51 protein-coding genes and 1 riboswitch (2 of these 52 running past the window's edge) are annotated in these 57,671 nt (G+C 72.1%); of the genes, 17 read left to right on the top strand and 34 right to left on the bottom strand.

All coding sequences use genetic code 11. The features are described 5' to 3' along the window. Positions 1-148, top strand: the 3' portion of a protein-coding gene (locus Q8R60_12835) for a hypothetical protein (protein MDP3713353.1). The gene continues 1,094 nt to the left of window position 1, outside the view; only the last 148 of its 1,242 coding nucleotides appear in the window; its start codon lies off the left edge, out of view; it ends in the stop codon at positions 146-148. Between the two features lie 27 nt (positions 149-175). Here Q8R60_12835 and Q8R60_12840 read toward each other — a convergent pair whose 3' ends face one another. Both Q8R60_12840 and Q8R60_12845 read right to left on the bottom strand, forming a co-directional pair. Further along, positions 176-1,744 carry an AMP-binding protein gene (locus tag Q8R60_12840; protein ID MDP3713354.1) on the bottom strand — a complete coding sequence of 523 codons (1,569 nt, stop codon included), beginning with the start codon at positions 1,742-1,744 and terminating at the stop codon, positions 176-178. 34 nt (positions 1,745-1,778) lie between these two features. Further along, complete coding sequence (locus Q8R60_12845) at positions 1,779-2,519, bottom strand: sterol carrier family protein (GenBank protein ID MDP3713355.1); 741 nt, start codon at positions 2,517-2,519, stop codon at positions 1,779-1,781. Between the two features lie 53 nt (positions 2,520-2,572). On the opposite strand from Q8R60_12845, the gene Q8R60_12850 reads away from it, so the two are divergent. After that, on the top strand, positions 2,573-3,133 hold the full coding sequence (locus Q8R60_12850; protein ID MDP3713356.1) for an RNA polymerase sigma factor: 561 nt from the start codon (positions 2,573-2,575) through the stop codon (positions 3,131-3,133). Between the two features lie 7 nt (positions 3,134-3,140). Further along, entirely contained in the window at positions 3,141-3,833 is a 693-nt protein-coding gene (locus tag Q8R60_12855; protein MDP3713357.1) for a hypothetical protein, read from the top strand. Between the two features lie 59 nt (positions 3,834-3,892). Here Q8R60_12855 and purL read toward each other — a convergent pair whose 3' ends face one another. From purL to Q8R60_12870, 3 genes are read right to left on the bottom strand one after another with little or no spacing between them, the layout of a single operon-like run. Next, positions 3,893-6,166 carry a phosphoribosylformylglycinamidine synthase subunit PurL gene (gene purL, locus Q8R60_12860; GenBank protein ID MDP3713358.1) on the bottom strand — a complete coding sequence of 758 codons (2,274 nt, stop codon included), beginning with the start codon at positions 6,164-6,166 and terminating at the stop codon, positions 3,893-3,895. Further along, a complete protein-coding gene (gene purQ, locus Q8R60_12865) occupies positions 6,163-6,831 on the bottom strand; it encodes a phosphoribosylformylglycinamidine synthase subunit PurQ (GenBank protein MDP3713359.1) in 669 nt (222 codons plus the stop codon). The genes purL and purQ overlap by 4 nt, the downstream gene beginning before the upstream one ends. Before the next feature lie 30 nt (positions 6,832-6,861). Next, entirely contained in the window at positions 6,862-7,392 is a 531-nt protein-coding gene (locus Q8R60_12870) for an ATP-binding protein (protein ID MDP3713360.1), read from the bottom strand. Positions 7,393-7,582: 190 nt separating this feature from the next. Here Q8R60_12870 and purS point away from each other — a divergent pair, with 190 nt between their 5' ends. Then, positions 7,583-7,831 (top strand): phosphoribosylformylglycinamidine synthase subunit PurS, encoded by a 249-nt coding sequence (gene purS / locus Q8R60_12875; protein ID MDP3713361.1) that lies wholly within the window; start codon positions 7,583-7,585, stop codon positions 7,829-7,831. 31 nt (positions 7,832-7,862) lie between these two features. On the opposite strand, the gene Q8R60_12880 is transcribed toward purS, so the two are convergent. The 6 genes from Q8R60_12880 to purD form a co-directional block, all read right to left on the bottom strand. After that, entirely contained in the window at positions 7,863-8,570 is a 708-nt protein-coding gene (locus tag Q8R60_12880; protein ID MDP3713362.1) for a hypothetical protein, read from the bottom strand. A 424-nt stretch (positions 8,571-8,994) separates the two neighbouring features. Then, positions 8,995-9,891: a phosphoribosylaminoimidazolesuccinocarboxamide synthase gene (locus Q8R60_12885; protein MDP3713363.1), complete on the bottom strand. Its 897-nt coding sequence runs from the start codon at positions 9,889-9,891 to the stop codon at positions 8,995-8,997. Then, a complete protein-coding gene (locus Q8R60_12890; GenBank protein MDP3713364.1) occupies positions 9,888-10,037 on the bottom strand; it encodes a hypothetical protein in 150 nt (49 codons plus the stop codon). Before Q8R60_12890 ends, Q8R60_12885 begins: the two co-directional genes overlap by 4 nt. Positions 10,038-10,057: 20 nt before the next feature. After that, a complete protein-coding gene (locus Q8R60_12895; GenBank protein MDP3713365.1) occupies positions 10,058-10,450 on the bottom strand; it encodes a hypothetical protein in 393 nt (130 codons plus the stop codon). A gap of 58 nt (positions 10,451-10,508) precedes the next feature. Further along, entirely contained in the window at positions 10,509-11,816 is a 1,308-nt protein-coding gene (gene purB, locus Q8R60_12900; GenBank protein ID MDP3713366.1) for an adenylosuccinate lyase, read from the bottom strand. Between the two features lie 49 nt (positions 11,817-11,865). Continuing rightward, entirely contained in the window at positions 11,866-13,137 is a 1,272-nt protein-coding gene (purD, locus tag Q8R60_12905) for a phosphoribosylamine--glycine ligase (GenBank protein ID MDP3713367.1), read from the bottom strand. A 55-nt stretch (positions 13,138-13,192) separates the two neighbouring features. Between purD and Q8R60_12910 the strand changes: the two genes are divergently transcribed. The 3 genes from Q8R60_12910 to Q8R60_12920 are packed head-to-tail and all read left to right on the top strand — an operon-like array spanning position 13,193 to position 15,031. Then, complete coding sequence (locus tag Q8R60_12910) at positions 13,193-13,552, top strand: hypothetical protein (protein MDP3713368.1); 360 nt, start codon at positions 13,193-13,195, stop codon at positions 13,550-13,552. Between the two features lie 16 nt (positions 13,553-13,568). After that, complete coding sequence (locus tag Q8R60_12915) at positions 13,569-14,087, top strand: hypothetical protein (GenBank protein MDP3713369.1); 519 nt, start codon at positions 13,569-13,571, stop codon at positions 14,085-14,087. Then, a complete protein-coding gene (locus Q8R60_12920) occupies positions 14,084-15,031 on the top strand; it encodes an HTTM domain-containing protein (GenBank protein ID MDP3713370.1) in 948 nt (315 codons plus the stop codon). Before Q8R60_12915 ends, Q8R60_12920 begins: the two co-directional genes overlap by 4 nt. Positions 15,032-15,095: 64 nt before the next feature. On the opposite strand, the gene Q8R60_12925 is transcribed toward Q8R60_12920, so the two are convergent. After that, positions 15,096-16,379 carry an adenylosuccinate synthase gene (locus Q8R60_12925; protein MDP3713371.1) on the bottom strand — a complete coding sequence of 428 codons (1,284 nt, stop codon included), beginning with the start codon at positions 16,377-16,379 and terminating at the stop codon, positions 15,096-15,098. A gap of 81 nt (positions 16,380-16,460) precedes the next feature. On the opposite strand from Q8R60_12925, the gene Q8R60_12930 reads away from it, so the two are divergent. Further along, positions 16,461-16,952: a hypothetical protein gene (locus tag Q8R60_12930; protein ID MDP3713372.1), complete on the top strand. Its 492-nt coding sequence runs from the start codon at positions 16,461-16,463 to the stop codon at positions 16,950-16,952. Between the two features lie 12 nt (positions 16,953-16,964). Here the strand turns inward: Q8R60_12930 and Q8R60_12935 are convergent, their stop codons facing one another. The 6 genes from Q8R60_12935 to Q8R60_12960 all read right to left on the bottom strand — a co-directional run bounded on the left by Q8R60_12935 (position 16,965) and on the right by Q8R60_12960 (position 20,908). Beyond that, entirely contained in the window at positions 16,965-17,504 is a 540-nt protein-coding gene (locus Q8R60_12935; protein ID MDP3713373.1) for a Uma2 family endonuclease, read from the bottom strand. Positions 17,505-17,602: 98 nt separating this feature from the next. Next, entirely contained in the window at positions 17,603-18,013 is a 411-nt protein-coding gene (locus Q8R60_12940) for a DUF3151 domain-containing protein (protein MDP3713374.1), read from the bottom strand. Positions 18,014-18,015: 2 nt separating this feature from the next. Further along, positions 18,016-18,801: an ABC transporter permease gene (locus Q8R60_12945; GenBank protein ID MDP3713375.1), complete on the bottom strand. Its 786-nt coding sequence runs from the start codon at positions 18,799-18,801 to the stop codon at positions 18,016-18,018. Then, positions 18,798-19,469 (bottom strand): ATP-binding cassette domain-containing protein, encoded by a 672-nt coding sequence (locus tag Q8R60_12950; GenBank protein MDP3713376.1) that lies wholly within the window; start codon positions 19,467-19,469, stop codon positions 18,798-18,800. The genes Q8R60_12945 and Q8R60_12950 overlap by 4 nt, the downstream gene beginning before the upstream one ends. A 16-nt stretch (positions 19,470-19,485) precedes the next feature. After that, positions 19,486-20,391: a hypothetical protein gene (locus Q8R60_12955; protein ID MDP3713377.1), complete on the bottom strand. Its 906-nt coding sequence runs from the start codon at positions 20,389-20,391 to the stop codon at positions 19,486-19,488. Then, positions 20,384-20,908, bottom strand: a complete 525-nt coding sequence (locus Q8R60_12960) for a sigma-70 family RNA polymerase sigma factor (protein MDP3713378.1) — start codon at positions 20,906-20,908, stop codon at positions 20,384-20,386. The genes Q8R60_12955 and Q8R60_12960 overlap by 8 nt, the downstream gene beginning before the upstream one ends. Positions 20,909-20,954: 46 nt before the next feature. Between Q8R60_12960 and Q8R60_12965 the strand changes: the two genes are divergently transcribed. Then, a complete protein-coding gene (locus Q8R60_12965; protein MDP3713379.1) occupies positions 20,955-21,596 on the top strand; it encodes a methyltransferase domain-containing protein in 642 nt (213 codons plus the stop codon). Here the strand turns inward: Q8R60_12965 and Q8R60_12970 are convergent. After that, the gene (locus Q8R60_12970; protein MDP3713380.1) at positions 21,589-22,335 is read right to left on the bottom strand and encodes a transglycosylase family protein; all 747 of its coding nucleotides are present in this window, start codon (positions 22,333-22,335) and stop codon (positions 21,589-21,591) included. The two genes, Q8R60_12965 and Q8R60_12970, sit on opposite strands and share 8 nt — an antisense overlap. 7 nt (positions 22,336-22,342) lie before the next feature. Continuing rightward, positions 22,343-22,541, bottom strand: a riboswitch (cyclic di-AMP (ydaO/yuaA leader). A gap of 72 nt (positions 22,542-22,613) precedes the next feature. Further along, positions 22,614-23,636: a class II fructose-bisphosphate aldolase gene (fbaA, locus tag Q8R60_12975; GenBank protein MDP3713381.1), complete on the bottom strand. Its 1,023-nt coding sequence runs from the start codon at positions 23,634-23,636 to the stop codon at positions 22,614-22,616. 235 nt (positions 23,637-23,871) lie between these two features. On the opposite strand from fbaA, the gene Q8R60_12980 reads away from it, so the two are divergent. Then, a complete protein-coding gene (locus Q8R60_12980) occupies positions 23,872-26,130 on the top strand; it encodes a hypothetical protein (GenBank protein MDP3713382.1) in 2,259 nt (752 codons plus the stop codon). A gap of 26 nt (positions 26,131-26,156) precedes the next feature. After that, positions 26,157-26,810, top strand: coding sequence for a VTT domain-containing protein (locus tag Q8R60_12985; GenBank protein MDP3713383.1), 654 nt, complete (start codon positions 26,157-26,159; stop codon positions 26,808-26,810). 3 nt (positions 26,811-26,813) lie between these two features. Here Q8R60_12985 and Q8R60_12990 read toward each other — a convergent pair whose 3' ends face one another. Further along, on the bottom strand, positions 26,814-28,577 hold the full coding sequence (locus Q8R60_12990; protein MDP3713384.1) for a CocE/NonD family hydrolase: 1,764 nt from the start codon (positions 28,575-28,577) through the stop codon (positions 26,814-26,816). 582 nt (positions 28,578-29,159) lie between these two features. Here Q8R60_12990 and Q8R60_12995 point away from each other — a divergent pair. Then, the gene (locus Q8R60_12995) at positions 29,160-29,828 is read left to right on the top strand and encodes a hypothetical protein (GenBank protein ID MDP3713385.1); all 669 of its coding nucleotides are present in this window, start codon (positions 29,160-29,162) and stop codon (positions 29,826-29,828) included. Between the two features lie 3 nt (positions 29,829-29,831). Here Q8R60_12995 and Q8R60_13000 read toward each other — a convergent pair whose 3' ends face one another. From Q8R60_13000 to Q8R60_13020, 5 genes are all read right to left on the bottom strand, one after another. Next, positions 29,832-31,301, bottom strand: coding sequence for a DUF222 domain-containing protein (locus Q8R60_13000; GenBank protein ID MDP3713386.1), 1,470 nt, complete (start codon positions 31,299-31,301; stop codon positions 29,832-29,834). 139 nt (positions 31,302-31,440) lie between these two features. Continuing rightward, on the bottom strand, positions 31,441-32,004 hold the full coding sequence (locus Q8R60_13005) for a LemA family protein (protein ID MDP3713387.1): 564 nt from the start codon (positions 32,002-32,004) through the stop codon (positions 31,441-31,443). Further along, positions 32,001-32,690, bottom strand: a complete 690-nt coding sequence (locus Q8R60_13010) for a DUF3137 domain-containing protein (protein ID MDP3713388.1) — start codon at positions 32,688-32,690, stop codon at positions 32,001-32,003. The genes Q8R60_13005 and Q8R60_13010 overlap by 4 nt, the downstream gene beginning before the upstream one ends. An 80-nt stretch (positions 32,691-32,770) precedes the next feature. Continuing rightward, positions 32,771-33,310 (bottom strand): orotate phosphoribosyltransferase, encoded by a 540-nt coding sequence (gene pyrE / locus Q8R60_13015; protein ID MDP3713389.1) that lies wholly within the window; start codon positions 33,308-33,310, stop codon positions 32,771-32,773. A gap of 28 nt (positions 33,311-33,338) precedes the next feature. Then, positions 33,339-34,316: a reductase gene (locus Q8R60_13020; GenBank protein ID MDP3713390.1), complete on the bottom strand. Its 978-nt coding sequence runs from the start codon at positions 34,314-34,316 to the stop codon at positions 33,339-33,341. A gap of 88 nt (positions 34,317-34,404) precedes the next feature. Between Q8R60_13020 and Q8R60_13025 the strand changes: the two genes are divergently transcribed. Then, entirely contained in the window at positions 34,405-34,905 is a 501-nt protein-coding gene (locus Q8R60_13025) for a sigma-70 family RNA polymerase sigma factor (GenBank protein ID MDP3713391.1), read from the top strand. After that, entirely contained in the window at positions 34,902-35,501 is a 600-nt protein-coding gene (locus tag Q8R60_13030; GenBank protein MDP3713392.1) for a hypothetical protein, read from the top strand. Before Q8R60_13025 ends, Q8R60_13030 begins: the two co-directional genes overlap by 4 nt. On the opposite strand, the gene Q8R60_13035 is transcribed toward Q8R60_13030, so the two are convergent. From Q8R60_13035 to dnaK, 7 genes are all read right to left on the bottom strand, one after another. Beyond that, complete coding sequence (locus Q8R60_13035; GenBank protein ID MDP3713393.1) at positions 35,498-36,274, bottom strand: SDR family oxidoreductase; 777 nt, start codon at positions 36,272-36,274, stop codon at positions 35,498-35,500. The two genes, Q8R60_13030 and Q8R60_13035, sit on opposite strands and share 4 nt — an antisense overlap. Before the next feature lie 50 nt (positions 36,275-36,324). Continuing rightward, the gene (gene clpB, locus Q8R60_13040) at positions 36,325-38,889 is read right to left on the bottom strand and encodes an ATP-dependent chaperone ClpB (protein ID MDP3713394.1); all 2,565 of its coding nucleotides are present in this window, start codon (positions 38,887-38,889) and stop codon (positions 36,325-36,327) included. Positions 38,890-38,998: 109 nt separating this feature from the next. Beyond that, on the bottom strand, positions 38,999-40,618 hold the full coding sequence (locus Q8R60_13045) for a hypothetical protein (protein MDP3713395.1): 1,620 nt from the start codon (positions 40,616-40,618) through the stop codon (positions 38,999-39,001). 100 nt (positions 40,619-40,718) lie between these two features. Continuing rightward, positions 40,719-41,123: a helix-turn-helix transcriptional regulator gene (locus Q8R60_13050; GenBank protein ID MDP3713396.1), complete on the bottom strand. Its 405-nt coding sequence runs from the start codon at positions 41,121-41,123 to the stop codon at positions 40,719-40,721. Then, positions 41,123-42,235, bottom strand: coding sequence for a molecular chaperone DnaJ (gene dnaJ / locus Q8R60_13055; GenBank protein ID MDP3713397.1), 1,113 nt, complete (start codon positions 42,233-42,235; stop codon positions 41,123-41,125). The genes Q8R60_13050 and dnaJ overlap by 1 nt, the downstream gene beginning before the upstream one ends. Before the next feature lie 12 nt (positions 42,236-42,247). Further along, on the bottom strand, positions 42,248-42,856 hold the full coding sequence (gene grpE / locus Q8R60_13060; GenBank protein MDP3713398.1) for a nucleotide exchange factor GrpE: 609 nt from the start codon (positions 42,854-42,856) through the stop codon (positions 42,248-42,250). Further along, positions 42,856-44,703 (bottom strand): molecular chaperone DnaK, encoded by a 1,848-nt coding sequence (gene dnaK / locus Q8R60_13065; protein MDP3713399.1) that lies wholly within the window; start codon positions 44,701-44,703, stop codon positions 42,856-42,858. The genes grpE and dnaK overlap by 1 nt, the downstream gene beginning before the upstream one ends. Before the next feature lie 230 nt (positions 44,704-44,933). Between dnaK and Q8R60_13070 the strand changes: the two genes are divergently transcribed. The 3 genes from Q8R60_13070 to Q8R60_13080 all read left to right on the top strand — a co-directional run bounded on the left by Q8R60_13070 (position 44,934) and on the right by Q8R60_13080 (position 48,203). Continuing rightward, the gene (locus Q8R60_13070; protein MDP3713400.1) at positions 44,934-45,065 is read left to right on the top strand and encodes a hypothetical protein; all 132 of its coding nucleotides are present in this window, start codon (positions 44,934-44,936) and stop codon (positions 45,063-45,065) included. Positions 45,066-45,239: 174 nt separating this feature from the next. Continuing rightward, entirely contained in the window at positions 45,240-47,666 is a 2,427-nt protein-coding gene (locus tag Q8R60_13075; GenBank protein ID MDP3713401.1) for a (Fe-S)-binding protein, read from the top strand. 3 nt (positions 47,667-47,669) lie between these two features. Next, on the top strand, positions 47,670-48,203 hold the full coding sequence (locus tag Q8R60_13080; GenBank protein MDP3713402.1) for a hypothetical protein: 534 nt from the start codon (positions 47,670-47,672) through the stop codon (positions 48,201-48,203). Positions 48,204-48,257: 54 nt separating this feature from the next. Here Q8R60_13080 and Q8R60_13085 read toward each other — a convergent pair whose 3' ends face one another. Beyond that, positions 48,258-57,671: the 3' portion of a calcium-binding protein gene (locus Q8R60_13085; GenBank protein ID MDP3713403.1), read on the bottom strand. The gene runs 1,605 nt beyond the window's last position; only the last 9,414 of its 11,019 coding nucleotides appear in the window; the start codon falls outside the window, past its right edge; its stop codon occupies positions 48,258-48,260.

Here is a 57,671-nt window from a genome sequence, read left to right on the forward strand (position 1 = left end):
CTGCACGGTCGTCGCGGTCGTGATGGAGAGCCAGACCGCGCGCGACGACCTCGCGGAGGAGCTCGCCGACTGGCGCGCGCGCACCGGCGCGGAGGTCATCGTCACCGGCGACCGCACGCTGCGGCTGGTGTCCTGCGCCGGCTCGTGACCGACGGCCCGCCCGGCGACCGGACCGTCAGTTGACGGCCCGCTCACGGCCTTCCCAGAAGGGTGCGCGCAGCTCGCGCTTGAGGACCTTCATCGCGCCCGACAACGGCAGCGGCTCCTCGCGGAAGGTCACGGCCTTCGGCACCTTGTAGCCCGCGATGAGCTCCTTGGCGTGCGCGACGAGCTCCTCTCCGGTGACCTCCCCACCCGGGTGCAGCACGACGATCGCGTGGACGGCCTCGCCCCAGACGTCGTCGGGTACACCGACCACGGCGACCTGGGCGACCGCCGGGTGGGAGGCGACGGCCTGCTCGACCTCGGTGGAGTAGACGTTCTCGCCACCCGTCACGATCATGTCCTTGGTCCTGTCGACCAGGAAGAGGTAGCCCTCGTCGTCGAGGTAGCCCGCGTCGCCGGAGTGGTACCAGCCGTCGCGGAACGCCGCGGCGGTCTCCTCCGGCCGGCGCCAGTACTCCCGCATGAGCTGCCCGCCGCGCACGCAGACCTCGCCGACCTGACCGGTCGGCAGGACGGTGCCGTGCTCGTCCTGCACCGTGATGACGGTGCCCGCGACGGCCCGACCGGCCGAGCCGACCTTGTCCTCACGGTCGTGGTCGGCCGGCAGCAGGACGCTGACCAGCGCCGCGCTCTCGGTCATGCCGTAGCCCTGGAACAGCTCGAGCTCCGGTGCATCCCGGCGCAGCCGGTCGAGCACCGGCCGCGGCATGGGCGAGGCGCCGTAGGTCATCCGCCGCAGCGACGACAGAGCGGCAGCGTCGTACGCCGGGTGGGCGAAGGTCATCGCAATCATCGTCGGGACCATGATCGTGTTGGTCGGCCGGTGCTCGGTCATCGCCGCGAGCACGGCGCCCGGGTCGAAGAACGGCACCGTCACGAGGCGCGCGCCGACGACGGGGACGGTGAGGATCGCGCCCATCGACGCGGCGTGGAACATCGGGACCTGCGCGAGGTAGACCTCGTCGGGGTCGATCCGCACGGTCATCTGGATGTGGTAGTTCGTGAGCACGATCGCGCGCTGGTCGAGCAGCACACCCTTGGGCAGACCGGTGGTGCCGCCGGTGTACATCAGCAGCGCCGGCGCGTCCTCCTCCGGCTCGGGCAGCGCGATCTCCTCGCCGGAGACGACGAGATCCTCGAAGGACACGTCGTGGGGCACGTCGCCCTCGCCCATGAGCACCACGGTCTGGATCCTGGCGGCCTCGCGGATGCCGTCGATGACCGGTGCGAAGAGCGCGTCGACGAAGACCACCTTGCAGGCGCTGTCGGACAGCACGTGGACGAGCTCGCGCGGTGCGAAGCGCAGGTTCAGCGGGTTGACGACACCCGCACCCAGCAGGCCCGCGTGATAGAGCTCCTCGACCCTCGCGCTGTTGAGGCTCAGCACCCCGAAGCGGTCCTCGGCGGTCAGCCCGAGCTCCTTGCGCATCGCCGAGGCGAGCCGCAGCACCCGGCTGCCGTGCTCGCCGTAGGTGGTCTCGGTCCCCGCGCCCGTGTCGGTGACGAACGGTCGGGACGCGTTGCGGCTGATGGCCGGCAGCAGCTGCCGGTGCCAGACGAGCTCCTTCAACGTGGACACCTCTCGGGAGGGTGACGGGCGTCACACACTAGGTCTAGGTCAGCAGAGGCAGCCATTCGGACAGGTCCGCCCGGTCGCCGCGCACCCGCGCGCTGCCGTTGCGGACGGCGGCGCCCCAGGTCGTCCGGCCGGTCGCGAGGTCGAGCCAGGCGACGGGGTCGACCTCGACGGTGTTCGGCGGGGTGCCGCGCGTGTGACGGTTCTGACCGGGCTGGCCCTCGACGACCTGCACCGCGGTGTACGGCGGGATCCGCAGCTCGACCGCGTGTCCCGGCGCGCGCTCCTGGAGCACCTCGACGAGGAGCTTGACGGCGTAGCGCTTGGCGACCGGGTCGGCCTCCACCCCGAGGTCGAGGCCGTGCACGACGCCCTCCACCAGCCGGAAGCGCAGCGCGTCGAGCAGGGTGTGGGTACCGGTGCGCTGCTGCACCAGCCGGGTCGGGGGCTGCCCGTCGAGGGCTTCTCGCGCTGCGGCCACGGCGCCCGCGAGGTCGGGCGAGGTCGCGCGGGCCTGCTCGTCGACCAGCGCCGCGAGACCGGGCAGCGCGGCCGCCCACTGGGTGACGCCGGTCGGCGGCGACCCCGGCGCGGGCTGCTCCAGCAGGGTCGCGAGCCCCGCCGTGGTCGCGGTGAGGTGCGCCTCGACCTCGCGGACGGTCCAGCCCGCGACCCTGCTGTCGGCGGCGGGGTCGAGGCCCGGCAGGGCAGCGAGCAGCCGGCCCCACTGCGCGTCGAGCGCGCGTCGCACCCCGTCGTACTCCTGCTCCCTGGCCACGGTCCGACGCTATCTCCAGTGCGCCTGACCCGGTGCCGAGGACAGTGGGTGACGTGGAGCTCGACGAGGCGGTGACGAAGGCGCGCGGCGGAGACGTCCGCGCCTTCGAGCTGCTCTACGCCGACGTCGCGCCCCGGCTGCTGCGCTTCCTCACCGCACGGGTCGGCGACGAGGCTCCCGACGTCGCGTCGGAGACGTGGCTGCAGGTGACGCGGGACCTCGGCCGCTTCCGCGGTGACGCCGACGACTTCCGGGGATGGGTCGTCGGGATCGGCCGCCACCGCGCGTTGGACCACCTGCGGGCCCGTGGCCGGCGCCCCAGCGACGCATGGGACCCGTCGCTGCTCCCGGAGGGACAGGTGACCGACGCGGCGGAGGACGCCGAGCAGGCGATCGCGACGCGGCGCGCGCTGGCGCTCATCGCCACGCTGCCCGCCGACCAGGCCGAGGCGGTGCTGCTGCGCGTCGTCGTGGGCCTCGACGCACCTGCCGCCGCGAAGGTCCTGGGCAAGCGCGCGGGGGCGGTGCGGATGGCGACATCACGCGGGCTGGCGCGCTTGGCACAGGTCCTCGAGGAGCAGGGTGTGACACATCCGGGACCCACGGCGCTGTAGGGGCGAGATGACCTTCCACCGAGCACCAGACGAGCCCCTCGCCGAGGAGGGCACCGCGCTGCACGCGCTGCTGTCCGACGCTGCCGCGCCCGCGCGGTCCGACGAGCTCGTCGGGATGTCCCAGGCCGTGACCTGGTTCGCCGCAGAGACCCCCAGGAGATCCCGCATGCCCGCGTTCCTCGCCGTTCTCGTGGCCACCAAGACCGCCCTCGCGGCCACTGCTGCGACCGCCGCCGTCGGCGCCGTCACCCTCGCCGGTGCGACCGGCACGCTGCCCGACCCGGCCCAGGAGGTCGCCCACAGCGCCTTCGGTGCCCCCGCTGCCGAGAAGGCTGAGAAGGCTGACAAGACCGAGAAGGCCGACGAGGTCGAGACCGTCGAGGCCACGCCGTCCGCGAGCCCGTCGCCGAACCTCGTCGGCCTGTGCCGCGCCTACACCTCAGGCGTGAAGGACAGCAGTGGCAAGGCCCTGGAGAACCCCGCCTTCACCGTGCTCATCACGGCTGCCGGTGGCGCCGAGGGCGTCGACGCCTTCTGCGTGACGACGCTGGCTGCGGCCCCCGGCAAGCCGGCCGACGCAGGGAAGCCCTCCGACGCCGGCAAGCCATCGGACGCGGGCAAGCCCACGGACGCCGGCAAGCCCGCCGAGACCGGCAAGCCCACCGACGCCGGCAAGCCCGCGGAGACCGGCCGCCCGTAAGAGCTCCCTCCGACGCCGCCCCGCCGCCCCTCCCCCCAGGGGCGCGCGGGGCGTCGTCGTCAGAGCGCGGGGCCCGCCGGGGCAGTGGGGGTCGCGCCGGCCAGCGGGCCGAACAGCGCGGGCAGCGTCGATTCGTGGGCGGTGCGCAGCTCGGCGACCGGCACGGTCAGGACGTCCTGCACATCGAGGCTGTCGCCGTCGGTGACACCGAGCCGAGTGACCGGCAGCCCGCGGGCGTCGCACATCTCAGTGAAGCGCAGCTCCTCCGACCGAGGCACGCTGACGAGCGCGCGCCCGGCGGACTCGCTGAACAGCTGGACGAAGGGGCTCAGTCCGGCGGGCAGGACGACCCGCGCCCCGACGCCGTTCTTCAGGCAGGCCTCGACGAGGGCCTGCGCGAGGCCGCCGTCGGAGAGGTCGTGGGCGCTGTCGAGCATGCCGTCGCGGGAGCCGGCGATGAGCACCTCGGCGAGCAGCTTCTCGCGCGCGAGGTCGACCGTCGGCGGGGTGCCGCCGAGGTGGCGGTGCATGGCCCAGGCCCACTCGCTGCCGCCGAGCTCGTCGCGGGTGTCACCGAGCAGCAGCAGCGTCGCGCCCTCGGCCTGGAAGCCCATCGGGGTCCGCCGCGCCACGTCGTCGAACAGCCCGAGCACCCCGACGACGGGGGTGGGGTTGATCGGAGTGCCTGCGGTGGAGTTGTAGAAGCTCACGTTGCCGCCGGTGACCGGGGTCTCCAGCACGGTGCAGGCGTCGGCGAGGCCGCGGGTCGCCTCGGCGAACTGCCACATCACCTCGGGGTCCTCGGGGCTGCCGAAGTTGAGGCAGTTGGTGACCGCGATCGGCACGGCACCGGTGGCGGCGACGTTGCGGTAGGCCTCGGCGAGCGCGAGCTGCGCACCGGCGTAGGGGTCGAGGCGGGTGTAGCGGCCGTTGCCGTCGGTCGACAGCGCGACGCCGAGCCCGGTCTCCTCCGACAGCCGCACGACGCCGGCGTCCTCGGGCCAGGCGAGCACGGAGTTGCCGAGGACGACGCGGTCGTACTGCTCGGTGACCCAGCGGCGACTGCAGAGGTTGGGGCTCGCGACCATCTGCAGCAGCAGCTCGGTGGTCACCTGGGGGTACGACGGCAGCGGTGTCGCGCGCAGCGCGTCGAGGTCGGCGGGCCGCTGGATCGGCCGCTCGTAGACGGGGCCGTCGTCGGCGAGGCTGCCGGGCGGGACGTCGACAACGACCTCGCCGTGCCACAGGACCTGCAGGCGATCGCCCTCGACGACCTCACCGATGGCCGTGGCCAGCACGCCCCACTTCGCGGCGATGTCGAGCACCTGCTGGAGCTTGGCCGGCTCGACGATCGCGAGCATGCGCTCCTGCGACTCGCTGGCGAGCACCTCGTGCGGCTCCATGCTGGCCTCGCGCAGGGGCACCCGGTCGAGGTGGGCGACCATGCCTGACTTCCCCGCCGCGCTGGTCTCGGTGAGGGCGCAGGTGAGGCCCGCGCCGCCGAGGTCCTGGATGCCGTCGACGAGGTCGGCGTCGAACATCTCGAGGCACGCCTCGATGAGCAGCTTCTCCATGAAGGGGTCGCCGACCTGGACCGCGGGGCGGTTGACGGGACCGTCCTCCTCGAAGGTCGCGCTGGCGAGGACGCTCACGCCGCCGATGCCGTCGCGGCCGGTCTTGGCGCCGAGGAGGACGACGACGTTGCCGACGCCCTTGGCTGCCGACAGCTGGATCCGGTCGGCCTTGAGGACGCCGAGGCAGAGCGCGTTGACGAGCGGGTTGCCCTGGTAGCTCGGGTCGAAGACGACCTCGCCGCCGACGTTGGGCAGGCCGAGGCAGTTGCCGTAGCCGCCGATGCCCGCGACGATGCCGCCGAAGACCCGCTTGGTGTCCGGGTGGTCGGCGTCGCCGAAGCGCAGCGGGTCCATGACGAGGATCGGGCGGGCGCCCATGGTGAGGATGTCGCGGACGATCCCGCCGATGCCGGTCGCGGCGCCCTGGTAGGGCTCGACGTAGCTCGGGTGGTTGTGGGACTCGACCTTGAAGGTGACGGCGAGGCCCTCACCGACGTCGACGACGCCGGCGTTCTCGCCCATGCCGACGAGCATCCGGTCGCCCTTGGGGATCTGGCCGAACTGCCGCAGGTGGACCTTGGAGCTCTTGTAGGAGCAGTGCTCGCTCCACATGATCGAGTACATCGCGAGCTCGGACTGGGTGGGCCGCCGGCCGAGGACGAGGCGGATCTCGTCGTACTCCTCGGGCTTGAGGCCCAGCTCGGCGTAGGGCTGCTGCTCGTCGGGGGTGGCCTCCGCGGCCTTGACCGTGTCGGTCACTGGACGAGCTCCTTGAGGACGCTGGTGAAGAAGGTCAGGCCGTCGGTGCCGGGACCGGTGAGGGCCTCCACGGCGTGCTCGGGGTGCGGCATGATCCCGACGACGTTGCCGGCCTCGTTGGTGATGCCGGCGATGTCGCGCAGGGAGCCGTTGGGGTTGCCGCCGACGTAGTAGGCGATGACGCGACCCTCGGCCTCGAGGGCGTCGAGGGTCCGCTCGTCGGCGACGTAGGCGCCCTCGCCGTTCTTGACCGGGATCGTGATGACCTGGTCCTCGTCGTAGCCGCGGGTCCAGGTCGTGGTCGCGTTGGCGATGCGCAGCTGCTGGTCGCGGTTGACGAAGTGCAGGTGCTGGTTGCGGGTCAGGGCGCCCGGCAGCAGCTGCGACTCGCACAGCACCTGGAAGCCGTTGCAGATGCCGAGGATCGGCAGGCCGCCCTTGGCTGCGTCGACGATCGTCTCCATGACGGCGGCGAAGCGGGCGATCGCGCCGCAGCGCAGGTAGTCGCCGTAGGAGAAGCCGCCGGGCAGCACCACCGCGTCGACGTCGTGCAGGCTCGCGTCGGCGTGCCAGAGCTGGACCGCCTCCGCGCCTGCCAGCCGTGCGGCGCGCTGCGCGTCACGGTCATCGAGGCTGCCGGGGAACGTGACGACGCCGATCTTCACGACGCCAGACTACCGGCGGTCGCGGTGGGGTCAGACCGGTGTCGGGGCCACCCCGTCGAGCTGCTCGTCGAGGCGCCGCTCCTGGCGCTCGGCATCGCTCCACGGTCCGTTGCGCGTCACGGCGGTGCTCTCGTGCATCAGCGCGATGGGGGAGCCGGGGCGCCACGTGAGGCGCTTCTCGAGATGCACGATCGTGCCGTCGCCCGGGACGCTCTCGAACTGCACCCGGTCGACGAGGGCCCGCATCAGCTGGATGCCGCGGCCGCCCTCGGCGCTCGCGGCCGCCTCGGCGAACCCGTGCTGGGCGTGGTCGAAGCCGCTCCCGGCGTCGCGCACCTCGATGAGGCACTCCGAGCCGTTGATGCCCGCGGACACCTCGTACTCCTCGCCGTCGGCAACGTGGTCGAGCACGTTGGTGCACGCCTCGGTCAGGGCCACCTCGATGTCGGACACGACCTCGGCCGTGACGCCGAGCGAGTGCAGGGAGGTGCTCAGCACCCTGCGCACCACCGGCACCGACAGGCCGTCCCGGGGTAGCGCGAGCGTCAACTTGATCTCCACACCCCATCCCTACCCCCTGGCCCACCCCTTGACCCGCGCCGTGACCAGCCGCCAGGCCCCTCACCGCGCCCCGACCCCCCAACCCCCGCGCTGATCTTCGCCCTGTTGCGTTTCCGTGAGCGTGGCGAGCCGCAACGAGGCGAAGATCACCGACGGGAACGGGCGCGGGGGGAGCCGGTAGCGTGGAGGTGTGAGCCTCCACAAGGTCGTCGTCGACGTGATGCTGAAGCCGGAGATCCTCGACCCCGCGGGTCAGGCCGTCTCCAACGCCCTGCCGAGCCTGGGCTTCGCGCCCGCTGCCGGCCTGCGCATCGGCAAGCACATCGAGCTGCAGCTCGAGGCTGCCGACGCCGAGGAGGCGCTCACCCAGGCCACCAAGATCGCCGAGACCCTGCTCGCGAACCCGGTCATTGAGGACTTCACGGTCCGCTCAGTCTGATCAGGCGGGCCGGCACGGTCACGCGGCCGACTCACCGCGCAGGCCCGCCCGCGTCGGCAACGGGCGCATCCGGGGTGCCCGCAGCGTGTCGGGGCCGAAGAACCACGTGCCGTCGGTGCGCGCGCGAGCCGGCCTTCGCCAGTGCTCGCCGCACGACACCGATCCGGTACGCCGCGCTCTGCCGGTAGTAGTCATCGGAGGTGACCTGGCGGATCTCGAGCCCGAGGTCGCTGAGACCGCCCTGCCGGCGTCGGTCGCCCACGAACTTCACCTTCTCGAGTCGCTCGGCGCGCCCGTCGTACTCGACGACCACACCCTTCAGGTAGAGGTCGGCGCGACCGCGGTGGACCCCGTCGGAGTCGTAGAGATCCACCTGCGGCTCCATGTGGATGTCGCCCTCGAGCACGTAGCTCACCCGCACGCGGCTCTCCATGAGCGACTCGCTGCGCCCGTTGAGGAGCGGCAGGGCCTGACGCGCCGCGACGACCCCGCGCAGGCCTGCGGCACCGTCGACCGACGCGGCGATGCCGTCGAGAGTCGCCGCTCCTGACCTGAGCGCGGCGTCGCCGCAGGCCACACCCTCGACCACGCCGAAGTCCCGGGACACGTCGACCGGTGCGCGGGTCGCGGAGACGACGAGCACGCCGCCCACCTCCACGAGCTCGTGGTCGGGCACGAGGGCGCTGTGCGGTCGCAGGCCGCGGCGCGCCGTGAGGTGACGCCCGCGTGGGACCAGCACGTCGACAGGTCGAGTCCGTCCCGGCCGCGCGGCAGGACGTCGCAGCCGAGCACCCACAGCGCCGCCCAGTGACTGAGCACCACATCGTCAGGCAGCACCTTGCGCGCCGCGGCCAATCGGGTCTCGGGGTCGTCGGGCATCTCCGCCGGCGCGTAGGCATCGCGCATCACGCGCCGCCACGCCTGCCCCTCGAGGGCCTCGCGCGCGAGGTGCGGCGTACCGATCTCGTCCACCAGCTCACTCCAGGTGAGCACCGTGAGCTCCATGGGCCGACTCTGGCGGTCGACGCGGGCGTGGAGCGCTCGTCCACAGCCCCGACTTTGACGATCTTCGCCGCCTTGCGACTCCGCACGCTCAGCGAATCGCAAGAGGGCGAAGATCACCGCGGGGTGGGGCCGCGGGGTGGGGCCGCGGGGGGCGCGGGTCAGGCGGAGTCGCGCAGCCAGGTGTCGAACGACGAGCCGGTGAGGCGCTCGAACGCCTCGACGTACTTCGCGCGGGTCTGCTCCACGACCTCGGCCGGGAGCTCCGGCCCCGGCGGGGTCTTGTCCCAGCCGGAGGCGACGAGCCAGTCGCGGACGTACTGCTTGTCGTAGGACGGCTGCGGCCGGCCGGGCTCCCACGTCTCCAGCGGCCAGAAGCGCGAGGAGTCCGGGGTGAGGACCTCGTCGGCGAGGACGAGCCCGCCGGAGGGGTCGAGGCCGAGCTCCACCTTGGTGTCAGCCAGCACGATGCCGGCGTCGGCGGCCAGCGCGACGCCACGGGAGTAGACCGCGAGGGTGACGTCGCGCAGCCGCGCAGCGAGGTCGGCGCCGACGAGCGCCTCGACCTCGGGGTAGGTCATCGGCTCGTCGTGCTCACCGACGGGCGCTTTCGTCGACGGCGTGAAGACCGGCTCGGGCAGCCGCGACCCGTCGACGAGCCCGGGCGGCAGCGCGATCCCGCTGACGACACCCGTGCGCTGGTAGTCGGTCAGCCCACCACCGGCGAGGTAGCCACGCGCCACGCACTCGACCTGCACCATCTCGAGCCGCCGGCACAGCATCGACCGGCCCTGCAGCTCGGCCCGGTGCTCCTGCAGCTCGGCGGGGTAGTCCGACACCCGGTGCGCCACGACGTGGTGCGGCACGAGGTCCTCGAGCTGCGCGAACCACCACATCGACAGCCCGGTGAGGACCGCTCCCTTGTCCGGGACGGCGGTGGGCAGCACCACGTCGTACGCCGAGAGCCGGTCGCTGGCCACCAGGAGCAGCTGGTCATCTCCGACGGCGTAGAGGTCGCGGACCTTGCCGCGGTGGACGAGCGGGAGCGGGAGCGTCACGCGGGCAGTCTCCCGCAGGCGGGTAAGCCGACCGACAGCGCCTTCAGCATCGCGACCGCGAAGGCCACGACCGCGAGGAAGCCCAGCCCGACGGCGGCGACCGGCACGGCCACCACCACCCACCCGACGACGGAGCGCACCGTCACCGATCGTGGGTCGGCGCCGGTCACACGACACCGAACCGCAGGGCCGCGAACCCGACGACGAGCCCGACCGGGATGCCGAGCACGGCCAGGCCGACCGCGGCGGCGCGGCGGATCAGCGCGGCTGCGAGCAGCGGACCGGCCAGCAGCAAGGCCAGCCCGAGCAGCACGAGCGACGCACCGAGCACCGGCTGCGGGTCGTCGCAGGAGAAGAAGCAGCCGCTGTAGGTGACCGCCCCGAAGAAGCCGGCGACCGCGCCGGCGGGTGGGCCGACCAGGCAGCCGAGGACAACGAGCAGCACCCGCCACGGCTCGACCGGGTCACGCCGTCCCGCCGGCTGGCCGGCTGGCAGCGGGCGGACCGGCGCCCGCAGGTCGTCCGCGGGCGGTCCGTAGTAGCCAGGTCCGGCGGTCATGGGACCACCGTGCCGGTTCGCGCGGCCGCGCGCCTGAGCAGTTCTACCCAGGACCGGCTCAGCTCAGGGCAGCGAGCCGCTCGAAGACGGGGGCGAGCCGCTCGAGGTAGCGCTCCGGCCGGCACACCTCGTCGAGCCGCGCCTCGTCGAGGGTCACGCCCTTCTCGGCTGCGGCGGCCGTCAACGTCGCGCGGAACGGCGTGCCGGTCTCCCACGTCGTCATCGCGGCCGACTGCACGAAGGAGTAGGCGTCCTCGCGGGAGAGACCGGTCTCGACGAGCTCGAGCAGGACGGTCGAGGTGTAGATGAGCCCGCCGGAGGACTCGAGATTGTGGCGCATCCGGTCGGTGTCGACGACCAGGCCGGTCACGAGGCGGGTCGTGAGGTGGAGCAGGTAGTCGGTAGCGATCGAGGCGTCGGGCAGCGCGATCCGCTCGGTCGAGGAGTGGCTGATGTCGCGCTCGTGCCAGAGCGGGATGCCCTCCATGACAGGGACGACGGCGGCGCGCACGACGCGGGCCATGCCGGCGATGCGCTCCGAGGCGATCGGGTTCTTCTTGTGGGGCATGGCCGACGAGCCCTTCTGGCCCTTGCCGAACGGCTCCCACAGCTCGCGGACCTCGGTGCGCTGGCCGTGCCGCACCTCCAGGGCGAAGGCCTCGCAGACGGTGGCGATGATAGCCAGCGCCGACACCCACTCGCTGATGCCGTCGCGGATGACGACCTGCGTCGCCGCGGGTGCCGGGGTGAGTCCCAGCCGCTCTGCCACTGCCACCTCGACGGAGGCGTCGATGTTGGAGTAGGTCCCGACCGCGCCGGAGATCTTCGCGACCGCCACGGCGGCGCGGGCCGCGCGCAGCCGGTCGCGGGAGCGGGCCATCGCGAAGGCGAGGTCGGCGACCCGATGCCCCCAGGTCGTCGGCTCGGCGTGGATGCCGTGGGTGCGCCCGACCCGCACGGAGTCCTTGTGGGCGAGGCCCAGGTCGCGCATCGCGGCGACGAGGGCATCCAGCTTCACGAGCAGGATGTCGGTGGCCTCGACGAGCTGCAGGGCGAGCGCGGTGTCGAGCAGGTCCGACGAGGTCATGCCGAAGTGGACGTAGGCCGCCGCCTCGCGCGGCGACGTGTTGTCGGCCCACGCCGACAGGAACGCGATGACGTCGTGCTGCGTCACGGCCTCGATCTCGGCGACGGCCTCGGGCGTCGGCGGCGTCGCGCGGCGTACCGGCTCGACGCAGTCCGCGGGGACCGTCCCGGCCTCCGCGTGCACCTCGAGGACCAGCGTCTCGACCTGGCACCACAGCTCGTACTTGTGGGCCTCGCTCCAGACCCGCCCCATCTCGGGCAGGGTGTAGCGCTCGATCACAGCGGGGCTCCTAGCAGGCAGTACGACGTGTGGGCGGGCCAGTCTCCCACTAGGCCCGTGGCACGGTGATCGCGCCCTCGACGGCCTTCAGCGCGATGTCGGAGCGGGAGAAGCCGCCCCGCAGTGAGACCCGGGCGACGCCGTCGTAGGCCAGCACTCGGGCGTCCGACAGGGACGGTGCGACGGCGGTCACCGACAGGACGCGGCCGCCGCTCGCGACCACCGCGCCATCGACGACGGCGGTCCCCGCGTGCAGCACGTCGACACCCGCGGGCAGGTCGCCGATCTCGATCGCGTCACCGGACGCGGGCGTCCCGGGGTAGCCCTCTGCGGCCACCACGACGGTCACCGCAGAGCCGTCGCGCCAGGCCAGCGGACCGAGCTCGGCGAGGGTGCCGGTCGCCGAAGCGAGCAGCAGCGCGGACAGCGGCGACTCCAACAGCGCGAGGACGACCTGCGTCTCCGGGTCGCCGAAGCGGCAGTTGAACTCGATGACCGACGGCCCGTCGGCGGTGATCGCGAGGCCGGCGTAGAGCAACCCGGAGAACGGCGTGCCGCGACGGCGCATCTCGTCGACGACCGGCTGCAGCACCTCGCGCTGCACCCGCTCGACGGTGCCCGCCGGCAGCCACGGCAGCGGTGCGTAGGCACCCATGCCGCCGGTGTTGGGGCCGGTGTCGCCGTCACCGACCCGCTTGTGGTCCTGGGCCGGCAGCAACGGCACGACGGTCGTGCCGTCGGTGACGGCGAACAACGAGACCTCGGGCCCGTCGAGGTAGCCCTCGACGACCGCCTTCGACCCGGCCTCCGCGAGCACGTCGCGGGCGAAGGCCTGCGCCACCGCGAGGTCGCTCCCGACGTGGACGCCCTTGCCAGCCGCGAGGCCGTCGGCCTTCACGACGTACGGCGCAGAGGCCTCTGCCAGGTGGGCGACGCAGTCGTCGGCCGAGGTGAAGGTCGACGACGCGGCCGTCGGCACACCGGCTGCCGTCATGACGTCCTTGGCGAAGCTCTTGCTGCCCTCGATCTGCGCGGCCGCGGCGCTCGGCCCGAAGGCGGGGATCCCCGCCGCGCGGACGGCGTCGGCGACCCCCGCGACCAGCGGCGCCTCGGGCCCGACGACGACGAGGTCGGCGCCCCACTCCTGCGCCAGCGCCGCGACGGCAGCCGGGTCCATGGGGTCGACGGCCAACTGCTCGGCGACGCCCGACGTGCCGCCGTTGCCCGGCGCCCACGCGAGCGCGGTCACCGCCGGGTCGCGCGACAGGGCGAGGCACAGCGCGTGCTCACGGGCTCCGGTGCCGATGACGAGGGCTCTCACGTGACCGGAGGCTAGTCGTGGTTAGGAAGGCCTTGCCGAGGGGTAAGCGCGCGTCATGATCATCGAGGTCCTGCTCCGCGTCCCCGAGGTCGACGGCCGGGTGCCGCTGCTCACCGCGAGCGCCGGCCGCGTCGACGACGGTGACGTCGAGGAGCTGCGCTGGTTCTTCGCCGGGGTCGACTCCTTCCCGTTGACGTTCTCCGAGATGCACGGCGTCGTCGACCAGGAGGCCGAGGTGCGCGGGCTCGCGGCGTCTCTCGCGCTGCGCTGGCCCGAGGCGCAGGCGGTCGTCGCCGAGCCCCGGCTCCAGGTCGAGGGCCCGCACCGGGTGCCGCTGCGCACCGCGCCACCCGAGGCCGTCCTCGTCGTCGACGGCGCGGACCACGCGACCTTCCCCCTCGGACCGCCGGAGTAGTTCACACTCTCCGCTCGTGGGGACCCGCTTCGAGCAGAGCGCACTCGGCCAGGTGCTGCTCACCGCCGTCATGGCGGTGCTGGTGGTCTGCGTCGCGCTGTGGAACCTCCCGCCCGGGCGGCCGCGCGACGAGCTGCGGCCGACCGTCGGCCGGGTGCTGCTACCCCTCGGCCTCGACCAGGACTGGGCGCTGTTCGCCCCGGACCCGCGCGGCTTCTCGGTCGGCTTCTCCGCCCGCGTCACCCTCGCCGACGGCACCGAGCGGACGTGGTCCCCACCGACCGACGGTGTGCTGCTCGCGCCCTACCGCAGCTACCGCTGGCAGAAGTTCGACGAGCGGGTCCGCGCCGACGACTTCTCCGGGCTCTGGGAACCGACCGCCCGCTGGGTCGCCCGGCAGGTCGACGGCGAGGTGCGCAGGGTCGTGCTCGTCCGGACCTTCCGCGACGCGCTGCGACCCGGGACGCTCGGCCCGCGGGTCGAGCGCGGCAGCTACGACTTCTACACCCTCGACCTGTCAGCGGACCTCCCGTGACCCGGCTCTGGCGAGGCTGGACGGCCTGGGCGTTCGACCCGGTCGACTGCGTCCCGATGGCGGCGCTGCGGATCGCCGTCGGGCTGCTGTCGCTCGGTTGGGCGGTGTCGCTGCTGCCCGACGTCGACGCGTTCCTCAGCTCCGACGGGCTGCAGCCGGAGCTGCCCGCCGTGAGCGGAGGCGCCTGGGTGGTGGACCTCGTCTCGCCGTACGCCGTGGTCGCTGTGCTGGCGCTCGCCTCCGTCGCCCTGGCCCTGGGCTGGCGCACGCGGGTCGCCGCCGTCGTGGTCGCGGTGCTGCTGCTCGCGGTGCAGCGGCGCGACCCGTTCGTCCTCAACAGCGGCGACCTGCTGCTGCGCGAGCTGGCGCTGCTCGTCGCGCTCATGCCGGCCGGCGAGGTGTGGTCGCTCGACGCCCGTCGGCGAGGAGCGTCGCGGCTGCGGGCGCCGTGGGCGCTGCGACTGCTCCAGCTGCAGATCAGCGCGGTCTACCTGTTCTCCGTGACGGCCAAGCTGCGAGGCGGGTCCTGGGGCGACGGGACCGCGGTCGGGATCGCGCTGCAGCTCGAGGACCTGCAGCGATTCGCGCTGCCGGACTCGGTGACGCAGTCGCTGACGGTGTCGGCGTGGCTGACCTACGGCACGCTCGTCGTCGAGGGGGCGCTGGTCGTCGGGCTGTGGCTGCCGCGGGTCCGCTACCTCGTCATGGCCGCGGGCGCCTCGATCCACCTCGGCATCGAGGCGACGCTGCTGATCGGCTGGTTCTCACTGGCCATCGTCGCGAGCTACCTCGCCTTCGTGCCCGCGGAGCACCTGCGGGCCGTGGCCGGGCGGGTCCGGCGGCGACGTGGCGCTCTCGACGCGGGCCTGAGCACCCATGATCGCCACATCCCGGTGCTGGACACCGGGCCGCCACGGGACGTGGCGATCAACGAGTCCGCCTGAGCGGTCGTGATCGCCACCTCCCGCTCGAGGGCAGGGCTCGGGTGCGGCGCTCGCGGGCAGGGCTTTACAGGAGCGGGCGGAGCTCGAGGGTCTGCTCGCGGTCGGGGCCGACGCCGATCGAGGCGAACGGCGCGCCGCTCATCTCCTCGAGCGCCTTGACGTAGAGCTGCGCGTTCTTCGGCAGGTCGTCGAGGGTGCGGGCACCGGTGATGTCCTCGGACCAGCCGTCGAAGAGCTCGTAGACGGGCTTCGCGTGGTGGAAGTCGGTCTGCGTCATGGGCATCTCGTCGAAGCGCTTGCCGTCGACCTCGTAGGCGACGCAGACCGGGATGCGGTCCCAGCCGGTGAGGACGTCGAGCTTGGTGAGGACGAAGTCGGTGACGCCGTTGACACGGGCGGCGTAGCGGGCGATGACGGCGTCGTACCAGCCGCAGCGGCGCGGGCGGCCGGTGGTCGTGCCGTACTCGTGGCCGTTGGCGCGCAGCAGCTCGCCGTCGGCATCGTGGAGCTCGGTCGGGAACGGGCCCTCGCCGACCCGGGTCGTGTAGGCCTTGACGACGGCGATGACCTTGTCGACCCGGCGAGGCCCGATGCCGGAGCCCGTGCACGCGCCGCCGGCCGTGGCGGAGCTCGACGTGACGAACGGGTAGGTGCCGTGGTCGACGTCGAGCAGCGTCGCCTGACCGCCCTCGAGCAGCACGGTCTCGCCGCGGTCGAGCGCCTCGTTGAGGAGCAGACCGGTGTCACGGACCATCGGGCGCAGCCGCTCGGCGTGGGTGAGCAGGTCCTCCATGACCGCGTCGACCGTGACGGCCTTGCGGTTGTAGACCTTGACGAGGACCTGGTTCTTGAGGTCGAGCGCGCCCTCGACCTTGGCCCGCAGGATCTTCTCGTCGAACAGGTCCTGCACCCGGATGCCGACGCGGTTCATCTTGTCGGCGTAGGTCGGTCCGATGCCGCGCCCCGTCGTACCGATCTTGCGGTTGCCCAGGAAACGCTCGGCGACCCGGTCCAGGGTCCGGTTGTAGGAGGGGATGAGGTGGGCGTCGGCGCTGACGACCAGCTTCTCGGTCGACAGGCCGCGGGCCTCCAGCGCGTCGATCTCCTGGAAGAGCACCGAGAGGTCGACGACGACGCCGTTGCCGATGACCGGCACGCAGCCGGGGCTGAGGATTCCGCTCGGCAGCAGGTGCAAGGCGTAGGTCTCGTCACCGATCACGACGGTGTGGCCAGCGTTGTTGCCGCCGTTGAACTTCACGACGTAGTCGACGCTGCCACCGAGCTGGTCGGTCGCCTTGCCCTTGCCCTCGTCGCCCCACTGGGCGCCGATGAGGACGAGTGCGGGCATGTCGGTTGCTCCCTCGACACGGAGAAAGGCCCCCGCAAGCAGGGGCCTCTTGCGGAGCGAGTCTAGCCGTAGGGTGCGGGGATGGCCCGCATCCCCGGCATCGACGGCGTCGTCGGCAGCCTGCTCGGCGTCCTGCAGGCCCAGACCGAGGCCCTGCAGGCGCTCCCGTCGACGGTGCAGTCGCTCACGTCGGCGGTGAAGAACCTCGGCGAGATCGCCGCCACCACCAAGGACACCGTCGCCGCGCTGCAGCGGCTCACGATGCGCATCGACGCGATCGCCATCGAGCTCGAGCCCGCGCTGATGGCGCTCGCGCCAGGGCTGACCCGCCTCGCCGCGGTCCTCGACGACCCGGTCGTTGAGGAGATCCCGGAAACGCTCAAGCAGGTGCAGGCCGACATCCTGCCGGTGCTGCGCACGCTCGCCGAGACCCACGAGCGGGTGGCCTTCATCGCCGGGTCGACCGAGCGGATCATGACCTTCGTCGACGAGACGTCGCGCACGATCGCCGGGTTGCCGGGCGCGGCCCTGCTCGGCCGCCGTCGCCCGGTCACGCCGCGCGTCGAGCCCTGACCCCCGCGCTGATCAGCGCGCCAGGTCCGCCGCGACGACCGTGACCGGGTAGGGCAGCTCGGCCGTCCAGGGCTGCTCGCCCTCGGCGACGGCGACCTGCTCGTAGCGCCCCTCACGCAGCTCCAGCACGGTGATCACGGGCCCGCGCGGATCGACCAGCCAGTACGACGCGATGCCGGCTGCCTCGTAGGCGTTGCGCTTGAGCACCCGGTCCCTCGTGCGCGTCCCCGGCGAGGCGATCTCGACAGCGAGCAGCGGGACGGACTCGACGCGGACGGCCTCGAGGCCCTCGTCGGTCACGACGAGCAGATCGGGCTGGACCTGCAGTCGCGGTCCGAGGCGGACGTCCATCGGCGCGCTGAGGAGCCGCAGGCCGCGGGGAAGCGCGAGCCGAAGCAGGAGGAACAGCTCGCCGGACACCGACTGGTGGCGCAGCGTCGGGCTGGGCGTCACGAGCAGCTGCCCGTCGACCAGCTCGTAGCGCCGGCCGTCATCGGGCATCCCATCGAGGTCGTCGGCGGTGAAGTCCGCCTCGACCGGGATGCTCGTCATGCTGGTCATAGTGTCCCCTCGCCGTCGTCACGTCACGACGGTGAGGCCTCAGCCCTGCGGGCGCGAGACCCTCCGGCCGATCTGTGGACGGCGACCCGTCAGGCGAGGGCGGCCCGGGCGGCGGGGTCGCTGTCGTCGAGGAACTGCGCGATGCGGGCGGCCTCGTCGGTCTCCTCGATCGCGTCGGCGGCCCGTCCCAGGGCGTGCAGCGCGCGCAGGAACCCCTGGTTGGGCGCGTGCGCCCACGGCACCGGGCCGTAGCCCTTCCAACCGTTGCGACGCAGCGCGTCGAGGCCGCGGTGGTAGCCGACCCGCGCGTAGGCGTAGGACTCGACGACACTGCCGCGCGCGAAGGCCGCGTCGGCGAGCGCGGCCCATGCGGCGCTGTGGGTCGGGTGCTGCGCCGCGACCTCGGCCGGGTCGGTGCCGCCCTCGAGCAGCTCGCGGGGGGCGGTCTCGTCGGGCAGCAGGGTGGGGGGCGGCCCGCCGAGCAGGTCCATGCCGGTGATGCTCATGGGCTCGACGCTAGCGGCACGGGCCGCAGCCGGTGCGCGTCGTCGAAGAGCAGCCGGGTGGCGAGCCGTGACGCGACGAGGCCGGAGACCGCGACGGCTCCGAGCAGCATGTACATCACGACGACCTGGTAGCGGATCGCGGTGAGCGGCTCGACACCCGCGAGCAGCAGCCCGGTCATCGCGCCGGGCAGGCTGATGAGGCCGACCGAGGCGACCGCGTCGATGTCGGTGACGAGCGCGGTCCGCAGGGCGCTGCGGGCGTGCGGCGCGAAGGCCTCGCTGCTGGTCAGGCCGAGGGCGAGCCGCGCCTCGACCTCGCGGCGGGACCGCTCGACCTCCTCGCGGATCCGGACCAGCACGACCGTCACTCCCCGGACGGAAGCGGACACGACCATCCCGCCTACGGGGACCACGATGCGCGCCTCGGCCTCGACGACCCGCGCGACGACGAGCAGCCCGAGGGTGGCGACGACGCCGGCGCTGATGGCCACCGCGGCGGTGAGGAAGGGCCTGACCAGTCCCCGGCCGCGACGGCCGGCGACGACGGTGCCGACCGCGCACATGCCCGCGACCCAGGCGATCCCGCCGGGCAGGCCGGCCCGGTCGAACAGCACCCCGAGGACCGCCGCGACCGCGACCAGCTGGACGGCCGCGCGGACCGCCGCGACGACGACGTCCCGGCCGAGGCCGAGCCGCTCGCGCAGGACGACGGCGAGGGCGAACCCGACCAGCACGACCGAGGTCGCGACCCCGACCCACGAGGGCACCGACGGGTCGGTCACGACGCTCCAGCCGATCGCGAGAGGTACGCCGACTCGTGGGCGGGCCCGCTCTCGGTGACCCGACCCCCTCGCAGGACGACCACGTCGTCGGCCAGCCGTCGCGCCGACTCCAGGTCGTGGGACACCAGCACCGCGGTGAGCCCCTCGGCGACGAGGCCCTTCACGACGTGCTCGACCGCGTGGGCCGCGACCGCGTCCAGCGCGCTGGTCGGCTCGTCGAGCAGGAGCGCCTCGGGCCCGACCGCGAGGGCGCGCGCCAGGCACAAGCGCTGCGCCTCGCCGCCCGACAGCGAGGCGGTGTCGCGGTCGAGCGGCAGGCCGTCGAGCCCGACGCGGGTCAGCAGCACGGCGGCGTCCTGCGCGGTCACCGGACGCCCGACGGAGAGGTCCTCGAGGACCGTCGCGCCGAGCAGCACGGGTGCCTGCTGCAGCAGACCGACCCGGCGGCGCAGGGCGAGGACGTCGTAGGAGCGGAGGTCCTGGCCGTGCAGCAGGACCCGGCCCTCGGTCGGCTCCTCGAGCCGGTCGAGCAGCCGCAGCAGCGTCGACTTGCCGGACCCGCTCGGCCCCGCGACCGCGGTGCAGCGCCCGACGGCGAACGACGCGGTGACGCCGTCGAGGACCCGGCGTCCGCCGCGCACCACCGACACGCTCTCGACGACCAGCATCCACCCATCCTGCCGGTCAGTCGAAGGTCGGGTCGTGCACGAAGAGCAGCACGTCGCCGTTGACCTCGGCGGCGATCGCGTCGTCCCGGCCTCGAACGGCGAACCACGGCGTGCCCACCTCGACGTAGGCAGCGGTGCCGTCGGGTAGGGGCCCGGGGAACGCCGGCGTGTAGGAGCCGCTGAGGGTGCAGGCCACGCGGCCGAGCTCCCGCCCCCGGTCGGGCTGCGGGACCACGGCTCCGTCGCGGTTCACGAAGGCCCGACCATCGTGGCGCACCAGGTTGGCGTAGTCGAGATTGCTCGGCTCGGCCCACGCCTCCTCCACGCAGGAACGCGTGCCGCGCAGCGGGGAGAGGCCAGGCACTGAGCGGCCCACCACGTTGACCGCCACCGTCCCGTCACCGATGACGACGTCGCGGGCACCGAGGGGAGCGGCCAGCTGCACGGTGCGCTCCAGCAGGTCGCCTCGCACCTGCGGGCACTCCGGCTCGGGCGTGCGCTGTCCGCTGTAGACGTCGACCACCACCCCGACCCGGCCCGCGTCCTCGAAGGTCACCCGGGCGACCGGGTAGCGGCGGCACTCCGGACGCAGCCCGGTCACCCGCGCCCCGACCGTCGCGACGAGCACAGCCGGGTCGTCCGGCGACTGGCGGAGGGCCGCGGGCACGCCTGAGCCGTCGAGCAGGTAGTCCCGGCCGTCCACCTCGATGCGGTCAGGGGGCCCGTCCGCCACCTGGTCGACGACGTCGGACCCGCCGCGCGTGGCCAGCCAGCCGGCCAGCCCTGTCACGGCCAGCACCGCGGCCACGGCCCGCAGTCGCCGCCCGGCGCGACGTCTGCTGGCCGCGGCGACGGCCTCGTCGAAGGCGCGCACGCGCTCGGGCACCAGCTCGTCGACGTATCGGGTCAGGCCGTCAGGCACGGTCAGGCACCTCTTCCTCCGTCAGGTAGGGGGCAAGCGCTGAGCGGGCCCGTGACAACCGCGACTTCACGGTGCCGACAGGGAGGTCGAGCTCGCGGGCGACCTGCTCGACCGGCAGGTCGAGCACGTGGTGCAGGACGACGACAGCGCGGTGCCCGGGCGTCAGTGAACGCAGCGCGAGCGCGACGGCCACGGAGTCAGGCGACAGCGCCGGAACGTCTGCCGTCTGGGCAGCGAGGCGCCTCAGCCCGCGTTCGGCGACCACCCTGCGGCGGTGCCGGCTGACGAGCATCCGCACGGCCACGCCGCGAACCCAGGCCTCAGGGTCCTCGTAGTCGCGCACCCGGTCCCAGCGTCCGAGCAGCTTCACGAAGGCGTCCTGGACGACCTCCTCGGCGTCCGCGCGCGGGGCACCGATCGCACACAGGACGGCGACGAGGCGGGCGGTGCACCGCTCGTAGACGGCCGCCACCTCGTCCTGCCCGCCGACGCTCACGGGACTGTCACGCGGCAGCACCCCCCGAGGTTCCCTCGCCCTCCGCATCCTCCCTCAGACTGCACGTGTGGACTACACGCAGCGGGCGGCACGGTGGTTGCTCGGGGCGACCGACCACCCCGGCGGTGAGGCGCTGACCGCGCACCTGCTCGACCTGCTGGAGCTGCGACCGGGCGCAGTGGTGCTCGACGTCGCCTGCGGCCGCGGGAAGGGCCTCGAGGCGGTCAGGGCGCGAGGGGGCCGTGCGGTCGGTGTGGACGTCGAGATCGGCCAGGTCCGGGGTGTCCCGGGCGCAGTCGTCGGGGACGCGCACCGGCTGCCGGTGCGCAGCGGGTCGTGCGACGCGGTGCTGCTGGAGTGCTCGCTGTCGACCTTCGCCGACGCTCCCGCCGCCCTGCGCGAGGTCGTGCGGGTGCTGCGGCCCGGGGGGCGGCTCGGGCTGACCGACGTGGTGCTGCACCGCGACCGGGTGGACGGCCGCGTCACTGCAGCGGTCGACCGGCTGACGGCCGCGCGGGCGGCGTACGCCGTGCTGGTGGAGGAGGCGGGGCTCGAGGTCACGCGCGTCGAGGACCGCAGCAACGACGCGCGGGCGCTGCTGCGTCGGCTGCAGCGCAGGCTGCCGCTGTCGCGGACGGTGCGGGCCTGCGCCGAGGCAGCCCGGGAAGGCGGCCTCGGCTACGAGCTGGTGGTGGCGCGACTCAGCTGACGGGCAGGGTCCAGGCGGCGTCCCAGACGGCCTTGTCGACGGTGCCGGGGGCGGCGACGGCGATGTCCTTCTGGTAGGCGAAGCGCTTGGCGACCGCGGCGCTCTGCGGGCCGAAGAAGCCGTCGACCTCGAGGTCCCAGCCGCGCTTGGACATGCGGTCCTGCCACATCTTCACGCCGATGCGGAAGCGGTCGGCGTCGTCGAGGGTGAGGTCGTTGCCGTTGAAGAACGGCGCGGGGGTCGGGGCGAGCGCGACCTTGACGACCTTGGCCTTGAAGACCCGGCGCGACCCCTCGTTGCGCTGGCCGCCGCGGGAGGCGCGAGCGACCACGACGCGCTCCTCGGTGCTCTGCGCCGAGACGGTGGTCGTGGAGCGGCCGAGCCCGAGCTTCTTCGAGCAGGCCGGCCAGGGCTGCCAGCCGCGAGCAGCCTGCAGGCGGCGGGCACCCTCGTCCTGAACCGCCGCCGGGTGCTGGTTGGCGGTGCCGCTGTAGCCGAGGCCTTGCCAGGTGCGCCGGTCGAACTGGTAGGCGCCGTAGTAGCCGTTGCCGGTGTTGATGGCGTAGTTGCCGCCCGACTCGCACACGCGCAACCGGCGGAAGTCGTCGGCGGTGGCCGCGGACGCGGTGCCCGACGAGGACACGACCGTCACGGCGGTGATGCCACCCGCGGCGAGCGCGGGGGCAGCGACGGAGGGCTTGGCGTGCTTGGCGTGCTTGCGGGGGCGCAACACTGACACGGTGGGGCGATCCTTCCCTCACGCCTGCGAGGTGAGCTGTCGGGTTCGGGCCGGGAAGCCCGGGCGGGACCGGTCGAGATGGTCCGCGCCTTCACCCCGAGGGAGTCCCGACCTCGCGGTCGAGCCTCCCGAGGGACTGTGGGTCCCCCGCTCCTGCCCAGGAACGTCGGCCCGCTCCCCGGGGCAGGACTCGGCGTTCGGGGAACGGACGCCACACCTGTACGGCGTGGCGACTTGACACTGTAACGAACAGGTCAAGGTTCGACAGGCGTTCGGTCCTACTTGAGCCGGGTGCCGGCGCTGCGCAGGTCCTCGCAGGCCCGCACGACGCGGGCGGCCATGCTCGTCTCGGCGGCCTTGCCGTAGGCGCGCGGGTCGTAGAGCTTCTTGTTGCCGACCTCGCCGTCGACCTTGAGCACGCCGTCGTAGTTGCGGAACATGTGCTCGGCGATCGGGCGGGTGAAGGCGTACTGGGTGTCGGTGTCGACGTTCATCTTCACGACGCCGTAGTCGAGGGCCTCGCGGATCTCCTCGAGCAGGCTGCCGGAGCCGCCGTGGAAGACCAGGTCGAAGGGCTTGTCGGTGCCGGTCTTCGCGCCGACCGCGTCCTGGATGTCCTTGAGGATCGACGGCTTGAGCTTGACGTTGCCGGGCTTGTAGACGCCGTGCACGTTGCCGAAGGTCGCGGCCAGCATGTAGCGGCCCTTGTCACCGATGCCGATCAGCTCGGCGGTGCGCAGCGCGTCCTCGGGGGTCGTGTAGAGCTTGTCGTTGATGGCGTTCTCGACGCCGTCCTCCTCGCCGCCGACGACGCCGATCTCCAGCTCCATGACGATGTCGGCCGCGGCGCACTTCTCGAGCAGCTCCTGGGCGATCGCGAGGTTCTCCTCGAGCTCGACCGCGGAGCCGTCCCACATGTGCGACTGGAACAGCGGGAGCCCGCCCGCTGCGACCCGCTCCCGGCTGACCTCGATGAGGGGCCGCATGAAGCCGTCGAGCTTGTCCTTCGGGCAGTGGTCGGTGTGCAGCGCGACGGTGACGTCGAACTTCTCCGCGACGACGTGGGCGTACTCCGCGAGCGCCCGCGCGCCGACGACCATGTCCTTGACCGTGGTGCCGGAGAGGAACTCCGCGCCGCCGGTCGAGACCTGCACGATGCCGTCGGACTCGGCCTCCTGGAAGCCGCGCAGCGCGGCGAGCAGGGTCTGCGAGCTGGTGACGTTGATGGCCGGGTAGGCGAAGGCACCGGCCTTCGCGCGGTCGAGCATCGCGGCGTAGGTCTCGGGGGTGGCGATGGGCACGGCAGCTCTCCTGGAAGGGCAGGGGTACGACGGGACGGGCGGCGGCCGGGGTGTCTGCGGCGGGCCGACCGGTGGGCCGAGCATGCCAGACCGGGCGGTGTGGCCCGCGGGCTGCAGGACGCTCACCGGCAGGTGGTCCGTCGTACGACAGGGGCGACAGCAGGGGGTCTCGGCTGGTAGGACGACGGTGAGCACCGGCCACCACCCGGTGCCCTCCCGCCCGGAAGGACCCCTCATGGCCGCCCCTCGGCGTCTGATCACGGCCACCGCCGCCCTCCCGCTCATCGTGGCCCCGATCGCGCTCGCCGCTCCCGCACAGGCGAGCAGCACCGCGAACGAGATCGTCTACACCGTCGACACCGACGAGGACGGCGTCTACGGCGTCGTGCTGCGCCAGCTCGACAGCGGACGCGTCACGACGGTGCTGCCCGAGGACCCGAGCAACGGCTTCGTCTACGACGACCCGGAGCTGTCCCCCGACGGCACGAAGGTCGTGCTGTCGACCGACCGCGGGTCGGCGGCGGGTGACTTCGAGGGGCTCGCCGTCGTCAACCGCGACGGCTCCGGCTTCACGCGCCTCACGCTGCCGGACTCCAACCTCCCGTCGAGCACCGTCATCGACGCCTTCCCTGCCTGGTCGCCCAACGGCGCGACGGTGCTCTTCACGCGGCTGACCTTCACCTCGGCGGGCGACGAGACCGACGCGCTGTGGACCGTGCCCGCGGCGGGGGGCACCGCGACGGCGCTGCCCGGCGGAGACGGCGGGTTCACGGCCGACTGGAGCCCGGACGGCACCAAGGTCGTCTTCGCGGGCGGGGTCGACCAGAACACCGGCGTCGGGCCGCTGTTCGTCATGGACGCCACCGGCGCCAACAAGACCGCGCTGACCGGCGCGACCGGCGCGCTGCCGGCCTGGTCGCCTGACGGCACGACGATCGCCTACACCGAGGTGACGGAGTTCGACACCGACGTCGACCGGGCGGCCGACATCGCGCAGATCTCGCTGGTGCCCGCGGCCGGTGGGGCGCGCACCGTGCTGACGAAGACCCGTCCGACCTCGGCCCGGTCCGTCGCGGAGTACCCGACCTGGGCGCCCGACTCAGGCTCGCTGCTGTTCGACCTCTACACCTACGACGCCGACGGCTTCCGCAACGCCGGTGATCTGTGGGCCATCGACCGTGGTGACGTCCGCTCCGGTGCCGTGACGTCGACGCCGACGGTCGACGAGGTGCAGGGCCACGTGCAGGGCCCGGCGCTGACCAACGTCGTCGAGGGCACGCCGTCGCGCTACGTCCCGGTCGACCCGAAGCGCGTCTTCGACACCCGGCCCGCGCCCGACAACGTCGGCGTGGCACCGGGCAAGCTCGGCGCCGCAGAGACCCGCACTCTCGCCGTCCGCGGGCTCGCGGTCACGACCGGTGGGGTCGCCGGAACGGTGCCGGCGGATGCCACCGCCGTCGTGCTCAACGTCACGGCCGTCAACGCGTCGGTGACGACCGACATCCGCGTCTACCCGACCCCCGCCACCGCGGTGGCGACCGCGAGCAGCCTCAACGCGACCCGCGGTCTCGCGGTGCCGAACCTCGTCACCTCGCAGATCGGCAGCGACGGGGCCGTGGCCCTGCGCAACGGCGCGGGGTCGGTGGACCTGCTCGCCGACATCGCCGGCTACTACGTGCCGCTCGCGACGGCCGGTGCCGACGGCTTCACCGCGCTGTCCCCGGCCCGCGTGCTCGACACGCGGCCCGCGCCCGACAACGTCGGAGCACCCGCGGCGAAGCTCGGCGCCGGTGGGGTCGTGGACCTGCAGGCGACCGGGACGCTCGCGACCAGCGGTGGCGGCAGCGTCGTCGTCCCCTCTGACGCGCGCGCCGTCGTGCTGAACGTGACGGCGACCGGGGCGTCGCAGAACACCGACCTCCGCGTCTACCCGACCCCCGCGGGAGGGGCGTCCGACGTACCCCTCGTGAGCAACCTCAACGTGCGCCTGGGTCTCACCGCGGCCAACCTCGTGACCGTCACCGTCGGGGACGGCGGCAAAGTGCGACTGCGCAACGGCGCCGGCTCGGTCAACGTGATCGCGGACATCGCGGGCTACTACAGCGCGTCGTCGACGGGGCAGTTCGTGCCGGTGGCACCGCTGCGACTGCTCGACACCCGTGACGGCACGGGCGCGGCGGCGACGCCCACCACCGCGGGTGCGTTCGTCGACCTGCGGGTCGCCGGGTCGCGCGGCGTCCCCGCGGGCGCGCTCGCGGCGGTCCTGAACCTCACCGCGACCAGCGTGAGCGCGGGCACCGACGTGCGGGCCTACCCGAGCGACGCGTCCTCGGTGCCGACGATCAGCAACCTGAACCTGTCGCGCGGGGCGACTCGGGCGAACCTCGCCGTCGTCAAGCCGGGTGCAACCGGGGCGGTCCGGATCCGCAACGCCGCAGGGCAGGTGCACCTCATCGGGGACGTGGCGGGCTACTTCCGGTCGCCGCCCGCCTGAGATGACGCCGGGTAGCGTCGGCGGGCGTGAAGACCGCCGCCGCTGCCCTGCTCGTCGCCAGCCCCGCGATCCTCGACCCGGAGAAGCTCGTCTCGAGCTACGGACTGATCGGGCTCGTGCTCATCGTGTTCGCCGAGACCGGGCTGCTGCTCGGCTTCTTCCTGCCGGGCGACTCGCTGCTGTTCATCGCGGGCTTCGCCGCCGCCGGCAACCTCGGCGGTCTCGACCAGCCGATCGCGGTGGTCTGCCTCGCGGTGACGTTGGCCGCGATCGTCGGGGCGCAGGTCGGGCACTTCATCGGCTGGCGCGCGGGGCCGGTGCTGTTCGACAAGCCGGAGTCGCGGCTGTTCAAGCGGTCCAACGTCGTCAAGGCCGAGCACGCCTTCGAGCGCTTCGGGCCGGCGAAGGCCGTCGTGCTCGCGCGCTTCATCCCGATCGTGCGGACGTTCCTCAACCCTGTCGCGGGCGTGCTCGAGATGAAGCCGCGCGAGTTCTTCGTCTGGAACGTCGTGGGCGGTGTCCTGTGGGGCACCGGCATCACGCTGCTCGGCTACTTCCTGGGCAACGTCGAGCTCGTGAAGAACAACCTCGAGCTGTTCGTGCTCACCGTCGTCGGGATCTCGCTCCTGCCGATCGCCTTCGAGGTGCTCAAGGCCCGCCGGGGCGCGCGGGCGTCGTAGCCGCTACTCCTCACCGGTGTCCACGTCGCGGTAGAGCGTGGCGCCGTCGAGGACCGGCAGCGACAGCGCCGAGCCCTGCGGGCCGGTGAGGACCCGGATGAGCGCGCCGGCCGCGAAGGTCGGGACCTTGTCGGGGTGGCTCGAGGAGATGTCGAGCGCGATGCGGTGGCCCTTCTTCACGACGTGAGCCTGGGCCTGGCCGACCAGCGGGATCGTCATCGCCTGCAGCGGGACGACCGGGGAGAGCGTCTCGAGGCCGTCGCGCAACTCCGGCTGGATCGCGAAGCCGGACATCGAGATGCGGTCGCGCGTGCCGTCGGGGGCTACGTCGTACAGGGTCCCGAGGATGTGGATGCGCTCACCGCCGACAGAGACGACGAGCTTGAGCGTCGGCAGGCCCGCGAGCAGGAGGTCCTTGGCCTGAGGGGCGGTCACGAACATCGCCTTGCCGGTGTTGCCCTCGCTGCTGAAGCCGCGGGCGTCGGCGACGTAGTCGACCTGCCCGCCGTCGGAGATGGCCTTGGGCTCGAGGGTGCCGTTGACGTTGGCGACCAGCGTGAGGCGGCGCGACGGGGCGGGCGGCCACGCCTTCGCGGTGAGGACGCGCTCGTCGTTCATGAAGATCTCGGCAGGGGGGCCGGTGTTGACGCCCTTGCGCTGCGCGAGGTGCTTGTCGAACCACGCGTGCAGCGCGGCAGTCCACTGGTGACCGCGACGGTTGGGGCAGCAGCCGGAGCCGTGGTCCCACTGGCCGATCCACGCCTTGTCGCCGGCGCGCCCGCCGCGGGCGTGGAACCAGTCGAGCGCGGCGATGCGGGCGGCGTTGTCGTTGACGCCGTGGACGGCGAAGACCGAACCCTTCCACGCCGTGACACCCTTGCGGAAGTCACGGTCGCGGTGCCAGGCGACCTCCTGGCCGGAGGCGTAGGCCTCGCCGGTCACGGCTGCGGACTGGGTCGCGCCGCAGCCGGTGCTGGTGAGGTTGTTGCCGAAGTCGTCGCCGTAGCCCTGGCCGAGCTGAGACGGCAGGTGGCGCTGGAGGGCGAGCTGCTCGTAGGCGAACAGCGGGCCGGCCCACTGCAGGTTGTAGGGGACGCCGTCCTGGAACTCGTGGTGGTACATCGCGGCGAGGCCGGCGCTCGGGACGATGGTGACGAGGCCCTTGGGGTTCTGCGCGGCGGCCATCTGCGGCGTCGACCCGACGTAGCTGTGGCCGGTCATGCCGACTCGGCCGCTGGACCACGTCCGGCTCGCGGCCCACTCGACGACGGCCTTGGCGTCGGCCTGGTCCTTCTTGCCCATGTGGTCGAGGCAGCCGCCGGACTGGCCGGTGCCACGCAGGTCGACCATGACGACGGCGTAGCCGCGCGGCCCGAAGTAGCCGGTCAGGCCGAGCTTCTTGCCGTCGTCGTCCTCCGGCCCGGGGAAGATGCGGGTGCCGTCACGGTCGGCCAGCGTCGCGTGGTAGGGCGAGAGCTCCAGCACGACCGGGAACCGTCCGGCGGCCTTGGGGCGCACGATCTCGGCGTAGAGCTGGGTGCCGTCGAGCGGCGAGGTGATGAAGGCCGTCTCGCGCACGGTCTCGAAGCGCGGCTTGGACAGCTTGGGGAGCTGCTTGACGTAGTCGAAGGGGGCGCCGGCCGTGACCGCGGGCTTGCCGGTCGGTGCCTTTCCTCTCGGGGCCGCGCCGGGCTTCGCAGCTGAGGCGGCGGTCACGACGGACGCGGAGACCGCGACGAGGGTCAGGAGCACGGGGAGACGGCGCATGCCGGGATCTTCAACACGGGCTTGCGGACTCCTGCCCGGTGCGTGCCAACCGAGCAGGCGCGAGACTCGTCCTTGTCGACGAGGGGGTGGTGCGTGAGGCGGGAGCACGACGAGGCGTTCAGCGCCTTCGTCGCCGCGCGCTCGCGCCACCTGCTCCAAGCCGCTCACCTGCTGACGGGTGATCGGCACCGCGCGGAGGACCTGCTGCAGACGGCCCTCACCCGGCCTACCCACGGTGGGACCGCATCGTCGACGAGGACCCGGAGGGCTACGTGCGCCGCACCATGGTCAACGCCCACATCGACTGGTGGCGCCGCAAGCCGTGGCGCGAGGAGAGCACCGCGGAGCTGCCGGAGGTGGTGGTAGCGGACGCGGCGCCGGCCACCGACGTCCGGTCTGCCCTGCTGGCTGCGCTCGCGGAGCTGTCGCGGCGGCAGCGGGCCGTGATGGTGCTGCGCTACTACGAGGACCTGAGCGAGGCGGAGATCGCGCGGACCCTCGGGTGCTCCACTGGCACTGTGAAGAGCGCCGGTCGCGGGCTGCCGCGAAACTGCGGGAGACGCTTCCCGAGGAGGCAATGTCGTGGACCTGAGCGACCTGATGCGGTCACCCGAGCTGGCGCTGGAGCCATGCCCGGGTCTCGCCTGCGACGTCCGCCGCTCGGCGGCTGCGCTGCGCCGCCGGCGGCGGGCCGCTGCGGGCGCGGGGGCTGTCACGTCGCTCGTCCTGGCCCTGGGCGGTGCCGTCGTCGTGCCCGGTCTCGTCAGCGAAGACCGGCTAGCCCCGTCGGAGCCCGCGACCGTCGCGGGCGCGACGACTCCGGTGATCGTCCTCGGCGACCTCAACGGAGCAGAGGCCGTGACCTACTGGAAGGGCAGGTCGTGGTGCTACGGCGTCTCCCGCGTGACGACCACCCACGGCTGCACCAACGGCATCCGTGGGGCCGACGACTTCCCCGCGGTGGCCGGCCCGGCCGAGTCGACCCTGCGCGTCGACGACGGCCAGGCGAGCGAGCGCCAGTTCGTGGCCGGGCTGCTCGGAGACCGGGTTGCCACGGTCGAGGTGCTGCTCGTCGACGAGAAGGCTCCCGCGACAGGGCTGCCCGACGTGAACCGCTCGCTGGCCGCCACGCAGCGACGCGTGGACTTCCCGCGGGGGGTCTGGTGGTTCGAGGTGCCTCGGGGGCTCCGAGTCACCGGCTACATCGCCTACGACGTCGCCGGCGCCCAGCTCTCGAGCCGCAGCGGCTAGCCCCTAGGGGTCGTCGCCAGCCTTCGGGATCGGCTCGTCCTCCGCCGGCGTCCGAACCTCAACCAGTCGCAGTCCCCCGCTGGCCGGTGCCGGCGGCGGGTGCTGCGGCTCCCCGAGGGCCCGCTGCCCAGTGGGGCTGGTCCACAGAACCGAGCCGTCGGCTTGCCGCACCTTGCGCCAGCCGGACTGCTTCACCTGGTGGTGGTGGCGGCACAGCGTTCCGAGGTTGCAGGCACAGGTCGGCCCGTCCGGCCACGCCGTGTCGTGGTCGACGTCGCAGCGCCTCGCGGGTTGCGAGCACCCCGGCCACTCGCAGCGCGGCGAGCGCACGCGCAGGAAGCGACGCAAGGACGCCGACGGGCGGTAGCCGCCAGCGGAGTCCGGGGGGTGCGGCCCAGGGTGGTCGTCGGGAGCGAGCGGGAAGTGGTCCGCGGGACGTGGCCCGAGCGCGCTCGCGGCCATCTGCTCGAGGGCGGAGCGGACCGCCGCGCGATCCCTGCCCGGGCGGACCGGCTCTGCGTCGACGTGCAGCGGGATCCCGGTCACGGGGTCGGTGAGGACGCGCAGCAGTGCCGCCCCGGAGTGGACGAGGTCGCGCGCGTGCTCGGCGTCGATCGACCCGTAACCGACCAGCGTGGCGCTCTCGTCCGAGCTCCCCAGCGCCGTCCCGAGCGGCACGTGCACGTGCACCAGCGGCTGGCAGGGGCTACACGCGGGCTCCGTCAGCACCTCCCCGGTCGCGACGTCGTCTCCCGTCCCGGCACCGCCCACGAGACCACGACCGTGCTGCCCGAGCAGCAGGGCCGCGAACGCATCGGCCCGACGCTGCGCGGCCGACCGCTCGTCCCAGGCACCCTGCTTGCCCGATGCCCCACGGATCACCTCGAGGATGGCCAGCCCGGTCGCCGCCGGCAGCGTGGCCTTGAGCGAGAGCATCCCGTCCTCGCCGATCCACCACTCAAGCCGCCGCTGGGCCTCCGCCCGCTGGCGCTGCTTGACGGCGGTGTCGAGGGCGAGCTGCTGCGCGGCCCGGCGCACGGCTGCCCGCACCGGACCGGCTCCCCGCAGACCTGCTCCCGTCGTCGCGGCCGAGTGCCGCGACCGGACCGTGCGCACCACGGTGTCGGCGTCAGCCACCGCGAGGTGCTGGGTCTCCTCGACGATCGCCGCGGTCTGCTCGACCGTGAAGTGGCCCTCCTCCAGCAGCGCGAAGCCGCCGTCGAGCTGCGCGAGCCGGAGTCCCTGCGCGAGCAACGTCTGGGCCCGGTGGTCGGTGCACGACAGCAGGACCGCGATCTCGTCGGCGACGAAGTCGCCCTCACCGGCCGCGACGTGCGCGCGGTGCAGGTCCGCCGCCTGCCGGCACTGCCGCGCGTGCAGCGCCGACCGCTCGACCTCGGTCTCCTGCATCCGCGCCGTCATCTCCTGGACGGCAGGCGACATCAGCGAGCCCGCACCGAGGGTGCCTGCCATCGCTGTCACGTCCACTGCTCCCGTCGCCCGACCGACGGTGACGATGCCCCGAGGACAGACCCGCCGAAAGGCCTCCTCCGTCAGCTGTGGACGACCGGAGACCCTGTGGATCGACAGCAACAGGGCCAGCTGCGAGCCCTCAGACCCCGAAGTCGACCACAACCGGAGCCCGCACGGCCGGGTCCTCGACCTCGAAGTACTCCGCCTTCGAGAACCCGAACAGCGACGCCACGATCGACGACGGGAACGCCTCGACCCGTGTGTTCAGCGCCCGCACGTTGCCGTTGTAGAAGCGCCGCCCCGCCGCGATCCGGTCCTCGGTCTCGGCCAGCTGCGCCGCGAGCTGCTGGAAGGGACCGGCCGCCTTGAGGTCCGGGTAGGCCTCGGCGACCGCGAACAACGACCGCAGCGACCCGGCCAGCGCGGACTCCGCGACAGCCGATGCGGCCACCCCGCCGCCCGCTGCCACCGCTGCCGCCCGCGCAGCGGTCACGTCGGTCAGCACCGCCTTCTCGTGCGCGGCGTAGCCCTTCACGGTCTCGACGAGGTTCGGCACCAGGTCGTGCCGGCGTCGCAGCTCGACGTCGACCTGCCGCCATGACTCCTGCACCAGGTTGCGCTGCCGGACGAACCGGTTGTAGCTGACGACGACCGACAGCGCGAGCAGCGCGACGACCCCGAGCACCACGTAGAGCACGGTCACGACGTACCTCCCCTGTCTTTCCAGACGAACGACGGTATCCCGGCGACGAGCGCGTGCAGGGTCTCGAGCCGCTGGTCGAGCTCGAGGATCGAGTGCGTCCCGTCCTCCCAGCACACCGCGTCCTCGCCGCCGATCCGCAGGCCCACGGCCGGCCGGGCGAGCAGCGCCTCCATCGTGCGCGGGTGCAGCACGTCGTAGGCGAACTTGGGGTCCGAGGCGCTCACCCGGAAGCGCCGGTTGAAGTCCTCGCTCTCGAGCTCCACGTCACCGAGCCCCAGCTTGCCGGCGAAGCGCGTCAGCAGGTTCTCCGGCGTGAGCTCGACCGTCGGCAGCCACGCCGGCATCCGCAGCACGCACACCGAGTAGCGGTGCGCGTGCGTCGTCCGGTTGCCCTTCGAGTCCGTCGAGTAGGTCTCGTAGCTGTAGTCGAAGGCCACCATCGGCAGTCCCGCGTAGGTGCCGGTCAGGACGTTGTGCGCCTTGCGGTCCGACCCGTCGCCGAAGGGCTCGCCGCCGAAGCGCTCGGTCCAGCTGTCGTCGCGCACGACCCACTGCCACCCGCGCTGAGCAGCCAGCGCGGCCAGCGCCTCGCGCCGCTCCTTGGCCGCCTTCCACCCGAGGTACGCCACGAGCCCGCCGACAGCCACGACCACGGCGAGGAACGCGAACGGGACCAGCTCAGCCACGACCCAGATCCTGTACGACGAAAGACGCACGCCGTCGCAGGCGCGTCCGAACCCGGCTCAGAGACCGGCTCACAGCCCGGTCAGAGACCGAGGTCCGCCAGCCCGTAGGCGAAGCGGTACAGCACGCCCTCGGCCTCGATCTTCGCTGCCGCCCCGGTGTCGCGGTCCGCGATCGTCGCGACGCCCACCGGGATCGCGCCCGCGGCTCGGACCGCCTCGAGCGCGGCCAGCGGCGACCCGCCGGTGGTGGAGGTGTCCTCGACGACGAGCACCCGGCGACCCTCGATCGACGGGCCCTCGATCTGACGCTGCAGGCCGTGCGCCTTCGCCTCCTTGCGCACGACGAAGGCGTCGAGCCGGCGCCCGGTCGCGGCGGCCTGGTGGAGCATCGCGGCGGCGATCGGGTCGGCGCCCATGGTGAGGCCACCGACCGCGTCGAAGTCCCAGTCGGCAGTGAGATCGAGCATCACCCGGCCGACGAGGGGCGCGGCCTCGGCCTGCAGCGTCACGCGCCGCAGGTCGACGTAGTAGTCCGCCTCGCGCCCGGACGACAGGGTGACCCTGCCGTGGACGATGGCGAGCTCACGGACGAGGGACAGCAGCGCGTCGCGGTCGGTCACGAGGCCCCACCGTAGTCGGAGCGGAGGCTCACCGTCGGGCGAGCAGCGCCGCCTCCAGGTCCAGTGGCAGCCCGTGCACCGCGCGGTCCGCCCGCTGCGGCGCCGGCCCGACGGCCTGCAGCCACGCCCACGTGTCGCGCACCGTCTGCTCGATCGGCCGGGTGACGAGTCCGGTCGCCGCGGCCCGCGACGCGTCGCCCTCCATGAACCCCGCGAACTCCCCGCCCTCCGGCACCCAGCACGGCAGGTGGGCCCACGGCTGGGCCTCGCCGAGCTCGTCCTGCGGCACCCAGACCAGCTCCGCGTCGGAGCCCGTCACCGCGACGCAGGCCTCGAGCAGCGACCGGGTCGTGACGTGCCCCGACAGCCCGGTCACGTCGACCGGCCCGGACACCCCGGTCTCCAGCCCCGACAGCAGCCAGGCCGCGAGGTCGCGCGCGTCGACGAGCTGCAGCGGCCGGTCGGGCCGGCCCGGCGCGACCACCCGCCCACCGCGGCTTATCCGGTCGAGCCACCACGGCAGCCGCCCGATGTCCTCGTGCGGCCCGACGATGAACCCGGCCCGGGCCAGCAGCGCATCGGGGTACGCCGACAGCACCGCCAGCTCCGAACCGCGCTTGTCGGCCGGGTAGACGGTGCTGTCCGCTGCAGGGTCGGCGTCCCACACCGGCGCGGACTCGTCACCACCGGGCGGCCGGCCCTCGAGGTAGACCGACACGCTGCTGACGTAGCCGTAGCGACCGCGCCCGACCAACGCCCGCACCGCGTGCTGCACGACGACCGGCGCGCCCGACCACGTGTCGACGACCAGGTGTGGCGAGAGGCCCTCGAGCGCACGGGCGGTGTCGTCGTACGACGTCCTGTCCGCGACGAGGGCGCGCACGCCTTCGGGAAGCGCTCCGGTGAGGCCGCGGTGCAGCGCCGTCACCGACCAGCCGCGGGCCAGCGCGTCGGCGACGACCGCGCGGCCAACGAAGCGGGTGCCGCCGAGGACGAGGACCTCCATGCCCCAACCCTGCCCGGCCGCAACCCGCCCGTCGAGCGGATCCGCTGGGAGCCGAAAGGATCCGGCCGCGGCCGGACACACTGGTCACGTGAGCCCTGCCCGCTTCGAGGACGTCGCGGCCGAGGTGTGGGTGCCGCTGCAGCGGTACCTCCGCCGACGAACCGACGCCGCGACCGCCGATGACGTCCTCGGTGACGTGCTGCTCGTGATGTGGCGTCGGCGGCTGGACATCCCCGAGGACGCCGCACTGCCCTGGTGCTACGGCGTCGCGCGCGGCTGCCTCGGCAACGCGCGCCGCGGCGACGACCGCAGGCTGCGGCTCGTGCAGCGCATCGCGGCGGAGTCCGTGGCCGCCGACAGCGCCGACCCTGACCTCGACGCGGCACTGGCGAGGCTGCCCGACCGGGACCGCGAGCTGCTGCGGCTGTGGGCCTGGGAGGGATTGGCGCCGCGTGAGATCGCCGTCGTCCTCGGCATCACGCCCAACGCCGCGAGCATCCGCCTGCACCGCGCGAAGGACGCCCTGCGAAAGGACCTGGCCACCTCCGGACACAAGGGGTCTCGACAGGGAGAGGAGGCACCGGCATGAGCCCGACCGACGACGACGCAGACCTGCGCGCCCGACTGGCCCGGCTCGACCCTGCGCCGCCCTCGCTGCCGACCGTCCCCTTCGCGAGCCCGCGGGCTCAGGAGCTCCTGGAGCGAGCCATGACCAGCACCACCCGCACCCGCCGCCCGGCCCTGCTCGCCGGCGCCGCGTCCCTGGCCGTCGCGGCCGCCCTGGGCGGCGTCCTGCTCACCCAGACCGACAGCGGGACGTCGTCGTCCCCGACCACCCTCGCGCTCGACCTCGCCGGGGGTGACGGGGCGATCGCCTCCTGCATGATGTTCGACGTCGCCTTCCTCAAGGACATGTCGCCGGCCTTCGCCGGTACCGCCACCGAGGTCACCGACGACAGCGTCACCGTCGAGGTCGACCGCTGGTACGCCGGGGGCGACGCAGACCAGGTCGTGCTCTCCCGACCTGACGGCGCGTCCTCCGCCGCCCTCGACGGCGTCGCATTCGAGCAGGGCAAGCGCTACCTGATCACGGCCGCGCAGGGCACCGTCAACGGCTGCGGCTACTCCGGCCTCGCGACGCCGGACCTCGAGAAGTCCTTCGACGAGGCCTTCCCGAAGGGCTAGTCCGACCGGCCGGGCATCCGGCTCTGCAGGGCCTTGACGATGCGGCGGGTCGCTACCGGGGGTACCACCCTGGTGGCGGCCACGACCGCCTTGTACTGCAAGCCAGGGACCGAGAGCGACTTCCCTCGCTCGAGGTCGCGCAGCGCCTCGGCGACGACGTCGTCGGCCTTCAGCCACAGCCGCTCGGGGATGCCGGTCACGTCCATCTCAGCCCGCTCGTGGAACTCCGTGCGCGTGAAGCCCGGGCACAGCGCGAGCACCCGCACCCCGCTGCCGGCGTACTGCAGGTGCAGCGACTCGCTGAAGTTCGTCACCCACGCCTTGCTGGCGCTGTAGGTCGCGGCGCGTGCGCCCGGCGCGAAGCCCGCGACGCTGCTGACGTTGAGGATCGCTCCGCTGCGCGCGGCGAGCATCGGGGCGAGCGCGGCGTGCGTCAGCCGCATCACGGCGCGCACGTTGAGGCGCAGCAGGTGCTCCTCCGCCTCGACGTCGACCTCGTCGAAGGCGCCCTTGGTCCCGAGACCGGCGTTGTTGACCAGCAGGTCGAGCCCCTGGGCGCAGCGCTTCTCGACGGCCGCGCAGCCCTCGTCCGTCGCGAGGTCAGCGGCGAGGACATCGACCGAGACGCCATACGACGACATCCGCACCCGCTGCGCCTCGAGCCGTGCGGTGTCGCGGGCGACCAGCACCAGGTCGTGCCCCGAGCGGGCGAGCGCGTCGGCGAAGGCAGCGCCGATCCCTGCGGTGGATCCGGTGACGAGAGCAGTGGGCATGCCCTCGACGCTAGTGCGGCCTCAGAATGGCGAGGGCCCCGCCGTGGTTATTAGCGGCGCGGGGTCACCGACAGGGCCTCGCCGTCGAGATCGACGACGACCTCGTCGCCGTCACGGATCTCGCCCGACAGCAGCGCCTTCGCGAGCCGGTCACCGATCGCCTTCTGCACCAGGCGGCGCAGGGGCCGCGCGCCATAAACAGGGTCGAAGCCGGTGAGGGTCAGCCACTCCCGCGCGGCGTCGGTGACGGTCAGCACCAGCCGCCGGTCGGCGAGGCGGGCCGCAAGCAGGCCGACCTGCAGGTCGGCGATACAGGCCAGCTCGTCCGTGCCGAGCGAGTCGAAGACGACGACCTCGTCGAGCCGGTTGACGAACTCCGGCTTGAAGGCCGACCGCACGACGTCGAGCACGCGCTCGGCGTAGTCGGGCTGTCCGGCGAAGGCAGAGCCGAGGTTGGAGGTCAGCACCAGGATGGTGTTGCGGAAGTCGACGGTGCGGCCCTGGCCGTCGGTGAGCCGGCCGTCGTCGAGGACCTGGAGCAGCACGTCGAAGACGTCCGGGTGGGCCTTCTCGACCTCGTCGAGCAGCACGAGGGAGTAGGGCCGGCGCCGCACGGCCTCGGTGAGCTGCCCGCCCTGGTCGTAGCCGACGTAGCCGGGCGGTGCGCCGACGAGGCGGGCGACGGAGTGCTTCTCGGCGTACTCGCTCATGTCGATGCGCGTCATCGCGCGCTCGTCGTCGAAGAGGAACTCCGCGAGGGCCTTGGCCAGCTCGGTCTTACCGACGCCGGTGGGGCCGAGGAAGAGGAAGGAGCCGGTCGGCCGGTACGGGTCCGAGACACCGGCGCGGGCGCGGCGGACCGCGTCGGAGACGGCCTCGACCGCAGCCCGCTGGCCGACGAGGCGGGCGCCGAGCGCCTCCTCCATCCGCAGCAGCTTGCCGGTCTCGCCCTCGAGCATCCGACCGGCGGGGATGCCGGTCCAGGACGCGACGACCTCCGCGACGTCGTCGGCGCCGACCTGCTCCTTGACCATCGCTTCGCGGGCCTCGGTGTCGGCGCTGGCCTGCTCGAGCGCCTTCTCCACCGCGGGGATCTCGCCGTAGATGAGCCGTGACGCCGTCTCGTGGTCGGCCTCGCGCTGCGCGCGGTCGGCCTGCGTGCGTAGGTCGTCGAGCTGCTTCTTCAGCTCGCCGACCCGGTTGAGACCGGCCTTCTCCTGCTCCCAGCGCGCGACCAGCGAGGCGAGGTCCTCGGAGCGGTCGGCGATCTCGCGACGCAGGACAGTGAGCCGCTCGGCCGACGCCGCGTCGCTCTCCTTCGCGAGCGCGAGCTCCTCCATCTTGAGCCGGTCGACGCTGCGCTGCAGCGTGTCGAGCTCGACCGGCCGGCTGTCGATCTCCATGCGCAGCCGCGACGCCGCCTCGTCGACGAGGTCGATCGCCTTGTCGGGCAGGAAGCGGTGCGTGATGTAGCGGTCCGACAGGGTCGCGGCGGCGACCAGCGCACCATCGGTGATGTCGACCTTGTGGTGCGCCTCGTAGCGGCCCTTGAGCCCGCGCAGGATCGCGATCGTGTCCTCGACCGAGGGCTCGCCGACGAGGACCTGCTGGAAGCGACGCTCGAGTGCCGGGTCCTTCTCGACGTGCTCGCGGAACTCGTCGAGCGTCGTCGCGCCGACCATCCGCAGCTCGCCGCGGGCGAGCATCGGCTTGAGCATGTTGCCGGCGTCGAGGCTGCCGTCGGCCTTGCCCGCGCCGACGACGGTGTGCATCTCGTCGAGGAAGGTGATGACCTCGCCGTCGGAGGCCTTGATCTCCTCGAGCACGCCCTTGAGCCGCTCCTCGAACTGCCCGCGGTACTGCGCGCCGGCGACCATGGCGCCGAGGTCGAGCGACACGATCCGCTTGTCCCGCAGGGACTCCGGCACGTCGCCGTCGACGATGCGCTGGGCGAGTCCCTCGACGACGGCGGTCTTGCCGACACCGGGCTCGCCGATGAGGACCGGGTTGTTCTTGGTCCGCCGGGACAGCACCTGCACGACCCGGCGGATCTCGTTGTCGCGTCCGATGACGGGGTCCAGCCGCCCCTCGCGCGCGACCTGGGTGAGGTCGGTCCCGAACTTCTCCAGGGCCTGGTACGTCGACTCCGGGTCGCGCGTCGTGATCCGGCGCGCCGCACCGCGCACGACCGAGAAGGCCTCGGCGAGCTTCTGCGGCAGCCCGCCCTGCTGCTGCAGCAGGGTCGCGACCTCGCCCCCCTGCTCGGCGAGGCCGACCAGCAGGTGCTCGGCGGAGACGTAGTCGTCCTGCACCCGCGAGGCCGAGGCCTGGGCCGCGGACATCACCGCCATTAGCTGACGGGACAGCCCCGGGGTGGCGACCGTCGAGCCGGTTGCTGCGGGCAGGCCGCGCAGCAGCTGCTCGGCGCGGTCCCGCACCGCTCCCGGGTCGGCGCCCACCGCCCCGAGCAGGCTGGTCGCGATGCCCTGCGACTGGTCGAGCAGCGCGAGCAGCAGGTGCACCGGCGCCACCTCGGGGTGACCCTCGGCGGCCGCCGTGCGCACAGCGGCGGACAGGGCCTCCTGCGACGTGGTGGTGAGGCGGTCGGCGTCCATGGGTGCAGCGTCCTCCACGGTGAGGGGCATCGGTGACGGGATGCGGTCACCAGGTGCAACGCACCCAAGGTTGAGCGTGTTCCGCTCAACCTTGATCAGCAGCCGTGCATCAGCAGCCGGGCAGCCGCACCGCGGCGATCCGGGTGCTCCAGTCGAAGACCCCGACCGTTGCCATGTACTGCGTCGTGTACCAGAGCGTGCAGTCGTCGACCGGGTCGACGGCCATCGAGCTGTAGTCGCCCCAGCGGGCCACGAGCGACGCGGTCGTCTGCTCGCCGAAGCCGTCGACGACCTCGGTCTCCTGCGACAGCTGGCCCAGCGGGTCCCCGGCTTTGCGCCCGGCGACGCGGATCGAGGGGAAGGTCAGCGTCGGGCCGGACACGCTGTAGCCGACGGCGATGCCGCCGAACTTGTCCATCGCCGCCGACGACATCCAGCGGCTGTCGCCGTCGGGGGTGTAGCTGCCCTGCTGGTGCACGCCCCACGGCGCGCTGCCGGTCCGTCGCAGCTCGTACCAGCGCAGCGCGACCGCGGCCCGCGGCTGCGCGTCGACGGCGTGCGTCACGACCATCGCCTCGTGCCGGTCGGCGAAGCGTCGCCAGGCGAGTCGGAACATCGGCCGGTCGGACAGCACGTCGAGCCCGATCAGCGCGGCCTGTCCGACGAGGCCGGTCACCGGCTGCGGCGCGCACGGCGCCGCGGTCCGCGACGCGAAGGTGTAGAGCAGGCCGCACGCGGGGTTGAACTCCGCGACGGGCAGGGCGGTCGGTCCGTCGAGGCGCGTCTTGCGGGTGTCGGCCCAGTCGACGGCGAAGGCGTACATCTGCACGCTGTTGGTGCCGAGCCCGAGCAGCGGGGCGGGCGCGCGCATCGCCGGGAAGCGGGTCCCGTCGACGTCGGCCGGCAGCAGCAGCGGGTCCTCGGGCTCGAGCTGTACGCACTGCTGACGGGCCGACTTGCCGGCGAGCATCCTCAGCCGCTCCAGCGCGCAGACCTTGGTGCCCTGCTCGGCGTCGAACATGTTGTAGGTCTGGACGTAGGAATGCGACCAGACGCCGGCCTTCGGGTAGTCCGGGAACCCCTCGTAGGGGAACGCGTAGCGGTGGTAGGCACCGGTCGCGTCGTTGGTCTTCGACACCGCGACGCACTCGAAGTGCGGGGCGGTCGAGACGAACTGCTGCACGACCCAGCGGTCGGCGGCGCGGTCGTAGTTGATGACCGGGTCGCCGTCGTTGGTCGACTCGCACCGGCCCCCGAAGCCCTTGAAGAACGTGTTGCCGGGAGCGGGCCCGAGCAGGTGCTGGCCGGTGCGCTTGTCGAGGATCGCGAAGGAGCTGTTGACCCACTGGACGTACTGCGTGCGCCCGACCCCGCCGACCGTGTCGGGCGGGATCGCCTCGGGGACGTAGGTGTCGTCGAAGCCGTGACCCAGACCGGCGTAGTTGGCGACGATCCTGGCCCGCGGTGGGATCGAGGCGGCGGTCTGCTGCACCGGGTCGACGAGCCCCGGGGTGCTGGCCATCGGCTGGCGGCCGGCGTCGCTGATGATGACCCCCGGCCCCTGCCGCCAGGGCTCGACGAGGTCGCGCATCGGCGCGCTCGTGTCGTGCTGCGCCGCAGCGCCGACGACGACCCGCGGGTCGACGAGCGGGGGCGCGGCGAGCGCGCCGGGCGAGAGCAGCGCGGCCGCGGTCACCGCGGCGAGCGCGGCGAGGGACCTCACGGACACGGGGCGCACGGGACTCCCTGGGACGATTCGGAGCGGAAGGGACAGATCATGCCGTTTCTCCGGAGAGCCCGCACGACCCCGCAGGGTTCGGCCCGGTCCGTCAGCGCCGCCGGGGCGCCGGCTTCCAGACCACCAGGGCGGTGTCGCGGACAGGCACGAGGTCGCGGCGCATCGACGCGACGACGGTCTGCTGGGCGTCGGCGACCGCGCGCTGCGCCGCAGCCAGCTCGGCCGCCAGCTCGGTCACCCGCGCCTGCAGGGCGTCGACGTGGTGCTCGAGGTCGATGATGCGCTTGATGCCGGCGAGGTTGACGCCCTCCTCCTGCGACAGCCGCTGCACCTCGCGCAGCAGTGCGACGTCGCGCGCGGAGTAGCGCCGCCCACCTCCTCCGGCCCGCCCGGGGGTGACCAGGCCGAGCCGGTCGTACTGCCGCAGCGTCTGCGGGTGCATGCCCGACAGCTCGGCGGCGACCGAGATGACGAAGACCGGGCTGTCGTCGTCCATCACAGGATGACCGCCTTCAGGTGGGCGCGCGCGTCGTCGGGAGCCGCTGCGGCGTAGGCCTCGAGGTGCGCGCGGGCCTCGGCGTTGAGGTTCTGCGGGACCGCGACCTCGACGGTGACGAGCAGGTCGCCGGGCGCCTTCTTCGGGACGCCGCGCCCCTTGACCCGGAAGGTCCGGCCGGTGGTCGTGCCGGCCGGCACCCGCAGCGTCACCGGCCCGTCGAGCGTCGGCACGGTCACCTGCGCGCCGAGCACCGCCTCCGGGTAGGTGATCGGCACGGTGATGGTGAGGTGGTCGCCGCGACGGCCGAAGACGGGGTGCGCCGTGACGCGGACCCGCACCAGCAGGTCACCGGCCGGGCCACCGCGCTCGCCCGGCGAGCCCCAACCTGCGAGCCGCACCGTCGAGCCCTCATCGACCCCGGCGGGGACCCGCACGGACAGCGTCTTCTCGGTCGTGGTCTGCCCGGCGCCGCGGCACGACGCGCACGGCGACTCGACGACCCGCCCGCTGCCGCGGCAGGCCGAGCACGGCTCGGCGAAGGCGAAGGCGCCCTGGTTGCTGTTCCGCACCCCCTGCCCCCCGCAGACCCCGCATGCCGTCGGCGACGTGCCGGGGGCCGCACCCGAGCCGCGGCAGGTGGGGCACGCGCCGGTGGTGGACAGCCGCAGGGGTACGACGGCACCCCGGACCGCGTCGCTGAAGCCGAGGGTCACCGACGTCTCGGCATCGGCACCGCGACGAGGGCCGGCCGGCCGGCGGCGCTGACCCCCGCCGCCTCCGAACAGCCCGCCGAAGACGTCACCGAGACCGCCGCCCGCACCGCCGAAGAGGTCGCCCACGTCGAAGCCGCCAGGGGCGCCGCGACCGCGGGAGCCGCCCGCGCCGAACAGCGACCTGGCCTCGTCGTACTCCTTGCGCTTGGTCGCGTCGGAGAGCACGTCGTAGGCCTCGGAGACCTCCTTGAACCGCGCCTCGCCGCCCGGGTTCTTGTCCGGGTGCAGGTCGCGGGCCAGCGCCCGGTAGGCCTTCTTGATGTCGGCGGGCTTGGCGTCCTTGGCGACGCCGAGAGCGGCGTAGTAGTCCTTCTCGACGAAGTCGCGCGCGCTCACGGCGTCACCTCCCTACTGCTGGTCGGACGGGTCGGACAGGTCTGCGGCACCCGGTTCCGCGACCGAGACGCGCGCCGGGCGCAGGACCCTGCCCCCGACGCGGTAGCCGGGCTGCAGGACTGCGGCGCAGGTCGCGACCGTCGACGTCGGGTCCGGCTCGGCCTGCATGAGCGCCTCGTGGACCGCCGGGTCGAAGGGCTCGCCCGGGGCGCCGAAGCGCTCCAGACCGAGCTTGGCCGTGACCGCCTCGAGGGCCTCGCCGACGCCCTTGAAGGCGCCGGTGAGGTCGTCGTGCTGACGCGCCCGGTCGACGTCGTCGAGCAGCGGCAGCAGCTCCGAGAGCAGCGTGCCGACCGCGGTCTCGACGACGGCGAGCCGGTCGCGGTCGACCCGCTTGCGGTAGTTGGCGTACTCCGCCGTCACCCGCTGCAGGTCAGCCGTCAGCTCCGCCGCGAGGACGTCGGTCGACTCCTCGACCTGCTCCTCGACCGTCGCCTCGGGGGCGGTGGCCGGAGCCGGCTCGCGCAGCTCCCCGGAGTCCGGGTCGAGGCGGCGCTTGTCGCGCACCACGACCCGTTCCGGGTCGAACTCGGTGTCGGGAACGGGGGTGGGGCCGTCCACTACTTGCCCTCGTCCTCGACGGACCCGTCGACAGTCCCGTCGACGATGTCGGCGTCGACGATGCCCTCGTCCTCGGGAGCAGACTCGGGCCCGTCACCCTCGGCGGACTGCTGCGCGTAGAGCGCCCCACCGAGCTCCTGCGACTTCTGCGCGAGGGTCTCCGCCGCCGTCTTGATGGCCGCGGTGTCGGAGCCGCCCAGCGCCGAGCGCAGGTCGGTCAGCGCCGCCTCGGCGTCGGCCTTGCCCTCGGCCGGGAGCTTGTCGCCGTTCTCCCCGAGGAACTTCTCGGTCTGGAAGACCAGCGCCTCGGCGGAGTTGCGCGTCTCGGCCTCGTCGCGCCGCTTCTTGTCCTCCTCGGCGTACTCCTCGGCCTCGCGCATCATCCGCTCGACCTCGTCCTTGGGCAGCGCGCTGCCGCCGGAGATGGTCATGCGCTGCTCCTTGCCGGTGCCGAGGTCCTTGGCGTGGACGTTGACGATGCCGTTGGCGTCGATGTCGAACGACACCTCGATCTGCGGCACGCCACGCGGCGCCGGCGGGAGGCCGGTCAGCTCGAACATCCCGAGCTTCTTGTTGTAGGCGGCCATCTCACGCTCACCCTGGTAGACCTGGATCTGCACCGACGGCTGGTTGTCGTCCGCCGTCGTGAAGACCTCCGACCGCTTGGTCGGGATGGTCGTGTTGCGCTCGATGAGCTTGGTCATGATGCCGCCCTTGGTCTCGATGCCGAGGGACAGCGGGGTGACGTCGAGCAGCAGGACGTCCTTGACCTCGCCCTTGAGGACACCGGCCTGCAGGGCCGCACCGATGGCGACGACCTCGTCGGGGTTGACGCCCTTGTTGGGCTCCTGGCCGCCGGTGAGCTCCTTGACGAGCTCGGAGACGGCGGGCATCCGGGTCGAGCCGCCGACGAGCACGACGTGGTCGATCGCGCTGACCGCGATGCCGGCGTCCTTGACCGCCTGCTGGAACGGGCCCTTCGTCCGGTCGAGCAGGTCCTGGGTCAGCCGCTGGAACTCCGCGCGCGTGATCGTCACGTCGAGGTGCAGCGGGCCGTCGGCGCTCGCGGTGATGTAGGGCAGGTTGACCGCGGTCGACTGCGACGCCGACAGCTCGATCTTGGCCTTCTCGGCCGCCTCGCGCAGTCGCTGCATCGCCATCTTGTCCTTGGACAGGTCGATGCCGCCGTTGCTCAGCTCGAACTGCTTCACGAGGTGCTGGACCACGCGCTCGTCCCAGTCGTCACCGCCGAGCTTGTTGTCGCCGGAGGTCGCCTTGACCTCGATGACGCCGTCGCCGATCTCGAGCAACGACACGTCGAAGGTGCCACCGCCGAGGTCGAAGACGAGGATGGTCTGCTCCTTGTCGCCCTTGTCGAGGCCGTAGGCCAGCGCCGCAGCGGTCGGCTCGTTGACGATCCGCAGGACGTTGAGCCCGGCGACCTCGCCGGCCTCCTTGGTGGCCTGGCGCTCGGCATCGGAGAAGTACGCCGGGACCGTGATGACCGCGTCGGTCACCGGCTCGCCGAGGTAGGACTCCGCGTCGCGCTTGAGCTTCTGCAGGACGAACGCGCTGATCTGCTGCGGCGTGAAGTCCTTGCCGTCGATGGACTGCTTCCAGTCGGTGCCCATGTGGCGCTTCACGGAGCGGATGGTCCGCTCGACGTTGGTGACGGCCTGCCGCTTGGCGACCTCGCCGACGAGCACCTCGCCGTTCTTGGCGAAGGCGACGATCGACGGGGTGGTGCGGGCGCCCTCGGCGTTGGCGATGACGGTGGGCTCGCCGCCCTCGAGGACGCTCACGCAGGAGTTGGTGGTGCCGAGGTCGATGCCGACCGCTCGTGCCATGGAAGTGCTCCTTCTTCGGTGCCGGATCGCAGTTGAGCGCGTGCCGCTCAGGTTAGCGGACGCTCTTCACAACCACCAGTCGGAGTTGAGTGTTCCCCGCTCAAGGCCAGGACCCAGGGGTACGACGGACCCGCCCGCTCCTGGAGGCGTTGTCGGCGTACGCCCGGCTCTGCGCCCGGTCCTGCTCGTGAGGACCGGCGACGTGTGAGGATGGGCCGGTGCTGGGGTCGATGCGGGGCAAGGACGGCGGTCCCAACACCGCGATGCGCGCGCTCGGGATCCTGCTCGTACTGCTGCTCGCCGGGCCGCTCACCGTCGTGCTCGCGCGCGGCCTGCAGCGCCTCGTCGACGCCGCGCTCTGACCCACCCTCTGACCCGCAATCCGACCCGGGTCCCGACACGCGTGACCCCGGCGTGCAGCGAGCCCGGGAGCGGGGCACACTCGACGCAGCCACCCGCGTTGTTACCGCTCGGTAACCGCGGGCTAGGCTCGGTCAGCGACTGCGCCCCGGTCGCCTGAGAGCAGAGGGAGTCTCGTGGAGACCCACATGCTGGTCCGCGCCGTCGGCGGATCGCTGATCATCGCCGTCTGCGCCGCCCTGGCGCTGCAGCGCGTCGCCTTCCTGTTCCGCATGATCGCGAGCGGTCAGCCGAGTCCGGGGCGCCTCGACCGCGCCCCGCAGCGCGCGCTCGCGCAGGTCGTCGAGGTCTTCGGCCAGCGCAAGCTGCTGAAGTGGTCCGTCCCCGGCCTCGCGCACTTCTTCGTGTTCTGGGGCTTCGTCATCCTCGGGCTCACGATCGTCGAGGCCGTCGGCGCGATGTTCGACGTGGACTTCCACATCCCGATCATCGGCAAGTGGCGGGTCGTCGGCTTCGCCGAGGACTTCTTCGGCGTCGCCGTGCTGGCCGGGCTGATCACCTTCGCGATCATCCGCTACCGCAACGCGCCGGCGAAGCAGAGCCGCGCGAGCCGCTTCTACGGCAGCCACACCGGCCCGGCCTGGGTCATCCTCGGGATGATCAGCCTGGTCATCCTCACGATGTTCGGGATCCGCGCGGCGCAGCTCAACACCGGCGTCTCGCCCTGGCAGGACCACCCGTGGGCGCCGTTCTTCTCCAAGCTGATCGCCGAGGCCATCGAGCCGCTGGGCCACACCTTCAACGAGCGCCTCGAGGACGTCATGGTCCTCGGCCAGATCGGCGTCGTCTTCGGCTTCCTGGTGCTGGTGACCTACTCCAAGCACCTGCACATCTTCCTCGCGCCCCTCAACGTCCTCACCAAGCGCAACCCCGAGGGCGCGGCGCTCGGCGGCGCGCTGCCGATGATGAGCCAGGGCAAGGTCCTCGACTTCGAGCAGGCCGACCCCGAGGTCGACACCTTCGGCGTCGGCAAGGTCGAGGACTTCACCTGGACCGCGATGCTCGACATGGCGACCTGCACCGAGTGCGGCCGCTGCCAGTCGCAGTGCCCGGCCTGGAACACCGGCAAGCCGCTCAGCCCGAAGATCCTGATCATGGACCTGCGCGACCACCTGTTCGCGAAGGCGCCCTACCTGCTCGGCTCGCGCACCGTGCCCGAGGGCCACGTCCCGGACTTCAGCCACGGCGACGACGACGGCCACCACGGCGTCCCGGAGTCCGGCTACGAGCGGGTCCACGGCACCAGCCACGAGCAGGCCGTCCGCCCGCTCGTCGGCACCGCCGAGGAGGGCGGGGTCATCGACCCCGACGTCCTGTGGTCCTGCACCACCTGCGGCGCCTGCGTCGAGCAGTGCCCCGTCGACATCGAGCACGTCGACCACATCCTCGACATGCGCCGCTACCAGGTCCTCATCGAGAGCGCGTTCCCGAGCGAGGCCGGCGTGATGCTGCGCAACCTCGAGAACAAGGGCAACCCGTGGGGCCTCAACAACTCCGCGCGCACCGAGTGGATGGACGGCCTGCCCTTCGAGGTCAAGGTCGTCACCGACTCGATCCCCGACGAGGTCGAGTACCTCTTCTGGGTCGGCTGCGCCGGCGCCCTCGAGGACCGCGCGAAGAAGGTCACGCGCGCGTTCGCCGAGCTGCTCCACACCGCGGGGGTCGAGTTCGCCGTCCTCGGCGGCATGGAGGCCTGCACCGGTGACCCGGCCCGCCGCCTCGGCAACGAGTTCGTCTTCCAGATGCTCGCGCAGCAGAACGTCGAGGTCCTCAACGGCGTGGGCGCGGCGCGCTCGACCGGCGTGAAGATCGTGGCGACCTGCCCGCACTGCTTCAACACTCTCGCCAACGAGTACCCCCAGGTCGGCGGCGACTTCGACGTCGTCCACCACACCCAGCTGCTCGGCCGCCTCGTCGAGGAGGGCCACCTGGTCCCGATCACGCCGGTCGACCAGTCGATCACCTACCACGACCCCTGCTACCTCGGCCGGCACAACAAGGTCTACACGCCCCCGCGCGAGATCCTCGGCGCGATCCAGGGCCTGATGACCACGGAGATGCCGCGTTGCAAGGAGCGCGGCTTCTGCTGCGGCGCCGGCGGTGCTCGCATGTGGATGGAGGAGAAGATCGGCAAGCGGGTCAACGTCGAGCGCACCGACGAGGCGCTCGCGCTGAACCCCGACGTCATCTCCACCGCCTGCCCGTTCTGCATCGTCATGCTGTCCGACGCGGTCACCGCCCGCCAGCAGGAGGGCTCGGCCAAGGAGGGCCTGCAGGTGCTCGACGTCTCGCAGATCCTGGCCCGCGCGGTCGCGCCCGCGAAGGTCCCAGCGATGGCCGGCGCCGCCGACGTCACGGCCGAGGCAGCCAAGCCCGTCGAGGCCACGCCCGCGGCGACGGCCACCGCCGACTACCCGCAGCTGTCCGACGCGCCGAAGGTCGACTCACCTGCCGAAGCACCGGCCGAGACCGCTCTTGACGTCGGGCCGGAAGCACCGACCGAGGGCCAGTCCTCGGACCCGCAGCCGCCGAAGACCGACTAGCGCGTGGCCCGCTCGCCGTTCGGTCGGCGGCAGGCGCAGCCCGACCTGCTCGAGCAGCTGCACTCCGACAGCCCGCCGCCGCATCCGGGCGAGCGCGTCGTACGCCCCCCGTCGGAGCGGTTCAAGGCCGGTGGGCTCTGGCTGCTCGGCGCCTTCGCTGCCGTGGTGATCGCGGCCGTCTACGCCGATCAGGGCAAGCCGCCGTTCCCTCCGCTGGAGACGTCGTGCACGACGGGGGCGCTGGCGATCGCGCCGACGACCGTGGGCCAGCGCGACGAGGTGCGCTACACCCTCGTCGGCCCCGACGGCGACGTGCTGCTCGCCCTCAACACGACGGGGGTGAGCGCCACCGGGGTGGCTACGCCCAGCGCGCCCGGCGCCGTGACGCAGGTGTTCCCCGAGCAGCCGATGCTGGGCTGCCGCAGCCAGGACGACTTCCCCGCGCAGGTGCCGGTGGGTCGGCACACCGTGACGGCCTTCCGGCTGGTCAACGGGACGTGGACGAGCTTCGCCAGCACCACCCTCACCGTCCGCTGACGGCACGAGGCCCGGAACCTCGCGGCTCCGGGCCTCGTCACCTACGAGCTGGTGCTACTCCGCGCAGGCGTTCGGGTTGTCGAAGTGCCCCGGTGTCGCCGGATACGCCTTCCCAGACCCGTGGTCCTTGTCGACCCCGGAGTAGACCAGCGCGAGCTCGACGAAGGCAGAGGTCCCGTTCGTCGTGGCGTCGCTTGCGGCCTGCCCAGCGCCCAGCCCCACCACCCAGCGCTGCAGGAAGTCCTGCCACGTCGGGCTGTGCTGGCGGACGTCGTTGAAGCCGCCGTACGCCGCATTGCAGTGCGTGTAGAGGTTGTACGCACCGTCCCAGTCCAGCAGCCGGTCACCCTCATTGGGGCCGTTGTCCGCCACGTCGGCCTGCATGACGTCGCGGTCCCAGCCGCCGTACTGCCAGTCGACGCCCTGGTGGTGCTGGTTGTTCGTGGTGATGGCGTCGTGGATGTCGGTCATCTCGAACCACGAGCACGGATCGATGGTGGTCGAGGTGCCCTTCTTGCCGACCGGGGCCAGGTCCACTGGCCAGGCGTTATCGGTGCACCCGGTCCCTGGTTCGTAGGTGCCACGCGGTCGCCAGTCGAGGATGTCCGAGCCAGACGAGCCGGCGAGCGACTCGGGCGAGGTGCCGCCCTTGCCACCGACGACGTAGTCGGTGACCGCCGGGTTGGTCTCCCCGCCCGCCAGGTGCGGCGCCGGGTCGAAGACGCCACTGGGGTAGCAGTACGGCCGGTTCGTGGCCTCGTTGGGCGCGGAGTCGTCACAGCCCTTGCCACCCCACAGCAGGTCGGCGCCGTCGTCTCCGAAGACCGCGTCGCCGCCGCTGTCACCGTTGGCGAGGTCGTCCCCGAACCCGGCGTGGATCGAGTCGTCGTCGAGCCCACCACGGATCCGGTCGACGCCACCTTCCTCCAGACCGTTGTGCGGCATCTTGTCGCCCGCTCCCGCCCCCACGAACACGTCGCCGTTGACGTCGTGGAGCAGATCGGTGATGCGGGTCACGGAGCCGGCCGAGAAGCCCTCGTACGACACCTTCGGCACCTGCGTGACCGACAGGTTGAACGCCTCGCCGCCGGTCTCGAAGCGGTCTCTGACGCCACCACGGTCGCCGAGGATGGCGTCGTCGCCCGCCTCGCCGAAGAGCCGGTCATCGCCCAGCTCGCCGTAGATGTCGTCGTCCTCGCTACCACCCCAGATGACGTCCGCGCCGTCCTGGCCGTACAGGAAGTCGTCGCCTGCGTTGCCGAACAGCTGGTCGGCACCGGAGGCACCGCCCCGCTCGCAGAGCGCCAGAGCCGCGTTGCAGAACCGGGTGGACGGGAAGTTGCTGTCCGCCTCCCGGATCTTGGCAGCGTTGGCCGGCGTCGGTGACGCGTAGCGCAGCGCGTAGGGGCGGTCGACAAGAGCAGTCGGCAGTCCCTCGGTGTCGCGCACCGCAGTGCCGTTGTCGCCGAGGACGAAGTCGCTCTCGCCGTTGCCCTTGATGACGTCGTCACCATCACGGAACCCGACCTCGGACTTGCCGCCGATCAGCTCGTCCTGACCGTCGACTCCGCCGTCGGCGTCGTAATCGGCCGTGGCGAGGCCAGGCCACTCGTTCGCCACAGTGGCCGGTACCGGGTCCACCGGCACCCCGACGAGGTCGTCGTCGCCGAGCATCGAGTCGCCGGCACCTTGACCCTCTGCGTAGTCGTCGGCGCTGCCGCCAGAGATCTTGTCCGCGCCGTCCTGGCCGAGGACCACATCGACGCCGTTCTGGCCGGAGAGCCAGTCGTCGCCGTACTGACCGGCGGGCGTGACGAGCGTGCCTGCCGAGTCGATCTCGCCACCGAGGTCGAGCAGCTGGATCGCCCGCCCGTCGGTGAGGCTGCCGGTGAGGGCACCAGTGAGGTCATCGGTCCCGATCCGCACCGTGAGCTCATGAGGATCGCCGACCCTGCTCACGACGGCGTTGTCGCCGATGACGAGGTCGTCACCCTCCTGGCCCCAGACCACGTCGAAGGTGTCCGGCTGACCGATCGCGTCGCGCCCGGTGTTGTCGCCCACCGTGGTCGACGAGCCACCAAGCAGGTCGTCACGGCCGGTGTTGCCCTCGACCCAGTCGGCGTCGGGGCCACCTTCGGCGTAGTCCTGAGCCGCACCGCCGGTGATCCGGTCGGTACCGCTCTGACCGAGGAGCACATCGGCCTCGTCCTGGCCGAGCAGCCAGTCTGCGCCCGACGTGTTGGCCTCGGGCCCAGCGCTTACGAGGTCGTAGATCTCGATGGTGCGCGCTGTGATGCCGCGGTTCTCGGTGATGTCGCTCTTGTCCGCCTGGTTGCGGAGCACCTGACCGTTGTCACCGAGGACGACGTCGCCGGCGTCGCCGCCGTAGATCGTGTCGCCGGCGTCGAGCTGGCCGTCCCGCTCCTGACCCGACCCGTTGTGGACGACGTGGCCACCGCCGACGAGGTCGTCCTCGCCGCCGTCGCCATAGACGGTGTCGTTGTCCTGACCGCCCTCGGCGTAGTCGTCGCCGTCGTCACCGTGGATCAGGTCCTCGTCGTCCTGCCCGAGGATCACGTCCGGGTCGGGTCCACCGCTGATGGTGTCCCCTCCCGAGTTGTCCAGATCAGGGCTGTAGCCGAGGTCGAGGAGCCGGATGTTGCGGGCCGCCGCAGCGGGCCTGCCGAGCGTGATGTCGGTGAACGTCCCGGTCCTGAGAAGGACCGCGTTGTCACCGGCGATCACGTCCTCGGACGTGCCACCGAACAGGTCATCGCCGACGTCCGGCTGCCCGATGGAGTTCTGGCCGACATCCAGCGGGATCTGGCTCGACCCGCCGATGATGTTGTCTGCGCCGAGCTCGCCGAACACGTCGTCCGAGCCGCCGTTGCCCTCGAGATCGTCGTCTCCGTTGCCGCCGTAGACGAAGTCGCCCTCGAGACCGCCGTAGGCGAGGTCGTTGCCGTTGCCGCCGTAGACGTAGTCGGTCCCGGCGAAGGCCACGAGGCCATCCGCCGTCTCCAGGTCCTCCGGGTACGACGAGATGCTCGGACTGTCGGCGTTGTCCCCGATCAGTACGTCCTCTCCCTCGTCACCGTAGAGCTGGTCACCGGCGTCGGCCAGGCCGGTCTTCGAGGAGCCACCGATCACGAGGTCGCTGGCGTCGCCACCGGACGCGAAGTCGGAGCCGGCGCCGCCCTCGATGCGGTCGGTGCCGAGCTGCCCGAACAGCGAGTCGGCGCCGTCGTTGCCGAAGACCTCGTCGGTGTCGTTCTCGCCGTAGGCCTTGTCGTCGCCGCTGCCAGCGAAGATCGAGTCCTCGTCGTTCCCGGCGAAGATCGTGTCGTCACCGCCACTGCCGCACAGTTGGTCGTCGGCGCCGTAGCCGTAGACGAAGTCGTTCTCGCCGCCGGCGTTGACCAGGTCGACGCCCTCGCCGCCGAGGACGAGGTCGGTCCCGTCCCAGTTGCTCTCGAGCCCTGCGGGCAGGGGGGTGTCCCCGGTGACGGGGTTCTCCTCCGGGGCCTGTGACACGTAGTCGCGGTCTTCCGCAGGTACGGGGCAGGCGATGTCGCTGTGATCGCCGTGGATCTCGGCCGGGCCATCGACGCCGTAGATGCGGTCGTCGCCGCCTCCGCCGACGAGGAGCTTCTGGCTCGCAACACCCACTATTGGCTGCTGCTCGACGCGTCGCGCGTTGCCGAGCTGGTCGGCGACGGGGGTGTCGCTCGACACGGTCGCCGGGCCAGCCACGAGGTAGTCGTTGCCGGGTCCGCCGAAGATCTCGTCGGTGCCGAGGCCGCCGATGATGACGTCGTCGTTGTCACCGCCGAAGACGGTTGCCGTCTGCGGCTCACCGTCGACGACGAGCGAGTGCGTCGTGACGAAGTCCTTTGCCTCGCTGCCGTAGACCGTGTCGGAGCCGGCACCGGTGTCGACCGAGTTCTCGTGACTGCTCGTGTCACCACCGGTGTCACCGTCGCCGAAGTCGTCCTCACCGATCTCGACCTCGAGCCCGGTGAAGATCGTGTCGCTGGCGCTACCGCTCTTGATCTTGTCGCTGCCGGCGCCACCGACGATCCGGTTGGTCTTGGCGAGGAACGGCGTCGGGTCGTCGGCGTTCTCGGCCAGAGCTGCCTGCGGACTGTCGTTGGCCGTGCCGATCCGGTCGTCACCGTCGTTGCCGTAGATCTTCGAGCCACCGAGGCCGGCGGAGATCTGGTCTGCCGCGCCACCGGAGACGTCCGCGCCGGGCTCGTCCGGTGCGGTGTGCGTGGTCCCGAGGAGCGGCTTGGTCAGCGGCACGGACACCGGGCCGGGCTCAGCGGTCGTGACGTCGACCGTGCCCTCGGCTCGCTTGAGGGCGAGGCCCTTGTCGCCGAGGACGGTGTTCTTGCCGTTGCCCACGGTAATGACGTCCGGCCCGAGACCACCGGAGACGAGCGCCGTCTTGGTATCGACGGCCGTCGTGAGGTCGGTGCGCTCCAGGGTCGTGACCTGGTCCATCTCACCGCCGGTGTCGATGACGGCGTTGCCGATGCCCGTGCGCACGACGTCCTTGCCGTCACCCGTGGCGACGACGACCGACTTGTCGAACGGTGACGCGGCGTTGCCCCCGTTGAAGGTCACCTGCAGCGCACCGGCGTAGCCCTCGCCGTCTAGGACGACGTTGTTGATACCGGTGTCGGGGAACTCTTCCGTGATGCCCAGCGCGGTCACGGTGATCTTCGCATCCTCAGCCGACTGCTCAGGCTTGGGACCGTCGTCGTCGGGGTCGAAGGCGAGCTTCGCCTTGTACTGCCGGACGACCCACTTCTCGTCCGCGCCGTTGGCGGCGAACGGGTAGTCCGCGCCGTATCCCGGGGCGCGCTGCTCGTGCCCGCCCCACTTGCCGGCGAACAGGTAGAGCGTGTCGCCTGAGACGCCGCCGAGCTTGGGTGGTGGTGGTGTGCAGTTCGGCTTCAGATTGAACTCGAGCAGCGTGACCTCGACCAGGGTGAAGTCGAAGGTCGTGCTGAATGGACTGATCCCCAGGGTGATGAACACCTTGATGAACAACGAGAGCTCACCACCGACGTTGAACAGGCAGATCGGGTTCCTGAGAGCTGTCGCCAGGAACTCGAGGAACCTGAACTTGCCGTCGTTGGTGGGGTCGTTCCAGTAGAAGTTGATCGTGAGCTTGACGCCGCCGACGACTCCGACCTCGATGATCACGAGGTTCAGCGACGCGCCGGCCTGCAGATAGCCCTCGAACTGCACGACCGGCAGCGGGGTGCCGGCGTCGTCGGTCGTGTAGAAGAACAGGCTGTCGAGAATCCCGACGGTCGGCTTGCCGATCTCGATCGCCTTGCGGATGCCGTAGGTGTCGAAGCCCGCGACGATGCGCAGGGTCACCGACGCGCCACCGCCGACCACGATGTTGACGGGCGGGGGCGCGTAGACCGGGCCGAACGACTGCTGGAAGTCGAAGCCGATGGAAAGGTCTCCGGAGTCGAACTTCACCAGGTCGACGTCCTGACCCACGAGGATGCCGAACACCGACTCGGGGTTCTCGAGGAACGGGAACGTGAAGCCCATGTGGTCGTCGTCGGCCTTGTTGTTGTCGATCGCCGCCGTGGACGTGCCGTTGACGTCGTCGACGAGGTCTTCCTGGACGTTGTAGCCGCCGCCGGTCTTGTTGATGAGCGAGTCGGCGGTCGCCGGGTTGGCGTCCGTCGAAACCGCCTTCGGCGCCAGCAACTGGAAGTCACCGATGTCGATGCACGGGGCGTCGGTCGGGCAGTCGCCGCCGATGGCCTTGAGGAGGTCGCGGATGTTCTTGACGACCTCGAGGAACGGCCCGATGTCCGGCCCGCCCGCGAGGGTGTTGAAGGCCTCGGCGAGCGACGCGATCGTGATGGGGTCGCCACCGACCGCTTCGGCGAGGTCGGACAGGACGGGCACCCGCTCGAAGAGGACGTCGAGGACCGGCTGCACCGGCTTCAGCACGTCGACGACCTGCTGGATGATCGGCTTGATGACGTTGCCGAGCAGCTCGCCAGCATCGATCGAGACGTCGTTGAACGCGATCGACAGGCCGTCGAGGTCCGTCGGTGCGTCGCTCGTCCACCCCCACAGGAGCCGGAAGTTCGTGTGGATGCCGGGCATCGCCGACCCGGTGCCGGGCCGCGCCGCGAGGTGCCAGTCGAGGTCGACGTTGGCGGTGAGGAGCGGCTTGACCAGGTCGGTGATCGACGAGGCGTCCTGGATGTCGGAGAAGGTCAGGCGCGGCTCCTGCTTGGCCACGCAGGCCACAGCCGGGGTGTCGGTGTCCGCGTCCGCATTGGGGGCGTGGCAGTCGTCGGCCCCCGCGCCGTCCTTGAGGTCGATCGCGAAGAGCGCAGCGACGTCGGGGGCGGTCGACGCCGGCCCGTCGGTCTTGTCGATGTTGATGAAGGCGATCTGCGCCTGCAGGTCACCGGTGCTGACGTCAGCGCCGAGCTGGAACTCGGGCTCCGCGCGATCCTGCGTCTGCACGAAGAAGCCGTCCTCGCGGTTGAGGCCGATCTTCAGGTGCAGCTCCCACCCGACGTCGATGCCGAAGCCGCTGGTCACGGTGTCCTCGGTCGAGCGGAGGGCCAGGCCGGGGATGCCGATGTCGAAGGGCACGTTGCCCCCGAGGCAGGCCTTGTCGGACTCGTCGCGGTAACCCACTCCCGTCCCGTCCTCGCAGCCGCCGCCCGGCTGGACGTCGCCCTGACGGAGGTCGATCGCGAGCGTGAAGCCCTTGACCTGGTCGGCCGGCGTGTCGTCGGGGCACGGCTCGGTCGTCGACGGGACGAGGTCGTCCGTCGGCGGGTGCGTCCCGTCGTCGGTGTAGGTCTCGACGGTGCCATCGGCGATGGTCGTGAGCAGCTTGTAGTCGGAGTCACCGGGGACTCCCGCGCCGACCGCCCGGTAGACCTTGTAGCCGTCGGCCTTGTCGTCCTTCGTCCATTCGACCTTGTTCTTGTTGTCGGTCGCGTCGAGCGTCGCCTTGTTGAGGACGGGGTCGGACCCGGCGCTCGGCTTCGTGTCGACGTTCACGCCGTCGGTGACGGCGAAGGCCACGATCTTGTAGCGGTAGGTCTGGTCGTCGGTCCCGTCGGACGTCGGGGTCACGTCCGGCTTGCCGATCGCCCCGAGGGACGCACCCTCGACGCACTCGACGTCGAAGTCGAAGTCGCCGAAGCGCGGCATGTTCGGCTCGACCTTGGTCTTGAGGAACTCACGCAGCTGTCCCGCGGACGTGGCCGTGGGATCGATGCCTCCCAGGGCGGTCTGCATGCGCGCGCCCAGGTCGTCGATGAAGGCGCTGCCAGCCTGGAGGTCCTTGCCGATGAGCGGAAGCTTGCCCTCGAAGCTCGCCGTGCGGAGGGCGGACTCGAGGAACTCGAGGTAGCCGAAGAACCCGTCGCCGAAGGCCGAGAGGTTCAGCGCCGCCTCAGCCAGCGCCGCAGCGAGACCGTCGGGGGCCTCGAACCGCGGCTTGGAGTCCGAGAGGGCACCGCTGAGCGAGAACGTCGAGGGCAGGTCGGCGCCGAGTGGCAGGCGCACGATGAAGCTCGGGTTGTCGTTCCCGTCTGCTGTGACCGGCTGGCCGTTGAGGTACGTGGGCAGCACGGCGCAGAAGGCGAGCGGCACGTCGGTGTCGTCGCTGGCGCAGTCGGCCCCGCTGGTGGTGATGTCAGGCGCATTGAGGTTCGTGATGAAGTCGCCGATGGTCTGCGGCGAGGTCTGGTCGCTGTCGAGGGCGACAGCCAGCCCGGCCTGCAGCTCGGTGCCTGCCTCGGCGTTCTCGTCCGGGTTGCCGAGCGAGATCTGGAACGGGCCGAGGTTGGCAGACAGCCGTGCGCCGTCGCCGTCGACGTCGATCGCGGCCTTGACGCTCGAGGTGGTCGGGTCGATGCGCAGCGCTGCGACCGGGTTCGCGAGAGTCGTCGCGTCGAGCGGGATGAGCAGGCCGAGCTTGACCTCGCCGGTCACGGTGACGTCGAGGAGACCACTGCCCTGGGCGCCGACGAGCGAACGGCTGCCTCCGAGGTCGAAGGCGAAGTCGAGCGGGAGCTCGGACTCGTAGCCACGGAACCAGGACAGGTCGATGCGCAGCGCGTCGGGGTCGCCGGAGGTCCCTGGGACCACGTTGAAGGTGGCGCCGCTGTTGCCGTCGGGGGTGACACCGAGCTGGTCGGCCAGCAAGTCCAGGAGCGACTGGAGGTCGTCGCTGGGGGTGTTCTCGAGCAGGTTGATCAGGCCCTGCAGCTCGGAGCTCATCGTGTAGGGCGTTCCGTCGGCAGGGAGGTCCTCGGGTGCCGGTGCCAGCGCCGGGCTGATGATCACCGAGGAGCCGGTGCCGCCGGGCACGCTGACGACCACAGCCTCCTTGGAACCGACGAGGACGGTGCGCCCGACGTAGGACTCGTTGAAGGACTTGCTGCTGTCGGTGAGGGTGGTGCCGCCGGTTCCAGGGGTGTAAGCGACACCGTCACCGCCGCCGGACGCCCCCGAGCCGACGACGTCGTTGAAGGACCGCCCGAGGAGCGGGAGGTCGGTGTCGAGAGCGCCCGCGCCCTCGAAGCTGGAGACCTTCGACGAGACCTCCTGCAGCGCCGCGAGCACCGCACCGAAGAGGGCTAGCGGGTTCGACGTGTCGAGGTCGAAGCTGCCCAGGTCGCCGAGGCTGCCCGTCGGCGTCACGTCGACGTCCAGCGGATCGGTGATGTCGGGCATGGAGATCGTGACGCCGGCAGAGGCCCCGCCGCCGAAGAAGCTCGCGGAGCCGGGCACGGAGATCTGGAGGTCGGCGTAGGCCTGCCCCTCGACCGCGATGTCGAGGATGGCCGCGGCTGCGTCCTCGCCGTCGGCGTCGGCCGTGATGGCGTCACCCAGTCGCTCGACGAAGACCGAGAGCGGCACCAGCCCGTCGGCGTAGCCAGCGATCGGCTTGATCCCGACAGTGAGCAGGTCGTTGTCGGTCGTCGGGGTGGCGGGGCAGGTCGGCTCCGGCGTGTCCTTGCGCGTGCAGGTCTTGAGGTCACCGTCGATCTTGACGGCGAGGAAGCCCACCTTGGCCTCGATGTCGACGGAGGTCTCGATGTCAGCGTCAGCCGTCAGCGCGAAGGCGTCGACGTCGAGCAGGAAGCGATCGGCCGTGCGCGGCAGCGAGTTGATGATCTCGGTGATGCCATTGGACACGTAGCTGTGGGGGCAGACGGCGGTCCCGGTGCTCGGGTCGCAGTCGGAGGTGCTGGGCGGGCTGAGGTCCAGGACGAGCGGGAGGGTCAATTCGAAGGTCGGCGTCACCTTCGCCACGGCAGAGATCGCGTTGGCGTTGGTGATCGCGCCCGAGGCCGGGTCACCCAGCTCGTCCGCGAACTCGACAGCACCGACCTTCGGGTCCGCAGCAGCGACGCTGTAGCTGCTGCCGTCCGCCGGCCGACCGCCCTTCCA

The organism is Mycobacteriales bacterium, assembly GCA_030697205.1.
Lineage (GTDB): Bacteria > Actinomycetota > Actinomycetes > Mycobacteriales > SCTD01 > JAUYQP01.

Excerpts from the sequence above, each read along its gene's own strand:
- Q8R60_12895 (MDP3713365.1), bottom strand. The coding sequence starts at position 10,450 with ATGACCGCCGGACCTGGCTACTACGGACCGCCCGCGGACGACCTGCGG.
- Q8R60_12855 (MDP3713357.1), top strand. The coding sequence starts at position 3,141 with ATGACCTTCCACCGAGCACCAGACGAGCCCCTCGCCGAGGAGGGCACC.
- Q8R60_12925 (MDP3713371.1), bottom strand. The coding sequence starts at position 16,379 with ATGCCCGCACTCGTCCTCATCGGCGCCCAGTGGGGCGACGAGGGCAAG.
- clpB (MDP3713394.1), bottom strand. The coding sequence starts at position 38,889 with ATGGACGCCGACCGCCTCACCACCACGTCGCAGGAGGCCCTGTCCGCC.
- Q8R60_12990 (MDP3713384.1), bottom strand. The coding sequence starts at position 28,577 with ATGCGCCGTCTCCCCGTGCTCCTGACCCTCGTCGCGGTCTCCGCGTCC.
- Q8R60_12935 (MDP3713373.1), bottom strand. The coding sequence starts at position 17,504 with ATGACGAGCATCCCGGTCGAGGCGGACTTCACCGCCGACGACCTCGAT.
- Q8R60_12930 (MDP3713372.1), top strand. The coding sequence starts at position 16,461 with ATGGCCCGCATCCCCGGCATCGACGGCGTCGTCGGCAGCCTGCTCGGC.
- Q8R60_12980 (MDP3713382.1), top strand. The coding sequence starts at position 23,872 with ATGGCCGCCCCTCGGCGTCTGATCACGGCCACCGCCGCCCTCCCGCTC.
- Q8R60_13035 (MDP3713393.1), bottom strand. The coding sequence starts at position 36,274 with ATGCCCACTGCTCTCGTCACCGGATCCACCGCAGGGATCGGCGCTGCC.
- Q8R60_13000 (MDP3713386.1), bottom strand. The coding sequence starts at position 31,301 with ATGGCAGGCACCCTCGGTGCGGGCTCGCTGATGTCGCCTGCCGTCCAG.
- dnaK (MDP3713399.1), bottom strand. The coding sequence starts at position 44,703 with ATGGCACGAGCGGTCGGCATCGACCTCGGCACCACCAACTCCTGCGTG.
- Q8R60_13020 (MDP3713390.1), bottom strand. The coding sequence starts at position 34,316 with ATGGAGGTCCTCGTCCTCGGCGGCACCCGCTTCGTTGGCCGCGCGGTC.
- Q8R60_13050 (MDP3713396.1), bottom strand. The coding sequence starts at position 41,123 with ATGGACGACGACAGCCCGGTCTTCGTCATCTCGGTCGCCGCCGAGCTG.
- Q8R60_12910 (MDP3713368.1), top strand. The coding sequence starts at position 13,193 with ATGATCATCGAGGTCCTGCTCCGCGTCCCCGAGGTCGACGGCCGGGTG.
- Q8R60_13030 (MDP3713392.1), top strand. The coding sequence starts at position 34,902 with ATGAGCCCGACCGACGACGACGCAGACCTGCGCGCCCGACTGGCCCGG.
- Q8R60_12950 (MDP3713376.1), bottom strand. The coding sequence starts at position 19,469 with ATGCTGGTCGTCGAGAGCGTGTCGGTGGTGCGCGGCGGACGCCGGGTC.
- Q8R60_13070 (MDP3713400.1), top strand. The coding sequence starts at position 44,934 with ATGCGGGGCAAGGACGGCGGTCCCAACACCGCGATGCGCGCGCTCGGG.